The organism is Kitasatospora sp. NPDC042419, assembly GCF_056437345.1.
Window position 1 is genome coordinate 1 of sequence record NZ_JBWKAW010000003.1, and the last position, 56137, is coordinate 56137.

General features: G+C 75.0%; 48 protein-coding genes, 2 tRNA genes, 1 rRNA gene, 1 pseudogene and 1 riboswitch (1 of these 53 cut by a window edge). Of the genes and pseudogenes, 29 read left to right on the forward strand and 23 right to left on the reverse strand.

The window, feature by feature from the left end:
- The 3 genes and pseudogenes from AC067J_RS07135 to AC067J_RS07145 form a co-directional block, all read right to left on the reverse strand.
- Positions 1-356, reverse strand: a 16S ribosomal RNA gene (locus AC067J_RS07135); the annotation flags it as partial.
- Positions 357-932: 576 nt separating this feature from the next.
- Positions 933-2282 (reverse strand): annotated as a pseudogene (locus AC067J_RS07140) (PP2C family protein-serine/threonine phosphatase); the annotation flags it as partial.
- Positions 2283-2493: 211 nt separating this feature from the next.
- A complete protein-coding gene (locus AC067J_RS07145) occupies positions 2494-3879 on the reverse strand; it encodes an NAD(P)/FAD-dependent oxidoreductase (protein ID WP_478296956.1) in 1386 nt (461 codons plus the stop codon).
- A 531-nt stretch (positions 3880-4410) separates the two neighbouring features.
- On the opposite strand from AC067J_RS07145, the gene AC067J_RS07150 reads away from it, so the two are divergent.
- Together AC067J_RS07150 and AC067J_RS07155 are read left to right on the forward strand one after the other, a co-directional pair.
- The gene (locus AC067J_RS07150) at positions 4411-5466 is read left to right on the forward strand and encodes a TetR family transcriptional regulator (protein ID WP_478296957.1); all 1056 of its coding nucleotides are present in this window, start codon (positions 4411-4413) and stop codon (positions 5464-5466) included.
- 337 nt (positions 5467-5803) lie between these two features.
- Positions 5804-8170 (forward strand): sigma-70 family RNA polymerase sigma factor, encoded by a 2367-nt coding sequence (locus AC067J_RS07155; RefSeq protein ID WP_478296958.1) that lies wholly within the window; start codon positions 5804-5806, stop codon positions 8168-8170.
- A gap of 240 nt (positions 8171-8410) precedes the next feature.
- Here the strand turns inward: AC067J_RS07155 and AC067J_RS07160 are convergent, their stop codons facing one another.
- The 3 genes from AC067J_RS07160 to AC067J_RS07170 form a co-directional block, all read right to left on the reverse strand.
- Positions 8411-9115 (reverse strand): DsbA family oxidoreductase, encoded by a 705-nt coding sequence (locus AC067J_RS07160; protein ID WP_478296959.1) that lies wholly within the window; start codon positions 9113-9115, stop codon positions 8411-8413.
- Positions 9116-9214: 99 nt separating this feature from the next.
- Complete coding sequence (locus tag AC067J_RS07165; RefSeq protein WP_478296960.1) at positions 9215-9736, reverse strand: universal stress protein; 522 nt, start codon at positions 9734-9736, stop codon at positions 9215-9217.
- A gap of 643 nt (positions 9737-10379) precedes the next feature.
- Positions 10380-12704, reverse strand: a complete 2325-nt coding sequence (locus AC067J_RS07170) for an asparagine synthase-related protein (RefSeq protein WP_478296961.1) — start codon at positions 12702-12704, stop codon at positions 10380-10382.
- Between the two features lie 912 nt (positions 12705-13616).
- Here AC067J_RS07170 and AC067J_RS07175 point away from each other — a divergent pair.
- From AC067J_RS07175 to AC067J_RS07210, 8 genes are all read left to right on the forward strand, one after another.
- The gene (locus tag AC067J_RS07175) at positions 13617-15047 is read left to right on the forward strand and encodes an MFS transporter (protein WP_478296962.1); all 1431 of its coding nucleotides are present in this window, start codon (positions 13617-13619) and stop codon (positions 15045-15047) included.
- Between the two features lie 714 nt (positions 15048-15761).
- Positions 15762-17348 (forward strand): vWA domain-containing protein, encoded by a 1587-nt coding sequence (locus tag AC067J_RS07180; protein WP_478296963.1) that lies wholly within the window; start codon positions 15762-15764, stop codon positions 17346-17348.
- A gap of 79 nt (positions 17349-17427) precedes the next feature.
- Complete coding sequence (lhgO, locus tag AC067J_RS07185; RefSeq protein ID WP_478296964.1) at positions 17428-18663, forward strand: L-2-hydroxyglutarate oxidase; 1236 nt, start codon at positions 17428-17430, stop codon at positions 18661-18663.
- Positions 18664-18842: 179 nt separating this feature from the next.
- Positions 18843-19673 carry a tRNA (guanosine(46)-N7)-methyltransferase TrmB gene (trmB, locus tag AC067J_RS07190; protein ID WP_478296965.1) on the forward strand — a complete coding sequence of 277 codons (831 nt, stop codon included), beginning with the start codon at positions 18843-18845 and terminating at the stop codon, positions 19671-19673.
- A gap of 126 nt (positions 19674-19799) precedes the next feature.
- On the forward strand, positions 19800-21284 hold the full coding sequence (locus AC067J_RS07195) for a PrsW family intramembrane metalloprotease (RefSeq protein WP_478296966.1): 1485 nt from the start codon (positions 19800-19802) through the stop codon (positions 21282-21284).
- Between the two features lie 50 nt (positions 21285-21334).
- Positions 21335-21408, forward strand: a tRNA-Met gene (locus AC067J_RS07200).
- A 195-nt stretch (positions 21409-21603) separates the two neighbouring features.
- Positions 21604-22377: a hypothetical protein gene (locus AC067J_RS07205; protein WP_478296967.1), complete on the forward strand. Its 774-nt coding sequence runs from the start codon at positions 21604-21606 to the stop codon at positions 22375-22377.
- 417 nt (positions 22378-22794) lie between these two features.
- Positions 22795-23985 (forward strand): hypothetical protein, encoded by a 1191-nt coding sequence (locus AC067J_RS07210; protein ID WP_478296968.1) that lies wholly within the window; start codon positions 22795-22797, stop codon positions 23983-23985.
- 64 nt (positions 23986-24049) lie between these two features.
- Here AC067J_RS07210 and AC067J_RS07215 read toward each other — a convergent pair whose 3' ends face one another.
- The 4 genes from AC067J_RS07215 to AC067J_RS07230 form a co-directional block, all read right to left on the reverse strand.
- Positions 24050-24499, reverse strand: coding sequence for a GNAT family N-acetyltransferase (locus AC067J_RS07215; RefSeq protein WP_478296969.1), 450 nt, complete (start codon positions 24497-24499; stop codon positions 24050-24052).
- A gap of 37 nt (positions 24500-24536) precedes the next feature.
- Positions 24537-25355, reverse strand: coding sequence for a hypothetical protein (locus AC067J_RS07220; RefSeq protein WP_478296970.1), 819 nt, complete (start codon positions 25353-25355; stop codon positions 24537-24539).
- Positions 25356-25539: 184 nt separating this feature from the next.
- Positions 25540-26280 (reverse strand): sensor domain-containing protein, encoded by a 741-nt coding sequence (locus AC067J_RS07225; RefSeq protein WP_478296971.1) that lies wholly within the window; start codon positions 26278-26280, stop codon positions 25540-25542.
- A gap of 115 nt (positions 26281-26395) precedes the next feature.
- Positions 26396-26989: a GNAT family N-acetyltransferase gene (locus AC067J_RS07230; RefSeq protein ID WP_478296972.1), complete on the reverse strand. Its 594-nt coding sequence runs from the start codon at positions 26987-26989 to the stop codon at positions 26396-26398.
- A gap of 43 nt (positions 26990-27032) precedes the next feature.
- Here AC067J_RS07230 and AC067J_RS07235 point away from each other — a divergent pair, with 43 nt between their 5' ends.
- Positions 27033-28040 carry a hypothetical protein gene (locus AC067J_RS07235; protein WP_478296973.1) on the forward strand — a complete coding sequence of 336 codons (1008 nt, stop codon included), beginning with the start codon at positions 27033-27035 and terminating at the stop codon, positions 28038-28040.
- Positions 28041-28178: 138 nt separating this feature from the next.
- On the opposite strand, the gene AC067J_RS07240 is transcribed toward AC067J_RS07235, so the two are convergent.
- Complete coding sequence (locus AC067J_RS07240; RefSeq protein WP_478296974.1) at positions 28179-29048, reverse strand: M23 family metallopeptidase; 870 nt, start codon at positions 29046-29048, stop codon at positions 28179-28181.
- Positions 29049-29060: 12 nt separating this feature from the next.
- Positions 29061-29219: riboswitch (cyclic di-AMP (ydaO/yuaA leader) on the reverse strand.
- Between the two features lie 245 nt (positions 29220-29464).
- Between AC067J_RS07240 and AC067J_RS07245 the strand changes: the two genes are divergently transcribed.
- From AC067J_RS07245 to AC067J_RS07255, 3 genes are all read left to right on the forward strand, one after another.
- A complete protein-coding gene (locus AC067J_RS07245) occupies positions 29465-29755 on the forward strand; it encodes a YiaA/YiaB family inner membrane protein (protein ID WP_478296975.1) in 291 nt (96 codons plus the stop codon).
- A gap of 270 nt (positions 29756-30025) precedes the next feature.
- Entirely contained in the window at positions 30026-30850 is an 825-nt protein-coding gene (locus tag AC067J_RS07250) for an alpha/beta fold hydrolase (protein WP_478296976.1), read from the forward strand.
- Positions 30851-30936: 86 nt separating this feature from the next.
- Positions 30937-31506 (forward strand): TetR/AcrR family transcriptional regulator, encoded by a 570-nt coding sequence (locus tag AC067J_RS07255; RefSeq protein WP_478296977.1) that lies wholly within the window; start codon positions 30937-30939, stop codon positions 31504-31506.
- Between the two features lie 67 nt (positions 31507-31573).
- On the opposite strand, the gene AC067J_RS07260 is transcribed toward AC067J_RS07255, so the two are convergent.
- Positions 31574-31647, reverse strand: a tRNA-Ile gene (locus tag AC067J_RS07260).
- A 280-nt stretch (positions 31648-31927) separates the two neighbouring features.
- On the opposite strand from AC067J_RS07260, the gene AC067J_RS07265 reads away from it, so the two are divergent.
- From AC067J_RS07265 to AC067J_RS07300, 8 genes are all read left to right on the forward strand, one after another.
- A complete protein-coding gene (locus AC067J_RS07265) occupies positions 31928-34333 on the forward strand; it encodes a SpoIIE family protein phosphatase (protein WP_478296978.1) in 2406 nt (801 codons plus the stop codon).
- Positions 34334-34495: 162 nt separating this feature from the next.
- Positions 34496-36223: a sensor histidine kinase gene (locus AC067J_RS07270; RefSeq protein WP_478297372.1), complete on the forward strand. Its 1728-nt coding sequence runs from the start codon at positions 34496-34498 to the stop codon at positions 36221-36223.
- Positions 36207-36620: a roadblock/LC7 domain-containing protein gene (locus tag AC067J_RS07275; RefSeq protein ID WP_478296979.1), complete on the forward strand. Its 414-nt coding sequence runs from the start codon at positions 36207-36209 to the stop codon at positions 36618-36620. Before AC067J_RS07270 ends, AC067J_RS07275 begins: the two co-directional genes overlap by 17 nt.
- Positions 36617-36964 carry a DUF742 domain-containing protein gene (locus AC067J_RS07280; protein ID WP_327679639.1) on the forward strand — a complete coding sequence of 116 codons (348 nt, stop codon included), beginning with the start codon at positions 36617-36619 and terminating at the stop codon, positions 36962-36964. The genes AC067J_RS07275 and AC067J_RS07280 overlap by 4 nt, the downstream gene beginning before the upstream one ends.
- Positions 36965-37022: 58 nt before the next feature.
- Entirely contained in the window at positions 37023-37592 is a 570-nt protein-coding gene (locus AC067J_RS07285; protein WP_478297373.1) for a GTP-binding protein, read from the forward strand.
- Positions 37589-39175, forward strand: a complete 1587-nt coding sequence (locus AC067J_RS07290) for a cytochrome P450 (RefSeq protein WP_478296980.1) — start codon at positions 37589-37591, stop codon at positions 39173-39175. The genes AC067J_RS07285 and AC067J_RS07290 overlap by 4 nt, the downstream gene beginning before the upstream one ends.
- Entirely contained in the window at positions 39172-40245 is a 1074-nt protein-coding gene (locus tag AC067J_RS07295) for a cytochrome P450 family protein (RefSeq protein ID WP_478296981.1), read from the forward strand. The genes AC067J_RS07290 and AC067J_RS07295 overlap by 4 nt, the downstream gene beginning before the upstream one ends.
- Before the next feature lie 44 nt (positions 40246-40289).
- Positions 40290-40556, forward strand: a complete 267-nt coding sequence (locus AC067J_RS07300) for a hypothetical protein (RefSeq protein ID WP_478296982.1) — start codon at positions 40290-40292, stop codon at positions 40554-40556.
- A 120-nt stretch (positions 40557-40676) separates the two neighbouring features.
- Here the strand turns inward: AC067J_RS07300 and AC067J_RS07305 are convergent, their stop codons facing one another.
- Both AC067J_RS07305 and AC067J_RS07310 read right to left on the reverse strand, forming a co-directional pair.
- Positions 40677-41498, reverse strand: a complete 822-nt coding sequence (locus tag AC067J_RS07305) for an isocitrate lyase/PEP mutase family protein (RefSeq protein WP_478296983.1) — start codon at positions 41496-41498, stop codon at positions 40677-40679.
- A gap of 11 nt (positions 41499-41509) precedes the next feature.
- Positions 41510-41995, reverse strand: a complete 486-nt coding sequence (locus AC067J_RS07310; RefSeq protein WP_478296984.1) for a carboxymuconolactone decarboxylase family protein — start codon at positions 41993-41995, stop codon at positions 41510-41512.
- Between the two features lie 251 nt (positions 41996-42246).
- Here AC067J_RS07310 and AC067J_RS07315 point away from each other — a divergent pair, with 251 nt between their 5' ends.
- Positions 42247-43065 (forward strand): NRDE family protein, encoded by an 819-nt coding sequence (locus tag AC067J_RS07315; RefSeq protein ID WP_478296985.1) that lies wholly within the window; start codon positions 42247-42249, stop codon positions 43063-43065.
- Between the two features lie 174 nt (positions 43066-43239).
- Here the strand turns inward: AC067J_RS07315 and AC067J_RS07320 are convergent, their stop codons facing one another.
- Both AC067J_RS07320 and AC067J_RS07325 read right to left on the reverse strand, forming a co-directional pair.
- Positions 43240-44160, reverse strand: a complete 921-nt coding sequence (locus AC067J_RS07320) for a L,D-transpeptidase (RefSeq protein WP_478296986.1) — start codon at positions 44158-44160, stop codon at positions 43240-43242.
- Positions 44161-44462: 302 nt separating this feature from the next.
- Complete coding sequence (locus AC067J_RS07325) at positions 44463-46334, reverse strand: serine/threonine-protein kinase (protein WP_478296987.1); 1872 nt, start codon at positions 46332-46334, stop codon at positions 44463-44465.
- Positions 46335-46592: 258 nt separating this feature from the next.
- Between AC067J_RS07325 and AC067J_RS07330 the strand changes: the two genes are divergently transcribed.
- The 3 genes from AC067J_RS07330 (at position 46593) to AC067J_RS07340 (ending at position 50181) form a co-directional block, all read left to right on the forward strand.
- The gene (locus AC067J_RS07330) at positions 46593-48593 is read left to right on the forward strand and encodes a serine/threonine-protein kinase (RefSeq protein ID WP_478296988.1); all 2001 of its coding nucleotides are present in this window, start codon (positions 46593-46595) and stop codon (positions 48591-48593) included.
- A 187-nt stretch (positions 48594-48780) separates the two neighbouring features.
- Positions 48781-49311 (forward strand): chloramphenicol phosphotransferase CPT, encoded by a 531-nt coding sequence (gene cpt, locus AC067J_RS07335; protein WP_478296989.1) that lies wholly within the window; start codon positions 48781-48783, stop codon positions 49309-49311.
- Positions 49312-49443: 132 nt separating this feature from the next.
- Positions 49444-50181, forward strand: a complete 738-nt coding sequence (locus AC067J_RS07340; RefSeq protein WP_478296990.1) for a VOC family protein — start codon at positions 49444-49446, stop codon at positions 50179-50181.
- Positions 50182-50335: 154 nt separating this feature from the next.
- Here the strand turns inward: AC067J_RS07340 and AC067J_RS07345 are convergent, their stop codons facing one another.
- Genes AC067J_RS07345 through AC067J_RS07355 form a run of 3 tightly spaced genes read right to left on the reverse strand, consistent with a single transcriptional unit; the run spans position 50336 to position 51178 of the window.
- Positions 50336-50551 (reverse strand): hypothetical protein, encoded by a 216-nt coding sequence (locus AC067J_RS07345; RefSeq protein WP_478296991.1) that lies wholly within the window; start codon positions 50549-50551, stop codon positions 50336-50338.
- Positions 50548-50787: a hypothetical protein gene (locus AC067J_RS07350; protein WP_478296992.1), complete on the reverse strand. Its 240-nt coding sequence runs from the start codon at positions 50785-50787 to the stop codon at positions 50548-50550. The genes AC067J_RS07345 and AC067J_RS07350 overlap by 4 nt, the downstream gene beginning before the upstream one ends.
- A 22-nt stretch (positions 50788-50809) precedes the next feature.
- Positions 50810-51178, reverse strand: coding sequence for a hypothetical protein (locus tag AC067J_RS07355; RefSeq protein ID WP_478296993.1), 369 nt, complete (start codon positions 51176-51178; stop codon positions 50810-50812).
- A gap of 115 nt (positions 51179-51293) precedes the next feature.
- On the opposite strand from AC067J_RS07355, the gene AC067J_RS07360 reads away from it, so the two are divergent.
- Together AC067J_RS07360 and AC067J_RS07365 are read left to right on the forward strand one after the other, a co-directional pair.
- On the forward strand, positions 51294-52139 hold the full coding sequence (locus AC067J_RS07360) for a helix-turn-helix domain-containing protein (RefSeq protein ID WP_478296994.1): 846 nt from the start codon (positions 51294-51296) through the stop codon (positions 52137-52139).
- Positions 52123-52329, forward strand: a complete 207-nt coding sequence (locus AC067J_RS07365; protein WP_478296995.1) for a DUF397 domain-containing protein — start codon at positions 52123-52125, stop codon at positions 52327-52329. The genes AC067J_RS07360 and AC067J_RS07365 overlap by 17 nt, the downstream gene beginning before the upstream one ends.
- 7 nt (positions 52330-52336) lie before the next feature.
- Here the strand turns inward: AC067J_RS07365 and AC067J_RS07370 are convergent, their stop codons facing one another.
- The 4 genes from AC067J_RS07370 to AC067J_RS07385 all read right to left on the reverse strand — a co-directional run bounded on the left by AC067J_RS07370 (position 52337) and on the right by AC067J_RS07385 (position 55756).
- The gene (locus AC067J_RS07370; RefSeq protein WP_478296996.1) at positions 52337-53128 is read right to left on the reverse strand and encodes an alpha/beta fold hydrolase; all 792 of its coding nucleotides are present in this window, start codon (positions 53126-53128) and stop codon (positions 52337-52339) included.
- Positions 53125-54375, reverse strand: coding sequence for an RNA polymerase sigma factor (locus tag AC067J_RS07375; RefSeq protein ID WP_478296997.1), 1251 nt, complete (start codon positions 54373-54375; stop codon positions 53125-53127). The genes AC067J_RS07370 and AC067J_RS07375 overlap by 4 nt, the downstream gene beginning before the upstream one ends.
- A complete protein-coding gene (locus tag AC067J_RS07380; RefSeq protein WP_478296998.1) occupies positions 54372-54734 on the reverse strand; it encodes a YciI family protein in 363 nt (120 codons plus the stop codon). Before AC067J_RS07380 ends, AC067J_RS07375 begins: the two co-directional genes overlap by 4 nt.
- Before the next feature lie 131 nt (positions 54735-54865).
- Positions 54866-55756, reverse strand: a complete 891-nt coding sequence (locus AC067J_RS07385) for a sigma-70 family RNA polymerase sigma factor (RefSeq protein ID WP_478296999.1) — start codon at positions 55754-55756, stop codon at positions 54866-54868.
- Between the two features lie 98 nt (positions 55757-55854).
- Between AC067J_RS07385 and AC067J_RS07390 the strand changes: the two genes are divergently transcribed.
- Positions 55855-56137: the 5' portion of a carboxymuconolactone decarboxylase family protein gene (locus AC067J_RS07390; protein ID WP_478297000.1), read on the forward strand. 188 nt of this gene lie beyond the right edge of the window; the window shows 283 of its 471 coding nt (coding positions 1-283); the start codon lies at positions 55855-55857; its stop codon lies beyond the right edge, outside the window.

Genomic DNA, 56137 nt, shown 5'->3' on the forward strand with positions numbered 1-56137 from the left:
TTCCCCACTGCTGCCTCCCGTAGGAGTCTGGGCCGTGTCTCAGTCCCAGTGTGGCCGGTCGCCCTCTCAGGCCGGCTACCCGTCGTCGCCTTGGTAGGCCATTACCCCACCAACAAGCTGATAGGCCGCGGGCTCATCCTGCACCGCCGGAGCTTTCCACCAACCCCCATGCGGAGGAAGGTCGTATCCGGTATTAGACCCCGTTTCCAGGGCTTGTCCCAGAGTGCAGGGCAGATTGCCCACGTGTTACTCACCCGTTCGCCACTGATCCACCCCGAAGGGCTTCACCGTTCGACTTGCATGTGTTAAGCACGCCGCCAGCGTTCGTCCTGAGCCAGGATCAAACTCTCCGTGAATGATTACCCGTAATCGGGTTCCCACTCGCGTTGAGCGGCACGGCAACCACCGGAATAGGGCGGCCCCGCGCACTGCGTCCTCGCTAGTGTTTTACTTCAAAAGGAATCTCCAACCCCAGATGATCTGAGGCCGGGGATGTCAACATATCTGGCGTTGACTTTTGGCACGCTGTTGAGTTCTCAAGGAACGGACACTTCCTTCAGGCGGCTTTCACACCGGCCCTCCGGGCGCTTCGTTCTTTCGTGTTTCCAGCTTACCAGATGTTTTCCGCTCCGTTTCCGGCGCTTCGTTCATCCAACTCGCTGGTGTCTTCTGCGGCTTGACGCCCCGTCCGACGTTCCAAACTCTAGCCGATCCCCGCTCCGAAAAGCGAATCCGGCCACAATCCCCGAAAACGAGCACACCGAATAGACCCTGAGCCGGAACGCGTCGAACAAAACGACGACACGCCTCGGCCCGAATAGGGAAGAGGTGGTGTTTCAGAGGATTGGCTACCCCGGGACCGTCCGCGCAGATGCGTGTCCGGTGCTCCCTGCCAGGCAACTCGAAGAACTCTAGACCTCGTGGGAGACGGAGTCAAGTGCCGGATTCCGGTCGGGCGACTCCTCCTCCGTCGGCAGTTGGAAGGCGAGGACCGCGACGTCGTCGTCGTGTTCGGAGGTGACACACATCGCGCGGAGCAGGCGGGCGCAGACCACGTCGGGGGCGCCGACCGCGCCGGCGAGGGTGTGGGCGAGGAGGTCGAGGCCCTGGTCGATGTCCTCGTCGCGGCGCTCGACCAGGCCGTCCGTGTAGAGGACGCCGGTGGTGCCGGGGAGCAGGCGGAGGGTGTGCGAGATGTGGACGCCGCCTCCAGTGCCCAGTGGCGGCCCGTTCTGCTCCTCACTGCGCAGGACGGTGCCGTCGGGACAGCGCAGGAGCATCGGGAGGTGGCCGGCCGACGCGTAGCCGAGGGTGTGGCGCTGCGGATCCCAGACCGCGTAGGTGCAGGTGGCGATCTGGTTGGCGTCGATCTCCATCGCGAGACCGTCGAGCAGGCTCATCACCTTGTGCGGCGGGAGGTCGAGGCGGGCGTAGGCGCGGACGGCGGTGCGGAGCTGGCCCATGACGGCGGCGGCGCGCAGGCCGCGGCCCATCACGTCGCCGATGACCAGCGCGGTGCGGCCGCCGTCGATGGCGATGACGTCGTACCAGTCACCGCCGACCGCGGCTTCGGCGCCGCCCGGCTGGTACGTGGCGGCGACCCGGAGGTCGGCGGGCTGGTCGAGCTTCTGCGGGAGAAGGCTGCGCTGGAGGGTGACGGCGGCCTCGCGCTGGCGGCGTTCGGACTCGCGGAGGCGGGCGGCGGCGAGGACCTGGTCGGTGACCTCGGCGGCGAAGATCAGGACGCCGGTGGTCCGGTGGTCGTCGGCCTCCCCCGGTTCGCCGTGGCCGGCGTCGCGGCTGAGCGGGACGCAGGAGACGTTGTAGTAGCGGTTGCCGGTGAGGCCGAGGATGCAGCGTGCCTTGACGCTTCGCGGGCTGCCGCCGCGGATGACCTGGTCCATCAGGGGCAGGACCCCGAGGGTGCCGAGTTCGGGCAGCGCGTCGCAGGCGGGCAGGCCGGTGGGGCGTTCGCCGAAGAGTTCGCGGTAGGCGCGGTTGGCGTAGCCGAGCTGGTGGAGCGGGCCGTAGGTGACGGCGACCGGGGCGGGGATCCGGTTGAGGACCTCGCGGAGGTCCTGGGGCCGGTGCGGGTCGAGCACGCCGGTCGGGTCGAGTGCGTCCAGGATGTCGGGCCGGCCGGCGGGGGTGGTGGGGTCACGGGGGCTGGGCACCACGACGCCGTCGCCGGACGGCGTGCCCTGGTCGGTGCCGACCCCGGCCTGCGGGGCGGCACGCCACGGGACTCCGGTGAGCCGGGCGCTCCAGCGCATGAGGTTCAAACGACGGCCGCTTCCTCGGGTTCCAGGCATATCATCACTTTTTGTGCGCACATCGGCACACGGGGTAATGACTCGGTCGGGCAGATCCTGTCAGGCGGAGGCCCGATTCCGGAAGTCGTCCGCGCCAGGCGCGGTCGTCGGGTCGGTGACGGTAGGGCTCACCAGGGTCCCGTGACGTGTGGGCGAGCCCCTCGGGGACTCGTGCGGCGCCTCACGTGGGCCGGTCGTCGGCGAACTCCGGTTGCTCGGGCTTTCCGAGTGAGACCACCTCACGGGAGAAGAGGCCGGCCAGTGCCCAGTCCATGAGCACCCGCACCCGCCGGTCCCCGCTCGGCAGGCGTCGCAGGTGGCGGGCCCGGTGCAGCCACCAGGCGCGCCGCCCGGTGAGCCGCCTGCCGCTCCGGGTGTGCGCGACGGCCCGTCCGAGGCCGAGCGAGGTCGAACAGGCCGGGGCGCCCGGCCGGTACGCGGCGATGCCCGCGCCGTGCGGGCCGCCGTCCAGCGAGGCGAGCACGTTGGCGGCCAGCTGCTCGGCCTGCGCGAAGGCGTGCTGGGCGTTGGGGGCGCACGGCGCGCCCCCCGCGTCCGGATCGGGCACGGCGGCGCTGTCCCCGGCGGCCCACGCCCCCGGCAGCGCGCGGCCGTCCGGGGCGAGCACCTGCAGGGTGGGCAGACAGCGGACCCGGCCCGTGGTGTCCAGCGGCAGGTCGGTGTCCCGCAGCAGCGGCGACGGGCGGACCCCCGCCGTCCAGACCAGGGTGCGGGCGGCGAACCGGCTGCCGTCCGAGAGCGCCATGACCCGCCCGGCCGCGGACTCCAGGGTGGTGCGCAGCCGGACGTCCACGCTGCGCTCGCGCAGTTGGGCGAGGGTGTGGGCCGCGAGCTCGGGCGACTCCTCGGCGAGGATCCGGTCGGTGGCCTCGACCAGCACCCAGCGCAGGTCGTCGGGGCTGATGTTGTGGTGCCCGCGGATCGCGTACCGCGCCATGTCCTCCAGCTCGGCGAGCGCGCCGACGCCCGCGTACCCGGCCCCGACGAAGACGAAGGTGAGCGCGGCCTGGCGGAGGGCCGGGTCGCGGGTGGCGGAGGCCAGGTCGAGCTGTTCCAGGACGTGGTTGCGCAGGCCGACGGCCTCGCCCACGGTGGAGAAGCCGCGGCCGTACTCGGCCAGCCCCGGGACGGGGGCGGTGCGCGAGACCGAGCCCGGGGCCAGCACGATGACGTCGTAGTCGAGTTCGACGGGTGCGGGCGGTTCGCCCTTGGCGGCGGCGTCGGCCCAGGCCCGCCGGGTCGCGTGTTCGATCCGGGTGATCCGGGCGGTGAGCACCCGGCAGTCGGGCAGCTCGCGGCGGAGCGGGACGACCACGTGCCGGGGGTCGATCGATCCGGCCGCCACCTCGGCGAGCAGCGGGTGGTACGTGAGGTAGGCCTGCGGCTCGACGAGGGTGAGCTCGACCTCGCCCCGGCGCAGCCGCTCGCGCAGGCCGCGCTGGAGGTGCAGCGCGGTCGACATGCCCGCGCACCCGCCGCCGACGATCAGGATCCTGATGGCGCACCTCCTGTCGATGGGGCCGGCAGCCCGCCTTCGACCGGGCATGCCCCCATCACGCCCACCAATAAAGGGCCGCCGGACCGCTCTTGTCCACCGCCCGTGCTGTGACGGATGGGGCCTGTGGGGGCGGGTGGGGACGGATGTGCTGCCGGGGTGAGTTTCTGACGCACTTTCGGCCTCGAACTGCCGTGAACTATGGTCGGATTGTGTGGCGGCGCGGCCACCGCCATGTCAACTGGTGGCGACGCACCGTGGATCGGTCATTACGGCCAGTTCTAGTGTTGGCGGGAGAAGCCGACTGTAGGACCGTGATCCGGGGAAGGGTAGTTCCCGGACAGGGCCCCGGACGGGCGCCGACACGCCGGACCGATCGCACCAAACGGCCCGGCGGCACCCGCCGGAACGGGTCCGGGTGGTCCTGCGCGTGGCCGCACCCGCGGCCGGGCGTCACCCGGGCGGCACCAGCGGCACTAGCGATGGGGCATCGGTCATTTCTTTCAGGCGGAGCTGCACCGGGGGGTGCAGGGGCGGGCGACGACAGGGTCCGGGATCGGACGCCTGCGGGGGAGAGTTGGGATGATGGAGCAGGAGCGACTGTTGGGGCGAGCGGGTGCGGCGCACCCCGGCCAAGGCGTGGTGCCGGAGCAACGCGGTCCCGCCGAACCGTCCTCGCAACCCGGGGCGGTGTATCCGGCGGCCCCGTACCGGGGCGAACCGGTGCCGGCCGGCGGGCCGCTGCCGGGCGCGCGGCTGCGGGTGGACGCCCGGCGGAATCTGGAGAGCGTGCTGCGCGCGGCGCGCGAGGTGTTCGGCGAGTTCGGCTACGGCGCGCCGATGGAGGAGGTGGCGCGCCGCGCCGGCGTCGGCGTGGGCACGGTGTACCGGCGCTTCCCCAGCAAGGAGGTGCTGGTCCAGCGGATCGCGGCCGAGGAGGTCGCCTGGCTGACGGCTCAGGCGCGCGAGTCGCTGTACGGCGGCGGGGGCGCGTGGGAGGCACTGGCCGGGTACCTGGCGCGGGCGGTGTCCACCGGGGCCGGCCGGCTGCTGCCGCCGGAGGCGTTCCGGTACGCGGAGGAGCTGGGCCGGGTGCCCGAGCAGCGCGCGCCCGAGGCGGTGGGGCTGAGTGCCGCGTTCGGCTCCGCCCGGTACGAGCCGTTCCCGGGCGGGCAGGCGGGCGGGGCGTACGTCGGTGGAACGTACGCCGGCGGGACGTATCCCGATGGGGCGTACCCCGGCGGGACGTACGCGGGCGGGGCCCAGCCGATCGAGGGTGAGCCCGGTGCGCTGGTCGCCGACGCCGATCCGCGGCTGCTGCTGCAGCTGCTGGCGGCACTGGTGGCGCGTGCGGGAGCAGCCGGTGAGCTGCGGCCCGGGGTGACCGTCGCGGACGTGGTGCTGGTGCTGACCGCGTCGGTGCCGGTGCACGCCGCGCGCAGCGGGACGGCGGGTCCGGCGGGCGGCCCGGTGTCCGGTGCGGCGCCGGTCCCGGCGCCGGGACCGGTGTCCTCCGGGGTCGGACCGCTCGGGGACGCACCCCAGGCGGCAGGTGGTAGGCAGACGGACGGTCAACCCGCCGAAGGTCCGGCCGACCGGTTGCTGCAGATCCTGCTGGACGGCCTGCGGGCGCGCTGAGCACCACCCGGGCCGGACGGCTCCGTCCGTCTCGGGCAAGGAGGTTGGGGATCCGGGCGGCGCGCGGAGCCTGCCGCGCGCCGGGTGCGTCCCCCGTCACCCCGGGCACCGGGAGCGGGGCGAACACATCCGCGACGGCCCCACGGAAGAGTGGGTCGCGGCCGGTCCGGCTACCGCCCAACTCTGCGCTATGCCATCCTTTGCCCGTGGTTGGAGCCAATGTCCCGATGCGCGCCGTTCGCGCGCACTCGGCGCCGTGCAACGGGGAATCGTGCGCCCACGCACTCCCGCACGCCCTGCCACACTACGGGGGCTGTCGTGGAATCTGGGGTCCGTTGTGAGCGCCGAGGAACAGAACGACTACGGCTACGGCCTCGACTTCGGCCGGTCCGCCGCGGGCGGGCCCGACCTGGGTCCTGACGGTCCGGCCACGGGTTCCGCCGCGCCCGGCGGCGGGACGGCGCCCGGCCCGGCCGGCCAGCCCCAGCCCGGCCCGCTGCCGTCCGGCCAGGTGCCGGACCAGGCCGGGATGCCCAGCCGCGAGACGCTCTCCGCCTCCGCCGCCCTCCCGCAGGGCCGCGTGCCCGGACAGGCCCCGGCCGGACTGGGCGGCGTCACCCCCGAGGCCTTCGTCGGCACCGGCGTCCCGGCGCGGCCCACCGTGCCCGCGCCCACCGTGCCCGCGCCCGCCGACCCGGTGGACGGGGAACGCCCGGCCTCCGACGCCGAGTTGACGGCCCTGGTGCGGGCCGGCGACGACACCGCGTACGAGGAGATCTACCGCCGGCACGTCGACTCCGTGCGGCGCTACGCGCGGACCTGCTGCCGCGACAGCTTCACCGCCGAGGACCTGGCCGGCGAGGTGTTCGCCCGCACCCTGCAGGCGTTGAGGGCCGGCAAGGGGCCGGAGTTCGCCGTCCGCGCCTACCTGCTGACCGCCGTGCGGAACGTCGCCGCGGCCTGGACCCGCAGCGAGCGGCGCGAGCAACTCGTCGACGACTTCAGCGTGTTCGCGCAGAGCTCGGCGGCCGTCGTCGACCTCGACCTGGCCGACCCCGGCGCCGACGCCTGGGCGATGGCACTGGCCGACCAGCGCATGGTGATGCAGGCCTACGCCGAACTCCCCGAGGACGACCGGGTGGTGCTCTGGCACACCGAGGTCGAGCGGGAGTCCCCCAAGACCGTCGCGGTGATGCTCGGCAAGACCGCCAACGCGACCGCCGTCCAGGCCCACCGGGCCCGCGACAGGCTGGCCGCCGGCTTCCTGCAGGCCCACGTCTCGGGCAGCCAGGAGCGGGACTGCGAGGCGTACGCCAACCGGCTGGGCGCCTACGCGCGCGGTTCGCTGCGCAAGCGGGCCTCGGCGGAGGTCGGCCGGCACCTCAAGGAGTGCGACCGGTGCACGGCCGCCTGCCTGGAACTGTCCGAGATCAACCACGGGCTGCGCGCGCTGCTGCCCGGCGGTGTGCTGGTCTGGGTCGGCGTGGGCGGGTTCGGTGCCGCCGCGGCCGCCGTGGGCGGGGCGGCGGTGGTCGGCGGCGCGGCCGCCGGGACCGCGGCCGCCACGGCGGGCGGGGCGACGGGAGCGGCGACGGGTGCCACCGCGGGCGGCGCAGCGGGTACGACCGGCGCGGCCGGTACCGCCGGGGCCGGTGCGGCGGGCGGGGCGGGTGCCTCCGGTGGAGGAGGTGCGGGCGTCGGCGCGGTCGGTGAAGGCCTGGGCACCGCCGCCAAGGCCGGTATCGCCGCCGCCGTGGCGGTGGCCGCGGCCGCCGTCGCCGCCTACGCGCTCACCGGCTCACCCGAACCGAAGCCCCCGGTGGCCGCTCCCCCGGTCTCCTCCCCCGCCCTGCCCGCGCCGCCGGCCGCACCGGCACCGCCCGCTGCGCCGGAACCGGAGCCGGAGCCGATCAGCCCCGAACCGGCAGCGGTCGAGGAGCCGGCCCCGAGCCCCTCCGCGCCCCCGCCGCCGCCCGCACCCAGCCCGACCCCGAAGCCCCTGCCCCCTCAGGCACCGCCGAGCAAGGCACCCGCCACCACCCCGGCGGCCTCGCCGACCCCCGCGCCGCCCCCGAAGCCCGCGCCGACCCCCCTCCCCACGCCCCCCGAGGCGCCGGTCCCGGTGGTGCCGACGCCGAGCATGCCGCCCCTCCCCACGCCCGAGGTGCCGGTGATCCCGACGCCGACACGGCCGCCGCAGCCCACACCGACCGTGACGCCGACCGTGACGCCCCAGCCTCCGCTGCCCGAACCGACCGACTTCTGGGCCGACGACCTGCCGGTGGTCAAGCCCGGCAACAACCGGGTGCCGCCGCCCCAGCCGAGCATCCGGCAGAAGGGCAGCGACTGGTTCTGGCAGCGGGACGCCGTCAGCATCGACGGCGCCGAGCACGCGCACGGCATCACCGTGCACGCGCCGGCCACCACGCTGATCGACCTCAACCGGAGCTGCACGTCCTTCGACGCCGTGGCCGGGATGGACGATCTGACCGTCTCGATCGGGGGCGTGGTGTTCTCGGTGCAGGGCGGCGACGGCCGCACCCTGTGGAGTTCACCCGCGCTGCGGGCGGGCGACCCGGCGGTGCCGGTGCACGTGCCGCTGGCCGGGCAGAAGTCGATCCGGCTGGTGGTGACGCCGGCCAACGGCATCTGGTCGGCGCTGAACATGGCGGACTGGGCCGAGGCCCGCTTCAGGTGTGTCTGAAGCGGGCCTCGGGGGGTCCGGCTGCTGCCGACGCGTCCGGTGATCCGGATTCGGTGATCCGGATGCGGTGCTCCGGATGCGGTGCTCCGTCGAGCTCGGAAGTCGGAGGTCCGGGCTCCGGGCTCCGGGCTCCGGGCTCCGGGCTCCGGTGAGCGTGCTCCGGCGATCCGGGTGCCGGCGCTTGCCGGCGGTACCGGTACTCGTACCGGGCGGGCGGCCGGGCGGGTTCTGCCCGGGTGGTCAGATGGCGCAGGAGCCGTCCGCGCAGGCCTCACCGGCCGGGGCGACCTGCACCGGCGCGGGACGGCGCTCACCGATCTCGGAGGCGACCTGCTCCAGCACCTGGCGGAAGGTCTCGGCCTCCTGGCCGCCCTGGACCGCCCACTTGCCCTCGAAGACGAAGGTCGGCACGGCGGTGATGCCCAGCTCGCGGGCCTCGGCCAGCTGCGCGCGGACCTCGGCCACACCCTCGTCGCCCGCGAGGTAGGCGGTCACCCGGTCGCGGTCCAGACCCGCCTCGACGGCGACGTCGGTGAGCGCGGCGCGGTCGCCGACGTCCACGCCGTCGGCGAAGTGCGCCTTCAGCAGCGCCTCCTTCAGCCGGCCCTGCACGGCCGCGCCGTACTCGCTCTCGGCGAGGTGCAGCAGACGGTGGCCGAGGAAGGTGTTGGCGTGCAGCGCGGCGTCGAAGTCGTAGGAGATGCCTTCGGCCCGGCCGAGCTCGGTCACCCGGGCGTCCATCGCCACGGACTGCGGGCCGTAGCGCTCGGCCAGCCACTCGCGGTGCGGGCTCGCCGTGGCCGGCGCGTCCGGCACCAGCTGGTACGGCCGGTAGACCACCTCGACGTTCTCCTTGCCCGCGAAGCCGTCGAGCGCCTGCTCGAACCGGCGCTTGCCGATGTAGCACCAGGGGCAGGCGATGTCGGAGTAGATCTCGACCTTCATGACGGGGGCTCCAGGGGTGGGGAGGGGATGCGGTCCGAGATAGGTGAACGGTGAACCATCTCGGGACATTCCCGGCAGGCCGTCCAGGTGACCTGCGGCTCAGTGCTCGGGTGGAGCCGGGACCACCAGGACCGGGCAGGCCGCGTGGTGGACCAGCGCGCCGCTGACCGAACCCAGCAGCAGCCGGGCGAATCCGCCGTTGCCCCGGGTGCCGACCACCACCGTGTGCTGGCGCGCCGAAGCGGCCAGCAGGACCTCGATCACGTTGCCGAGCACCACGTGGAGCGAGAACTCCCCCTCGTACGGGCGGGAGCGGGCCTCCTGCACGGCGGCCACCGAACGGCGGAGACCGTCCGCCATCGACTCGACCAGGGTCTCCACGCTCTCCTGGACCAGCTCGGCCATCCCCGGCGGATAGCCGGTCGGCGCCGGGTTGACGACGGCGAGCACGTACAGCGGCAGGCCGAACACCTCGGCCTCCGTCATCGCCCGGTCCAGCGCCCAGAGCGAGCCGTCCGAACCGTCGCACGCCGCCAGCACCCCCGGCGGGCGGCCCGTCGGCGGACGGCCGAGCACCGACAGCACGACGGGGACGGACGGGTCCGGACTGGCACTGGTCACCACGGCCTCCGAGGGGGAAGGGGACGGGACGCCCCGCCATGATCGCCCGCACGGCCCAGTCGCACCGGAGAGCCGCGCCGAGCGGGGCGCGGTGGGCGAGGCGCGGTGGGCGAGGGGCGGTGGGCGAGGGGCAGCGCGCGAGACGCGGTAGGCGAGGGACGGTGGGATCAGGCCATGCTCGCGCAAGGCATCGACTCCGGGGGCGGGTGCACAGAAAGTCGGACCGGCCGACTTTCCATTCCGGTGCCGGACGGGAAGCCGCGCAGAAATATGTAGACCGGTCAACAGATCTGGTTCATGTAGACCGGTCGACATATTTCAGGTGCGGGGAAAGGCCGGCCTGCGGGGGCGGGGCGCGTGAGGCGGGCTCAGCGCAGAAAGTCGGACCCGCCGACTTCCTGCTCCAGAGCGTCCGCCTGAGGCGTGGGTGTCGAGGCGTCGGCGGCACGGATATGTAGACCGGTCGGCATATTTCTTGCAGGTAGACCGGTCTACATATTCCAGGCGGCCCGGGGTGGGGCTCCGGTGTTGTGTCACGGGCGGAGGGGGCAAGGCAGAGCGGGGCCGGGGGTGGAAACGGGGCCGGGGCGGGGGGTGGGGCCAGGGGGTGGAAACGGGGCCGGGGTCGGGGACGGGGGTGGGGTCAGGCGAAGCGGGGTGGGGTGAGGGCGGTGTGCTCGACGAGGGGGAGGCCGGTCCAGCAGGCGCCGTGGCGGCGGGCGCGGACACGGCGGAGCCAGAGTTCGGTGGCGACCAGTTCGGCGAGGCCGGCCAGGGCGGCCGGCGGTAGGGGAGCGGCCGGGTCGGCGGAGCGGGCGAGGTCGGCGCGGACGGCGGGGAGGTCGATCAGGCCGACCTCGGCGAGCAGGGGCGCGTCGAAGAGCTCGGCCAGCCCGTCGGCGGCGAGCCGCAGGCCCGCCCGGGTGGCGGCGGTGCGGTCCGGCCGGGGGCCGCGTCCCCAGTCGGGCGGGAGGTCCGTACGGCCGGCGCCGGCCAGGACGGCCTGCAGCAGGGCGGGCCGCGCGCCCGGCTGGAGCCGGACGTCGGCGGGGAGGAGCCGGGCGGCGCGCACCACTTGGTTGTCGAGGAAGGGGGCGTGCAGTCGCTGCCCGGGCTGCTCGGTGGCGTGGACGAGTGTGCGGTACCCGCGCGCATGCCGGTGGAGGGCGTGCCGGGCCCGGTGCGCGCCCGGATGTTCTCCGGGCGCCGGTTCGCGCGCCGCCAGGCGGAGCCGCAGCGCCACCGCGGACAGTGCCTCGTCCGAGAGCCAGCGGGCGGCCGGTCCGGGCACCACCCAGGCGAGATCCCCGGCCGAGCGGGCGCCCGCCGTTCCGCCGCCGTCCGGGACACGGCGGAGGGTCAGTTTCACGGCGACGTCGTCGAGCGCGTCCGCGAACCGGATCCGGGAGAGCCGGTGGGCGGCCCGGAGCACGGTGAGCGGAGTGCGCAGGGCACCGGTGAGTACGCCTGCGGCCGCCCGGTCCGCACCCGCCAGGGCTGCCACCGGGGGAAGCAGTTCCCGTGAACGGCCGGCCCGGACCAGGTCCGCCAGCCGGGCGGGGTGTCCGTCCAGGACCTGCCGGGCGCCGTAGCCGGTGAGGTGGTCCGTGCCGCCGGCGTCGAAGCGGGCCTCGGCGCTCGCCGCGGCGACCAGTTCCGGGCCGGGCTCGTCGGTGAGCCGGCCGGAGGTCGGGTCGGACCGCAGGTCGGCGTACGGGAGGGTGTCCGGGCCGGGGGCGAGCACGGTGTGGCGCAGCCGTGGGACACCGGGGGCGAGGACCAGGGCGGCCGGGCGGTCGCCCCCGTCGGGACCGTCCGCGCCGAAGCCGCTCCCGCCGGGACCCGACTCGCCGAAGGTGACGGCGGCGAGTTGCTCGGCGGCGGGCTGCGGCCGGGCGGCCGGGCGGGCCCAGGAACCCTTGACGGCCCCGGTCCGGACGACGGCCCCGTGCGCGACCCCGCCGGCCGTCCCGCCGGACGGCCCGTGAGCGGCCCCGCCGGACGCCGGATACGGCACCGGATCGGCCGCCGGGTCCGACTCGGCGGCCGGCGGACCGGCCTGGCGGGGCACCGCGGCCGGGCCGGCGGCGGATCCGGCGGCCGGCGGGACGGCGGCGGCGAGCAGCGCCACGGTGGCGGAGGCCGTCCCGTACGACAGGTCGACGCCCAGCCGGGAACGGCCGGCGGCCCCGGCGGGTGCCGGCGCCGCCCCGGCCGGGCTGGTGCGGACCCGGGAGCGGACCGACTCCAGCAGCGCCCGGGTGAGTTCGCGGACGGCGGCCGCCTCCCCGGGGGGCCGCGCCCCGTCGGCCCCAGGCTCGTCGTAGGAGGTGACGTACGGGCGGCCCCCGCGCACGGCCAGCGCATGGCCGGGCGGGACGCGCTGCACTCCGAGGTACGGGGTGCCGGTGCCGAGCGCCTCCGGGGACTCGGGGCAGGCGAGCCGCGCGGCGAGGTGCCCGGTGTCGAGGGGCGCGCCGACCAGGTCGGCGAGCGGGAGGGCGGCGGTGGCGTAGGCGGTGCCGCCGGCCCAGGGGGTGTGGAAGACGGGCTGGGCGCCGGCCAGGTCGGTCAGCAGGACGGTGGAGCGGGTGCCGCTGCGCAGCACCGCGGTGTAGCTGCCGGGCCAGGCGGTGAGGTGGCGGACGGCACCGCCGCGGGCGGCGGCCAGGCCTGCGGCGAGTTCGGCGTCGGAGGCGCCGCAGTGGCCGACGACGGCGAGGCGGAGGGTGGCGGGGGTGTCCTCGCGTCCGTCCGGACCGGCGTGGCCCGGGGTGACGACGGCGGGGGCGCCCGGGCGGAGGGTGACCAGGCGGATCTCCTCGGGACGCCAGTCGCCGACCGCCCAGAGCGGGTCGGGGCCGGTCCACAGGGGTCGCGCGGCGATCGGGGTGACCGGGCCGGGGGGCTCGTGCGCCGGGGCGCCAGGTCGGGGTGCGCCCGTGCACCAGCCCGTCAGCCACCGCATCGCGCCTCCACCGGACGAGGACCTGCACCGCGCGGCGTGTCCACCGCCGGGCAGCTCCCCTTGCCAGCCCGTGGCGCGCCGCGGCGGGCGCCCACCGCGGGCCGGCGCGCCGTCAGAAGACATGGTGCCACTGCCGGGCCGTCCGGTGACCGGAGTTGTCGTTTCCGCTGCGGGAAGCACGGCGGCCCTGGACGGGGAGCCGGCGACCGTCCCGCGAGGGACGACGGCGGCACGGCGACGGGCGACGGGCGACGGGCGACGGGCGAGCATCGACGGGCGCCAACGGCCACAGGGACGGCGGGACGACGGGGCAGCGGGAGGGGACAGTCGGACGGGCGCCCCCGCACCACGCGGCACACGGTCACCGCGGGCGGTGGACACCGCCGGTAATCGAACGCCCGGGCGACACGTTCCGGTGGGGCGACCCAGGCCTCCCCCTCCTCGGCCCGGACCGCCCCTCACGTCGCCCTGTCATGGCCATCGCGAAATGGCCGAAAGGCGTCGCTCAGCCCGGGAGGGCATCCGCATGCCCTCCCGGACTCCGCCGCCGCCCGCGGGGATGTAGGCGGCGGCATCCCCCGGCCCGCCGGGTCCTCGACGGCGGGCCGACCCACGACCACCAGCGAATCGCCGACCAGCCGGTCGGGCCAGGGGGCACGGCCGGGCGCACATCGACACGGGACCGGAGCACGGCACTCCGGCGCGCGGTCGGAACGCTCCCGCCCGGCCGGATCCGGGCGGTCCGGACCAACTCGGCGGACCGCTCGCCGGTCGCGGCCGGGTGCGCGATCCCGCCATCCGGAATGCGGCCTCTTAACCGTCGGAACGCGTCCGACTACTCTAGGTACAGCAGCTACGGCCCGGTGCCGCCCGGGCCCCGCGCACAAGGCCGCAGGAGGTGCCGCCGCCACCATGACCGTCAGCCCACGAGGACCGAACGAACGGCTCGGCACGCTCCTGACCCTCGCCCAGATCAGCAACGCCGGGCTGGCCCGACGGGTCAACGACCTCGGTGCCCAACGCGGGTTGACGCTCCGGTACGACAAGACCTCGGTGGCGCGCTGGGTCAGCAAGGGCATGGTGCCGCAGGGCCCCGTCCCGCACCTGATCGCCACCGCGATCGGCGGCAAGCTCGGCCGGCCGGTCCCGTTGGAGGAGATCGGCCTCGGCGACACCGATCCGGCGCCGGAACTCGGCCTGGCCTTCCCGCGCGAGGTCTCCGAGGCGGTCCGCTCCGCCACCGACCTCTGGCGGGTCGACCTCGACCTGCGCCGCGGCCCCGGCGGCGGCCGCTGGAGCGACAGCCTGGCCGGCACCTTCTCCGTCGCGGCGTACGCAACTCCCGTCTCCCGCTGGCTGATCACCCCCGCCGACGGCTCGGTGGCCCGCGAGCTGCCGCCACGCTCGCCCGTCGAGACGGGCTCGTACCGGGTCGGCCACTCGGACGCCGCCAAGCTCCGCGAGGCCGCCCAGGAGGCCCGCCGCTGGGACTCCAAGTACGGTGGCGGGGACTGGCGTTCGTCGATGGTCCCGGAGTGCCTGCGGGTCGAGGCGGCGCCGCTGCTGCTGGCGTCGTACAGCGACGCGGTGGGCCGCGCACTGTTCGGCGCGACGGCCGAACTCACCAGGCTGGCCGGGTGGATGGCCTTCGACACCGGCCAGCACGAGGCCGCCCAGCGCTACTACATCCAGGCCCTGCGGCTCGCCCGGGCCGCCGCCGACGTGCCGCTCGGCGGCTACGTGCTGGCCTCGATGAGCCTGCAGGCCTGTTACCGGGGCTTCGCGGAGGAGGCCGTGGACCTCGCCCAGGCCGCGCTGGAGCGCAACCGGGGCCTGGCCACCGCCCGCACGATGAGCTTCTTCCACCTGGTCGAGGCTCGGGCCCAGGCCAGGGCACGCAACGCGGCGGCGTGTGCGACGGCGCTCGGCGCAGCCGAGAGCGCACTCGAACGAGCCCGCGCCGGGGATCCCGATCCGGCGTGGATCGACTTCTACGCCTACGACCGGCTCGCCGCCGACGCCGCCGAGTGCTTCCGCGACCTCGGGGTGCCCTCCAAGGTCCGCCAGTTCACCAGGGAGGCGCTGGCCCGTCCCACCGAGGGGTTCGTCCGCTCGCACGGCCTGCGGCTGGTGGTGTCCGCGATGGCCGAGGCGGAGGCGGGCAACCTGGACGCGGCGGTCGCCGCCGGGGAGCGCGCCGTCGAGGTGGCGGGACGGATCTCCTCGCAGCGCAGTCGCGAGTACGTGGTGGAGATGCTGCGCCGGCTGGAGCCGTTCCAGGGCGAGCGCCGGGTCCGGGAGCTGACCGAGCGGGCCCGCTCGGTGATCGTCGCCCCCGCGTGACCGGTGCCCGGCCGGGCGGACAGCCGCACGGACAGCCGGGCGGACGGGCAGGCAGACAAACGGGCGGGTAAGCGGGCGGACAGCCGGACGGGCAGGCAAGCAAGCGGGGGACAGGCAAGCGGGGGCGGGCAGGCGGAGAGGCCCGCGGGGGAAAAGCCGTCGAACAGCCGGGCGGTAATTCAGGTGCGCCGCCCCGAGGCGTCTCGCTATCGTCCTTCTCGTCCAGGTGCGCAGGCAGAGGTTACTTCCACTCCTAATGGGCGGGTCGCGGGTTCGAATCCCGCCACCGGCATTCTTCGGGCCGGTGTAGCTCAGTCAGGCAGAGCAGCTACGTCACCTCAGCCGCCTTTGACCTCTGGACACCCAATTCTTGAATAGGTTTCGCACCTCCCGGTGCGACGGCAGCGGTTACTTCCTGGTAAGGCGCCGAAAGGCGCTGCGGTTCGAGTCCGCGCGACACCGCCGCCACCTTCGATCTCGGGAGGCACAGCGCCGGGGTGCCCGGTGCGCAGGCGGGGGTTACTTCGGATCTTGGTGTTCCGGGTTCGAATCCCGGGCGGTCCGTGCGCGAGCGCGGCCGCTGGCTCAATCCGGTAGAGCACAAGCCTTACCTCCGCCGACGTCGGCCGCCGGGCCGGCACGATCTCGGGCACCCCTCCTTCCGCCATGCCTCCCGCGCGATTCCACTCGGTCAGTCAGCAGGGGGGTTCCACCATGTCTCGCTTCAACGTCCGTCGGGCCAAGCCGGGCCCGACCTCGCCCGTGTCCACCACCGGGCGACGCACGGTCAACCACAACGGCGGCACCGGGCACCTCCGCGACGCGAAGTCCGAACTCTTCCTGCTGGCCGTCGCCAACATGGTCGGCCAGGACACCTTCTACGAGCGCGGCGGGCAGCGCGACGACCGCTACACCGCGCTCGTCCGCGAACTCGCCGTGAGCGCCCCGGAGTGGACCGTCGGCCTGCTCCGCTGGCTGCGGTACGACGCGCAGCTGCGCACCGCCGCCCTGGTCGGCGCCGCCGAGTTCACCCGGGCCCGGCTGGACGCCGGTGCGGCCGGCCACTCCCGGCAGGCCGTGGACGCGGTGCTGCGCCGCGCCGACGAGCCCGGCGAGCTGCTCGCCTACTGGACGTCGCGGTACGGACGCGCGCTGCCGAAGCCGGTCAAGCGCGGCGTCGCCGACGCCGTCCGCCGGCTCTACGACGGCCGCGCGCTGCTGAAGTACGACACCGCGTCGAAGGGCTACCGCTTCGCCGACGTACTGGAGCTGACCCACCCGGCGCCCCACCCCGAGAAGCCGTGGCAGGGCGCGCTGTTCGGCTACGCGCTGGACCGCCGGCACCGGCCCGACGGGGCCGTCCCGCCCGCCTCCGACGCGCTGCTCACCGCCAACCGCGAGCTGCTGGCGCTCCCCGTCGGGCAGCGGCGCGCCGCGGTGACCGCGGCCGGCGGCGCCGAGCGGCTGGCCGCGGCCGGGATGACCTGGGAGGCGCTGGCCGGCTGGCTGCAGGGGCCGATGGACGCGGCCGTCTGGGAGGCCGTCATCCCGTCGATGGGCGTGATGGCGCTGGTGCGCAACCTGCGCAACTTCGACCAGGCCGGGGTCTCGGACGAGGTCGCGGCCGAGGTCGCCCGGCGGATCTCCGACCGGGGCGAGGTGCGCCGTTCCCGGCAGTTCCCGTTCCGCTACTTGGCCGCGTACCGGCACGCGCCGTCGCTGCGCTGGGGGCACGCGCTGGAGACCGCGCTCTCCCACTCGCTCGCCAACGTGCCGGAGCTGCCCGGCCGGACGCTGATCCTGGTCGACCGGTCCGGCTCGATGTTCGACCGGCCGAGCGAGCGGACCCAGCTCAACCGGGCCGACTCGGCCGCGATCTTCGGCACGGCGCTGAAGGTCCGGGCCGCCTCCGCCGACCTGGTCGAGTTCGGCTCGACCAGCCGGGCCGTCGCGGTCGACCGGGGCGAGGCGGTGCTGCGCGTCCTGGAGCGCTTCGGCAACCTGGGCGGCACCGACACCGCCGGGGCCGTCCGCACCCACTACCGGCGCCACGACCGGGTGGTGATCGTCACCGACGAGCAGACCGGACCGGGCCGCTGGGGCGGCGACCCGCTGGCGACCGTCCCGGCCCACGTCCCCGTCTACACCTGGAACCTGGCCGGGTACGCCCCCGGCCAGGCGCCGGCCGGGCCGAACCGGCACACCTTCGGCGGGCTGAGCGACGCGGCCTTCCGGCTCGTCCGGCTGCTGGAGGCGGGGCGGGACGCGCGCTGGCCGTGGGAGGAGCACGGCCACCGCTGACGCCCTCTCGACCGGCCCCCGCCACCGTGGCAGCATCGCGGGCAGGCGGGGGCCGGGCGAGCGAGGCGAGGAGCGGGCGGTGGCGTACGACGTCGACGTGCTGGTGGTGGGGGGCGGGATCGTCGGGCTCTCCACGGCGTACGCGCTGACCGGGGCGCGGGCCGGGCTCCGGGTCACCGTGCTGGAGAAGGAGCCCGGTCTCGCCGCGCACCAGACCGGACGCAACAGCGGGGTCATCCACAGCGGCGTCTACTACCGGCCCGGCTCGCTCAAGGCCCGGTACGCGGTGGCCGGCGCCGCCGAGATGGTGGAGTTCTGCCGCGCCCAGGGCGTCCCGTACGAGGTGACCGGGAAGCTGATCGTCGCCACCCGGCCGGACGAGCTGGACCGGCTGCGGGTGCTGGCCGAACGCGGCCGGGCCAACGGCATCCCGGTCACCGAGCTGGACCGCCGGGGCATCGCCGAGTACGAGCCGCAGGTCACCGGCGTCGCCGGACTGCACATCGGCACCACCGGGATCTGCGACTTCCCGGGCGTGGCCGCCGCCTACGCCCGGCTGGCCCGCGAGGCCGGCGCGGAGATCCGGACCGGCACCGAGCTGCGGACGGTCGCCCGGCGGCCGGACGGCGTGACCGTCCAGACCTCCACCGGCGAGCTGCGCTGCCAGGTGCTGGTGAACTGCGCGGGCCTGCAGAGCGACCGGATCGCCCGGCTGGCCGGTGACGACCCCGGGGTCCGGATCGTGCCGTTCCGCGGCGAGTACTACGAACTCACCAAGGAGCGGAGGGAGTTGGTGCGGGGGCTGGTCTACCCGGTGCCCGACCCGGCCTTCCCGTTCCTCGGCGTCCACCTGACCCGGGGGATCCACGGCGATGTGCACGTCGGTCCGAACGCGGTGCCGGCGCTGGCCCGCGAGGGCTACGACTGGCGCACCGTCCGCCCGCGCGACCTCGCCGACACGCTCGCCTTCCCCGGTACCTGGCAGATCGCTCGCCGGCACTGGCGGTACGAGGTGGGCGAGCTGCGCCGCTCGCTCTCCAAGCGGGCGTTCACCACCGCCGTCCGGCGGCTGCTGCCCGCCGTCACCCCGGCGGACCTGGTCCGGGCCACCGCGGGCGTCCGGGCCCAGGCGGTGGCCCGGGACGGCTCGCTGCTGGACGACTTCGCGTTCGCCGGCTTCGACCCGGACGACCCCCGCTCCACCCGCCGGCTGGTGCACGTACTGAACGCCCCCTCCCCGGCGGCGACGGCCTCGCTCCCGATCGGCCGGGAGGTGGCCCGCCGGGCACTGGCCGCGCTGGAGGCCGGCGGGTGACCGCCCGGGCGGGCCGGACGCCGCCGGGGCTGCCGGGCGGACCGACCGCCACCGGGCCCGGCCGGCCACCGTGCGGGCCGGCCACCGAACAGGCCGACCACCGTCCGGGGCGGGCCGGACGTGGGGACCGTCACAGGCCCTGCGGCCCGCACCGGCAGGCCCCGTAGACTCGGTTGATTGTGACTGCCACCGCCCCGATCCCCCAGCCATCGCCCTCCGCCCGGCTCTCCGCCGCGCCCGCCGCGTACCCGGCGCCGATGTACCCGCGCAAGGCCACCGAGGCCCAGCACAGCGAGCGGCGCATCCGCAGCTTCCAGCCGCGCCGGGGCCGGATGACCAACGCCCAGGCGGACGCGCTGGACCGGGGCTGGGAGCGGTACGGCATAGCGATCGACGGCACCCCGCTCGACCTGGGCGAGCTGTTCGACGGCCGGCCGGTCACGCTGGAGATCGGCTTCGGCATGGGCGAGACCACCGCCGCGATGGCCGCCGCCGACCCGGCGACGGGCATCCTGGCCGCCGACGTGCACACCCCCGGCCACGGCAACCTGCTCGGGATGCTGGAGCGCGACGGCAGCCGCAACGTCCGGACGGCCGCCGGCGACGCGGTGATCCTGCTGCGCGACATGCTGCCCGACGCCTCGCTGGCGGGCCTGCGGGTCTACTTCGCCGACCCGTGGCCCAAGCCGAAGCACCACAAGCGCCGGCTGATCCAGCCGTCCTTCCTGGACCTGGTGCTCCCCCGGCTGGCGCCCGGCGCGCTGGTGCACTGCGCCACCGACTGGGAGCCGTACGCCGAGCAGATGCTCGCCGTGCTCTCCGCGTCGCCGGAACTGGAGAACCTGCACCCCGAGGGCGACGGCACCGGCTGGCTGGAGCCCGCGGACCACCCGGACGGCTCCGTCCCGGGGTACGCACCGCGGCCCGACTGGCGTCCGGTCACCAAGTTCGAACGGGCCGGTCTGGCCAAGGGCCACGTGGTGCACGACCTGCTGTTCCGCCGCCGCTGAGCCCCCGCCGGGTGTTCGACCCGGCGGCCGTCCGGCGGCCCTGACGCCGGACACCGGACGCGCACGGGCGGGGGATTCGTCCCGACTCCTCCCGGCGGCCCGGCGGAGTGCCCTACCCTGTGCCGGGTGAGCAGCCCGTCCGGCGGCGGGTACCGCACCGTCGTGCGGGCCGCCGACGACCGACAGGTGCCCACGCGCCCCGCCGGCACCCGGACCATCCCGGGGCCCCGGGGGCGCCGGGCCCACCTGTTCCTGCCCTGGCCGACCAGGGCGGGGACGGCCGGGGCCGGGCCCCCGCCCCTCCTCCCGGCCGGCGCCCCCGGTGCAGCTGATGCCGGCGCCCCCGACGGCCCGCGCGCGCCCCGGACGACCCTGCCGCCCCGCGTCGCCCGGGCGGTCCGCTCGGCCGCGCTCTCCTCCGTCACCACGACCGCCGTGCTGAGCCTCGCCGGCTGCGGGGTGCTGATCCTCCACCTGGTCCGCCGCCAGACCGGGACCACCGGGCTGCTGGTCGGCCTCGGGCTGGCCCTGGTCCCGCTGCCGTTCGTGCTCGGCGGCCTCGCCTGGCTCAACCAGACCGCCCGGGTGCCGCTGCGGCACACCGCCTTCTGCCTCGGCTGGGGCGCCTGCGCCGCCACCACGGTCGCGATCCTCGCCAACGGCTGGACCAGCAGCTACCTGACCGCTCACCAGGGCAGCCTCGGCGAGGTGCTCGGCGCCGACCTGGTCACCCCGGTGATCGAGGAGAGCGCCAAGGGCGCCGCCCTGCTCGTCCTGCTGCTCCCGCTCGGCCCGCGGCTCCGATGTCCCGGCCGGGGCTCCGACCGCCCCTGCGCCACCGTGCTGCGCAGGCTCCCGGGCCCCCGGCAGCCGCGCGGGTACGACCGTCGGCCCGCCCTGGCGCACGCGCGCGGCCGGCTCCGGCTCCGCCCCTACCTGCGCCCCCTGCCGTACCTGCGCCCCGCGCCCCCGACCCGCGACCACCGGCGGGCGCGCCGCCGGCCGCGCACGCTGGCCGCCGGGGTGGTCCTGGGCGGGATCACCGCCTGCGGCTTCGCCTTCACCGAGAACGCGCTCTACCTGGGCCGGGCCTTCACCGACGACCAGCAGCAGCGGCTGGACAGCATCGGGCTCGGCGAGGCGCCCAGCCTGCGGGACTTCGACGGCACGGTGCAGACCTTCGTCCTGCGCGGCCTGCTCTCCCCGTTCGCCCATCCGCTGTTCACCGCGCTGACCGGGCTGGGGCTGGCCGTCACGCTCACCACGGGGCGGCGCCTGCTGGCCCGGCTGGCGGCCCCGACGGGGCTGGTGCTGTCGATGGCGCTGCACGGCACCTGGAACGCCGCCGCGGACCTGGGCACGCACGGGTTCCTGCTGGTGTACGCGGTGCTGATGGTGCCGTGCTTCGCGGCCCTGGTCTGCTTCGCCGCCTGGGCGCGGGCGCGGACCGCCCGGCACGCCTCGCGCCGTGGGAGGGGGACGCTCCCGCCCCGGCCCCGGGGGCGGGAGCGGGGCGGGGGCCGGTTCGACAGCCGGTTCGACAGCGGGTTCGACGACCGGTTCGACGGCCGGGGCACGGGTCGGCCCGGGGCCCGGCCCGGGGGTCCTTGAGGAAGCGATTTCCCATTCGGGCGACTTCCCCGTATGGTTGTGTTTACCGACGCGGGGTGGAGCAGCTCGGTAGCTCGCTGGGCTCATAACCCAGAGGTCGCAGGTTCAAATCCTGTCCCCGCTACTCAGTAGCGGAAGGCCCGGAGGATTCGTCCTCCGGGCCTTCGCCGTTCCCGCCCGGACTCGACGACGGCACGGTCCTGCCACGAACCTGTAACAGCGGGCGCAGTCAAGATCCCCTAAAAACGCCGTAAAGCATACTGAGGTGCAAAGTCACTCGTTCGGACGCGTACAGTCGCGCCGAGTTAGGAACGCACTCATGCTGTCGAAGCGCCTTGCCGGTACCGCCGCGATCTGTCTGCTCCTCGCGGCCGGCGCCACCGCCTGCGGCGACACCAAGGACAAGGCCGGGGCCGGGACCGCGGCCGCCCCGAAGCTGGACACCGAGAAGCTCAGCGCCCAGGAGATCGAGCAGGCGGCCAAGGACGCCCTGTCGGCCGCCACGTCCGTGAAGATCACCGGCGACATCGCCATGGACGAGGGCAAGATGACCATCGACCTGGCCCTCGACACCAAGAGCCAGTGCACCGGCACCATGAGCATGCCCGGGATGGGCAAGTTCGAGATCATCAGCGACGGCAAGCAGTCCTACGTCAAGCCGGACAAGGAGTTCTGGACCGCCATCGGCGGCAAGGACGGCGCGAAGGCCGCCGAGCTGTTCAAGGGCCGCTACCTGTCGGGCCTGCAGGACTCCGACATGAAGGACCTCACCGAGGTCTGCAACCTCAAGGAGTTCAGCTCGAAGATCGTCGCGGACGACTCCGGCAAGAGCGACGTCACCAAGGGCGGGGAGGCCACCGTCAACGGCCAGAAGGCCTTCAGCCTCAAGGTGAAGGACCGGAAGGGCGAGGAGTCGACGATCCACGTCGCCACCGTCGGCAAGTTCTACCCGCTGCGGGTCGAGAAGAAGAGCGGCACCGAGGGCGGCCAGGTGGACTTCACCGACTACGACAAGCCGCTCACCATCCAGGCCCCGCCGGCCGACAACGTGATCGACTTCGCCAAGCTGCAGGACCAGCTCAAGTCCGCCTGAGAAATAATCCGTTGCCCTCCCCCGGTGGAGCTGCCTATCGTGGCGGCACACTGAAAGGAGGTGATCCTGAGTTGAGTTCCATCAGGATGTGTGAGGTGGCTGCTCGCTAGAGCCGCCCCTGCCTGCGCAGGGTGAGGTCCTTGGCCTCCGGCAGGCGAAATCCACAGCAGTCACCCGGCCCGCGGGCTCACCGGAACATCCCCGGTGCCTCGGTGCCCGGCCCCTCACGGGGTCCGGCAGCGAGGAGCAGCCCGCGGGCCGTCTGCATGTCCGGAGCCCCGCCGGAGCCCCCGCCGAAGGCCGCCGGAAGCCTCCCGACGCCGCCCCGGGGCGTTTCCCCGGCTGCTCCGGGGGCATCCCCCGCTAGAGTCGGCGCGCACTCCGGAGCGGAGCGGCACGGGCACGGGGGGGTGGGCCATGGCGGGGACGACACGGCGGAGCGGTGGTGCGGCGGCCGTGCGGACGGCGCAGCGGACGGTCGCCGGGGCACTGCTGGGCACGGGGGTGCTCGGGCTGCTGCTGTTCTCCCTGGGGCGCGCACGGCCCTGGCAGGCGCTGGGCGGCGGCCTGGTGGTGGCCTGCGCGGCGGCCGTGGTCGGCGGCGCGCTGGGCTTCCTCTTCGGGGTGCCCCGGGTACGCACCGGCACCGGCTCCGGCTCCGGCGGCTCCGAACCGCACGGCTCGTACGCACCGAACACCAATCTGGAACAGGTCTCCGACTGGCTGACCAAGGTGCTGCTCGGTGTCGGACTGACCCAGCTCGGCTCGCTCGGCGAGCGGCTGCACCAGCTCGGGACGGCGCTCGCGCCCGCGCTGGGCGGTGGCGCCGACGCGGTGCCGTTCTCGGCGGCGCTGGTCCTCTACTTCCTGCTGCTCGGCTTCCTGGCCGGGTGGCTGCTGACCCGGCTGGCGCTGCCCCAGGTGCTCTCCGGCGCGGACCAGGCGCTGGACCTCTTCCTGGCCGGCCAGGACCGGGACCGCAAGGGCGACCGGGTCGGTGCCGACGACCTGCGGATGCGGGCGATGCAGCACCTCGGGCTGGTCGGCACCAGCACGGAGCGGCCGGGCGACCTGCCCGGGTCGGTGCTGCCGGCGGGCCCGGCGGCCGGGCCGGAGAGCGTGGTGGCCGAGGTCCGGTCGACGGCGCGGCGTTCGGCGCTGACGGCGGACCGGGTGCGGGACCTGTTCGCCGACGGCTCGGAGGGCCGTCGGATCCAGGCGCTGGCGCTGATGCAGGGCGATCCGGCGCTGGCCGACCTGCCGAGCGTGCTGGAGGCGATCGAGCGTCCGCGCTCCGGCTTCGAGCAGTACCACGCGCTGCTGGCGGCCCGCGGGCTGCTCTCCCGGCTGCCGGCCGACGAGGCCCGGCTGCTGCGCGAGGCGGTGGCGGGCCGGCTGATGGCACCGGACGGCATCCCGTACGGGTCGGACCGGAGCTGGCTGGCGGAGAAGATACTGTCCCGCCTGGACACGCCGGTCTTCCTCCCGCAGCAGGCCGGACCGGTGGAGGGCGGGGCCCAGCCCGGAGCCCAGCCGCCCGCGAGCCCGCCGCCCGGGGGCCGGCCGTCCGCAGCGCAGCCGTCGGGGGCGCAGCCGGAGGCGTCGTAGGGCCCGTGCGGCAGGGCCGGCCGGTCCCGGCCGCCGGGACCTGCGGACGGCCCGGCCGTCCCGGTCAGACCGCGAAGCGGAGCTCCGGCCGGTCCCAGCCGATCGTCGGCCCGGCCGGGTGGGTGCCGACGCGCCGGGCGCCCATCCTCAGGTAGAAGGCCTCGGCCGGCGGGTGGGAGACCACCCGGATACCGCCGGTGACGCCCGCGGCACGGGCCCGGTCGAGGAGGTGGGCGATGAGCTGCCGGCCGATGCCGAGGCCCTGCGCCTCGTCGGCGACGAACATCAGGTCCAGCTCGGCCGGGTCGGTGACCAGCGCGTAGAAGCCGAGCAGGTGGTCGTCGGCGGCCCGGACGGCGAGGTGCACCTCGTGCCGGGCCAGGTAGTCGGGCGTCACCCGGTAGCCGGCGGTCATCGGCGCGTACTCGCCCCGGTAGGCGGAGCAGTCCTGGACCAGTGCGGTGAGCCGGTCGGCGTCCGAGGCCGCGGCTGCCTTGATCAACATCTCGCTCATGGGCGATGAGTATAGGGTCACTGCCCGCAGGTGACCATTACCAATGGTGGCCCCGGGACGGTCGGCCGACTCGTCGGAGGACCAGCACGCGCCTTCGGCGGCCGCCGCCGAAGGGCGGGACGACGCGGATCTCGCTGGCGATCCGGAGCTCGCCCAGGGCGTACCGGACGGCGTCGAGACGGGTGCTGCGGCGGCCTTCGCCGTCGTACAGCGGGTGGACGTGGACCTCGCCGCCGGGGGCGGTGACGCGGACCAGTTCGGCCAGCGCGGCCAGCTGCCACTCCGGCCCGAACAGGTCCGGGTAGGCGAAGACCAGGTAGCCGCTGAGGGTGAGGGCGAAGGTGCCGTCCGCGAAGGGCAGGCGGGGTAACGCGGCGGCCACGTACTGCCCGGGGTGGGCGGCGCGGTCGGCGGCGAACATCCGGCGGGCCCGGTCCCAGCTGCGCAGGTAGCGGTCGGGCGGGCAGTGCCGCGGCTCCGGGTAGAGCTCGGGGCGGGCGGCCATCGCGGCGGCCATCGCGGACCGGGCGGCCAGTGCCCGGGCGGTGATCTCGGCAGTCGGCCGGGCGTACACCGGGTCGGTGGCGATGACCCGGCAGCCGAGCGCGCGGGCCTCGGCGGCCAGACCGGCGGCGCCGCCGGGGCAGTCCAGCAGCGGCCCCGGGAGGGCGGCGAGCCGGGCCCGGGTGAGGCCGAAGAGCCCGCAGTACTCGTCCAGCGGGCGGGAGGTGACCAGGGCGCCGGACGTGCCGGGGGCGGTGCCGGATGCGCCGGGGGCAACGGAGGCCGTGCCGGGCGCGGCGGCGGGCGTGCCTGCGGGCCGGGTGTCGGGGCGGGTGGCGGTTCGGTCGGCCATCCCGGCCATCGGAACACGGGCCGGCCCCGCCCGCATCCGGAGTGTTCCGGGGCGGGCGGGGCCGGAGGGCCGCCGAGAGGGGCCGGGAGTCAGGAGGTGCCGGGGCTGAAAGGAGGTCGGGAGCCGGGGAGGTCAGGAGGCCAGGAGGGGCCGGGGTGCCGGGGCGCGCCGGGCGGCGGACCGGTCAGCGGCCGAGCAGGCCCCGGGCGGCGAGCCGGTTGACGTTGGTCAGGCCGCGCACCAGCTGCGGGGTGATGAAGACGAAGAGCAGGCCGACCAGGCAGACGCCCGCGATCTGCGGCCCCGACTCGACGTAGAAGACGTGCTGGTCGCCGTCGCTGTCGGTGAAGTCGAACAGCCTGTAGCCCGGCCAGTCGGTGTAGGTCGGGAAGACCCAGTGGTAGACGGGGTAGAGCGCGAGGGTCCAGCCGACGACCAGGAAGACCGAGGACATCACCAGGCTGAGGATCGCCCACGGGAACATCACCACCTGGTGGAGCACGGCCTTCCAGCCGGCCGCGTCCGCGAGGCGGGCGGTGATCCCGCCCCAGGTGCCGGGCCGCTTGGCCCGGACCGGCTCCGGGCCGGGCACGTCCAGGGCCAGCATGGTGCGGACCCGGGACCGCTCCAGCCGGCCGAAGCCCCGGCCGGTGGTGGTCAGCAGGGCCAGCACCGGCAGGCCGAGGACGGTGACGAAGGTGCCGAGCCCCAGGGAGAACAGGGTGACGGCGATGGCGAAGCCCGCGGTGGCCGCCGGGAGGCCGGTCAGGGTGTAGCCGAGCTCGCGGTAGAAGTAGGCGGTGAACGGGGCCCGCCAGGCGTACGGCGGCTCCTCGGTCCGACGGGCGGCGACGTCGCGGCGGTCGTGCGCGTCGTACGGCTCGTACGCGTCGTACTCGCTGCGCTGCATGCTGTGGGTGCTCATGACGGGGTCTCGGTCCCTCGGGTCGGTCGTCGTGCGGCGTGTCCTGCTGACACCTGAAGCCTGTCAAAACGCCGCCCCGGCGGACATCCGGCTCCCCGGCGAACCGGGGGTGGGGTTATCCCCCCTCCCCCGGACGGGACCGCTCGGACCCGGGCCACTCGTCGGAGAGCAGCGCGTACAGGTACGAGTCGTGCCAGCGGCCGTGCAGCCAGAGGTCGTGCCGGATCCGGCCCTCCAGCCGGAACCCGGCCCTGGTCAGCACCCGGACGGAGGCCGCGTTGTCGACGTCCACCCGGGCCTCCAGCCGGTGCACCCCGAGCGGGCCGAAGGCGAGGCCGCAGAGCAGCCCGGTGATCTCGCCCGCGTAGCCCCGGCCCCAGGTGTCACGGCGCAGCGCGTAGCCGAGCGTGGCCGAGCGGTGGTCGCCGAGGCCGAGCGCGGCGTTGCCGATCGGGACGGCGTCGGCCGGGTCGTCGGCGCCGGCTAGCTCGGTGACGGCGAGCCGGTAGACCGTCCGCCGCTCCTGCTCCGCCTCCTCCAGGTACTGCTCGATCTGGTCGGCGCAGGCCTCGCGGTCGCGCGGTTCGAACGGCAGGTAGCGGGTGGCCTCCGGGTCACCGAAGACCGCGTGCAGCGCGTCGACGTCCTCGGGGGTGTGGTGGAACTCGCGGATGGCCAGCCGGGGGCCGGTGAGTCGGATGGGCACCATGCCTGCCGACCCTACCCGCGACCAGCGGTTACGGTTCGGAGTTATGGAAGACGAAGACCTGCGGCTCGCCCCGCGCACCAAGGCCGCCGAACTGCTCTCCTGGGCGGAGTCGGAGGGCCGCTCGCCGGTGCCCGGGGGCCCGCTGCGGGCGGTGCTGGCGCTGCTGGAGCTGGGCGGGGGCAGGATGCACGACGGCTGGCCCGAGCTGACCTCGGGTGCGGTCGAACACCTGCTGTACGAGCGGCTGCACCTGTACGTCCAGCCCGGGCCCGGGCAGGATCCACTGGCGTACGGCGCCGCGGTGCGGCTGCTGATCGACCACCAGCGGGCCGCGAAGCGGCTGAACGCCAAGCGGCAGGAGCGGCTGCACGCGGAGGCCGAGTGGCAGGGCGAGCTGGCGGCCGGGCTGCTGCGCCGGGCCGACCTGGTGACCTGGCCGCGGCTGTACACGCTGCTGCTGCGCGCGGCCGGGGTGGACACCGCCGACGGGGCGGCGGTGCGGTCCTGGCTGGAGGAGTTCGGCGGGCTGGCGGAGGAGGACCGGCTGGCGGCGTTCGCGGCGCTGGAGGAGGACGGCACGCTGGACCCGGTGGACGACGGGGGCTGGGGCGGCGGGACCAGGGAGCTGGCGGTCGGGATGGCCTCGGACGGTGCGCGGCGGCTGCTGGAGCAGGGGCTGATGCAGCGCAGCTACCGGAACCTGGAGGCGCTGACCGCGCTGGGCCGGCCGATGCCGGCGGAGCTGACCGGGGACTTCGGGGCGTTCGAGGAGGCGGCGGTCGAGGCGGCGCTGGAGCTGTCGGGCGAGTGGACGGTGCCGGGGCTGCCGCGGCTGCTGGTGGAGGAGTTCCCGGAGCTGGCGCCGGAGCCGGGGCAGGCGGAGATCGACGCGTACCTGGCGGGGCTGCCGGAGGAGCCGTCGGACGAGTCCTGGGACGAGCAGTGGGACGAGTCGTGGGACGAGGCGTCGCCGGACGCGTCGGAGGGTGCGTCGGGGGACGGGACCGGGGACGGGCCGGCGGAGCCGGTCACGGAGCGGCCCGGGGCCTGACGGATGCGCGGGAGCCCCGGCGCGGTCCTCGGTGGACCGGGCCGGGGCTCCTCGGCGTCCTAGGGGCCCCGGTGCCCGCCGGTCGGCCCCGGTGCTGTCCGGCGGCCGGCGGTGGCGGTGGCGGTGGGGTTCAGGGTGTCAGGGGGTGACGCCGCGCTGCTCGAACCAGCTCTCCGGGTCGACCGGGGCGCCGCCGCCGGGCCGGACCTCCACGTGCAGGTGCGGGCCGGTGACGTTGCCGGTGGCCCCGACCTTGCCGATCTGCTGGCCGGGGACGACCTTGCCGGAGCCCTTGATGATCGAGGAGAGGTGGCAGTACCAGATCTCGGTGCCGTCGGGCAGGGTCTCGACGATCCGGTAGCCGTAGGCGCCGGCCCAGCCGGCCGAGGTGATGGTGCCCTGGCCGACCGCGTAGACGGCGGTGCCGGTGTCGGCGGCGAAGTCCAGGCCGGTGTGCAGGTGGGCCCAGTAGCGGGCGCTCTGGCCGTAGTGGGCGGAGAGGTTGTAGTCGCGCACCGGCAGGTTGATGGCGGCGAGCTTGGCCTTCTCGGCCTCCTCGGCGGCGCGCTTGGCCTGCGCCTGCTGGGCGAGCTGGGCGGCGCGCTTGGCCTCGGCCTCCTGGGCGGCCTGCACCCGGGCGGTCTCCTCGGCGGCGGTGCGCTGGCTGTCGGCCTGCTGCTGGATCCGGGCCGCGAGGGCGAGGCCGGGGTCGGCGGTGAGGGCGACCGGGGTCTCGTCCGGGGTCTCGACGGCGGGTGCGGCGGCCGGGGTCGCGGAGGCGAAGCCGGTGGCGCCCAGGGTGGCGGCGACGGCGGTGACGCCGAGCAGCGGAGCGGTGCCGCGGGTCTGACGGGGCATCCGGTGCCGGTTGGTCTCCGCGGCCGGCGGAGCGGTCTCGTCGGCCGGGCCGCCGTACGGGCCCGAGTGGGCCGCGGGGCGGGGGTGGTCGAGCAGCTGGGTACCGGCGGAGGGGCCGGACGGGTGTGCCGGGGTGTGCGTCGACGCCACGGAGGCGCGCTCCTTTCCTTCCTTCGCGCCTACCGGGTTAGCTGACGGGTTCGGAGCAGGAAGGTCTCCTACGGCTGGGCCTGGGCCCGGCCGATTCACCCCAAGGAACGTGGTTCCCCGGCTCCCTGGCCTGCCCGGAGGCCGGCCGGCGGGATTAGGCGACGGCGCACGGTGCCGTCTGGGTACGGCGTTGAGGACCGCGCTGCGTTATCAAACGTTAATCCGAGAGGCCCCCGATTCCAAGCCATCCGTTGAGGAGGGCGGGATACGGCCCGGGCACCACGCGGCCCGATGGGCGTTTTGGGACGATTGACGACAACTGACACTACCGAACGTGATAGGACGTCAACGAACGGCCCCCCATCTGAGTACTTCTACTCATGTGCGGCCGGCGGCGGCGCGGCCATCCTGGCGCCATGAGCGCACCGATGCAGTCACGCACCACGGCCGCGTACTACGTCCAGGCCGTACTGTCCTTCACCCTCTCCGCCGTCGCCCTCGCGGTCGGGATCGCCTACCTCCCGGTCGAGCCCTGGACCCGGGCCTTCCTCGGCCTCGGCCTGCTCTACACCATCACCTCGGCGTTCACGCTGGCCAAGGTGATCCGGGACCGGCAGGAGTCCACCGACCTGGTCACCCGGGTCGACCAGGCGCGGCTCGACAAGCTGCTGGCCGAGCACGACCCGTTCAAGGTGGAGGGAGTCTGAGGCGCGGCCGCACCCCACGGGGCCGCCCAGCGCGGGGCCGCACCCCACGGGGCCGCCTCGCGGGCCCACCCCGGAACCCGCGCCGGCCCCCACCCCGGGGCCACCTCCGGAACCGCTCCGCCCGGAGGCCCTTCCGGAGCCGCCACCTCGGATCATGGTCGATAGCTTGACGGCTAAGGCTATTAGCCTTAGCTTTATGGCTATCGGCGCACTCGCCGACGACCCGAACCCGCGCGGCACCCGCCCCGCGGCGGACCGAGGAGGCCCACCATGACCGGCACCGTCCCCGTCACCCGCTACCTCGACCTCCCCGGCGGCCGGCTCGCCTTCGACGACTCCGGGCACGGCGAGGGCGCCCCCGTCGTCCTGCTCCCCGGGATGCTCGACAGCCGGGCCGCGTACCGGCACCTGCGGCCGCTGCTGACCGCCGCCGGCCACCGGGTGATCACCATGGACCTGCGCGGCTTCGGCGACTCCTCGATCGCCTGGGACGACTACTCGCCCGCCGCGATCGCCCGCGACACCCTCGCCCTGCTCGACCACCTCGGCATCGGGCGCGCCGTGCTGGCCGGCAGCTCGTACACCGGCGCCACCGTGGTGAAGGTCGCCGGGGACGCCCCCGAGCGGGTCGCCGGCATCGTCCTGCTGGACGCCTTCGTGGAGAGCCCGCCGCCGAACGCCCTCAAGCGCGCGGTGGTCGGTGCGATGGGCGCCCTGGTGGTCCACTCGCCGGCCTTCTGGGGCCTGTACCAGCGGAAGCTCGCCTACCCGACGGTCAAGCCCGCCGACCACGACGCCTACGTCGACGGGCTGGTCGCCGCGCTGCGCACCCCCGGCCGCAGGACCGCCACCCGCGGCCACGTCCGGGGGGACTCCGCACCCGTCGGCTGGACCGCCGCCGTACGGTGCCCGGCCCTGGTCGTGATGGGATCCAAGGACCCCGACTTCCCCGAGCCGGAACTCGTCGCCGACCGGCAGGCCGCCGCGCTCGGCGCCCGGAAGGTGATGATCGAGGGCGCCGGGCACTACCCGATGGCCGACCACCCGCAGGCCACCGCCGACGCCCTGCTGTCCTTCCTCGCCGGCCTGGCCTGAACCGCCGCCCCGCACCGCCACCCCGGCCCGAGCACCCGCCGCCCCGCACCGCACCGCAGCCGCACCGAGTCCCCAGGAGAACCGCCGTGCCCCGAGTCGGACTGACCCCCGGGCAGGTCGTCGACCACGCCCTCGCCCTCATCGACGAACAGGGCCCCGAGGCCCTCACCCTGGCCGCCGTCGCCGGCCGCGCCGGCGTCGCCACCCCCTCGCTGTACAAGCACGTCAGCGGCGGCCTCGCCGAACTGCGCCGGCTGGTCGCGGTACGGGTGACCGAGGAACTGGCGGACCGGCTCGCCGAGGCCGCCCTCGGCCGCGGCGGGGACGACGCCGTCGCCGCCGTCCTGCGCGCCTACCACGCGTACGCCACCGAGCACCCGCACCGGTACGGCGCCCTGCCGCAGGCGCCGCAGCCGGACGACGACCTGACCGCGGCGGCCGCCCGGCTGGTCGGGGTGATCGTCGCGGTGCTCCGCGCGTACGGACTGGAGGGTTCCGAGGCGATCCACGCCGCCCGGACCTTCCGCTCGCTGGCCCACGGCTTCGCGGCGCTCTCGATCGGCGGCGCCTTCCAGCTCGCCGAGGACCTGGGGGACACCCAGGAGCGGATGATCACCGTACTGACGGCGGGCCTGCACGGCTGGCCCCGGCCCTGAGGGCGGCGCGCGCGGAGGACGACGAAGGGCCCGGAGCGGGGGATGCTCCGGGCCCTTCGGGGTGAGGTGGGGCTAACAGGACTTGAACCTGTGGCCTCTTCCTTATCAGGGAAGCGCTCTAACCGTCTGAGCTATAGCCCCGTGCTGCACGGAGAAGGGTACCGGACCGCGAGGGGGTCGACGTGCCACCGGGCTCCCCACGGGTGGCCCCGAACGGACAATCGGGATCAATCGGGCGACACGGGTTAGATTGGCCCGGCTGACAGGCGGTCACGGCCGAGGGTCGGCCGACGGCGGCGGAGCGGTGCCACCGGGGGCCGGCTCCGCCGCCGTCGTGCCGCCCGGACCGCCGCTCGCCCGCATTGCAAATAAGGTATTAAGAATTAACTGCCCCATAAGGAACCGGAAAGGCCGGAAATCCGTGGACCCGCGCAGCAGCCCCACCGCGCGCAGTGCCATGCGCTGTGTCCGCTTATTGCTCGGCTGCACCAGCGCCGCCGAACTGCTCGGCACCGTCCTCTCCGAAGGACCGGGCTGGATCACCGGCGAGGGCTCCGCGCTCTATCTGCTGGACTCCGCCGGAATGCTCCGGCTCACCGCCTCCCACGGCCTGCCCGACTGGGCCCGCGAGCGCTACGGCGTCGTCGATCCGGCCGGCGACCTCCCCGCCGCGACGGCGCTCCGGCTGCGCCGCCCCTACCTCCTCAGCCCCGAGCGCACCAGCGTCGACTACCCCAACCGGAACGCCGGGATGGGCACCGGCATGGTCGCCGTCATCGCGCTGCCGATGGTGGTCGACGAACAGCCGGTCGGCGTGCTCGCCCTCGCCCTCGCCCACCGGGGCACCGTCCCCCGGCGCGACCTCGACGTGCTGGAGACCCTCGGCGACGCCTGCGCGCACCGGCTCGCCCACCTGCTCGACCACGCGCAGGCCGGGCGCCGGGCGCAGGCGGATCAGGGCGCGCGCGCCGTGCACGCCGGGCGGCCCGGGGAGGCGGGGCAGCGCGGACCGGGAGGGGTGCGCCCCGGGCCCGGCCCCGACGGCACCGGGCCGGGCACCGGGCCGGGCACCGGACCAGGCAGCGGACCAGGCAGCGGGCCGGGCAGCGGGCCGGGCCACCCGATGCTCTCGCTCGCCGTCCGGGCCGCCGGGCACGGCGCCTTCGAACGCGACCTGGTCACCGGCGAGACCTACTGGGACGACCACGCCCACCGGCTGGTCGGACGGCCGGTGCCGGACGGCGACGGCCCGGCACCGGCCCCGGACCTCGACCTGCTCGTCCACCCCGAGGACCTGCCGGACGTCCAGGCGGCGCTCGCCGAGGCGCTCGACACCGGCGGCCCGTACCGGATCCGCTACCGGGTGCCGCGCCGGGGCGGCGGGGTGATCCGGATCGAGGAGACCGGGGAGGTGATGCTGGACGTGCACCGCCGGCCGGTCCGGATCGCCGGGCTGCTCGCCGACCGCGACCACGGCCACGACCCCGAGGAGCGCCCGGCCGCCCCGGAGAGCGGCACCCCCGCCGCCGGGGCCCGTTCGGCGCTGCTGCTCGCCCTCACCCGGGCGCTCTCCCGGGCCGTCACCGTCCGGGACGTGACCACGGCCGTCACCGACGTCGCCCGGCCGGCCTTCGGCGCCGCCGGCATCGTGCTCGACCTGGTGGACGAAGGCCGGCTGCTGCCGGTCTCGCACACCGTCTACGGCGGTGCGCGACGCACCGAGCTGACCCGGCTGGCCGACCTCTCCGAAGGCGTGATGCAGCGCGCCCTGGCCCGCTCCGCGCCGCTGTTCAGCGAGCCGGGCCGGAGCGCGGGCGGCCCGGGCGGGCACACCGGGGACGGGCCGGTCGGGCACACCGGGGACGGCCGGGGAGTGGACGGGCAGGCTCCGGGCGGGCCGCTCACGCCGGCGGCCTGGGCGGTGCTGCCGCTGGTCGCCTCCGGCCGGCAGGTCGGCTCCTGCCTGATCACCTTCGCCACCGAACGCGTCTTCGGCCGCGAGGACCGCACCCTCTACTCGGCCTTCGCCGGCGTCCTCGCCCAGTCCCTGGAGCGCGCCCGGCTGTACGACACCCACCACCACCGGGCCACCGAACTGCAGCGCGCGATGCTGCCGCGCTCGCTGCCCCGGCTGCCCGGGATCGCCAGCGCCGCCCGCTACCTGCCGAGCACCGAGGGCATGCAGATCGGCGGTGACTGGTACGACCTGCTGCGGCTGCCCGACGGCCGGACCGGCCTGGTGATCGGCGACGTCCAGGGCCACAACGCCGAGGCGACGGCCGTGATGGGGCAGCTGCGCAGCGGCCTGCGCGCGTACGCCACGGACGGGCACGACCCGGCCGCCACGCTGTCCCGGACCAGCCGGCTGCTCTCCGAACTGGACACCGAGCTGTTCGCCACCTGCCTCTACCTCACCCTCGACCCGTCCGACGGCACCCTGCGGGCGGCCCGCGCGGGGCACCCGTCCCCGGTCCGGATCACCGCGGACGCCCGGGCGGTGGAGCTGGAGCTGCCCGGCGGACCGCCGCTGGGCGTCGACCCGGACGCCTCGTACCCGCTGGTGGTGGAGCACCTGGCGCCCGGCGAGACGCTGCTCGCGTACACGGACGGCCTGGTGGAGGACCGGGAGGAGGACTACGACGAGTCGGTGCACCGGATGCTCGGCGGGCTGGAGCTGTGGGCCCGCGACACCGGCCCGGCCCGGTTCGGTCCGGCGCCGTCCCTGGAGCGGTTGGCCGACCTGCTCACCCTGAACGTGACCGAACGACGCTCCCGCCCGGACGACGTCGCCCTGCTGCTGTTGCACCGGTTGTCATCAGGGCAATAGGACCCTTGCCGGGGAGCGGCCGAAGTGTTCGCCGACCGTCGGATCGGGCCCGAAGAACGGTTTCTTGGCGTGCTATTGACGGGATATCGACGAGATCCGGTCACTTGGCGAGATCCGTTCACACCTTCGTAGGATCATCACCCTAGAATTCGCCGCGTGACGATGACTCAGTGGTGCGCAACGGCAACCGGCGTACTCGCCGCCCTCGCCTTCGTGGCCGCCGCCCGCTACCGCGCGGTCTCCGCCACCCAGCGCCGCAAGGTCACCCAGCAGCAGGACGAGACCGACCGGCTCCGGGAACAGCTCGCCGCCGAACTCGCCCGGCGCGGCGCCGAACTGGCCGCCGTCCAGCAGGAGCAGGAGCTCAACGCCTCCACCCAGCGGGCGTTCCTCAGCGTGGCCCGCCGGATCCTCGTGATGGCGCACGACCAGCAGGCCCTGCTGGACGAGATGGAGCGCACCCACGACGACCCCGCCCTGCTGGAGGGCCTGCTCAAGGCGGACCACGCGGCCGCCCAGCAGGCCCGGCTGGCCCAGACCCTGGCCGTCCTCTGCGGCGCCCGGGCCGGCCGGCACTGGCCCGAGCCGGTCTCGCTGGAGGACGTGGTGCGCGGTGCCCAGTCGCGCATCCTGCCGTTCCAGCGCGTGGTGGTCCGCAGCCGGATCGAGACCGCCGTGGTCGGCGCCGCCGCCGAGGCCCTGATCCACGCCGTGGCCGAACTGCTGGACAACGCCACCCGCTACTCCCCGCCCAGCACCCAGGTGTTCGTCACGCTGATGCCGGTGCACAACGGAGCCGTCATCGAGATCGACGACGGCGGCGTCGGCATGCCCGAGCAGGCCGTCGCCAAGGCCGCCGCCGCGCTGGCCGGCGGGACCGCGATGGAGGTCTCCCGCCTCGGCGAGGTCCCGCAGCTCGGCCTGGCGGCGGTCGGCCGGCTCGCCGAGCAGTACGGGTTCCGGGTCACCCTCAGCTCCGCGCCCTCGCCGTACGGCGGGGTGCGGGTCGTGGTGCTGCTGCCGAACGCCCTGCTCACCGAGCCGCTGCCGCCGACCGTGCCGGGCTTCGGCACGGACGACGCGGTGTTCGGCCCGGGCCCGCACCGGGCCCCCGCGCCCCCGCCGCCGGGCACCCCCGCGCCCGGCCGGCAACCGGCGCACGGTTCGCCGGGCCCGTACGGGGCGCCGGGCGGGCACGGCTCCCCGGGATCGCACCGGTCCCAGGGCGCACCAGTCCAGGGCTCCCCCGCCCGGGACGCGTACGGCCGGGACGGGTTCGGCCAGGACGCGTACGGCTCCCGCGAGACGTACGGTGCGCAGGGCGGGTACGGGCAGCAGGACCAGCCCGGGCCGCAGTCCGCGCAGGACCCGTACGGCTACCCGGCGCCGTCCGAGTACCCGCCGCTGTACCCGCCGGCGACCGGCTACCCGCCGGCACCCGGCACGCCCTCGGCCGGGACCCCGTCGACCGGGACCCCGTCGACCGACCGGCCGCCCGCGGCCGGCACCACCCCGCCGCCGCTGCCGCGCCGGAGCCACCGGCGCGACCGCGCCACCCGGCACGCCGCGCCCGCCGCGCCGACCCCGCCGCCCGCTCCGCCGTACCGCTCGGCGCAGCAGGCGCAGGCGTTCATGGCGATGTTCCAGGCCGGCACCGCCAGCGGCCGCTCGGCCGCCCAGGCCCACTCCCAGGGCCACTCCCAGGACCAGGCCCACTCCCAGGCCCAGTCCCAGGGCCACGCCGAGAACCACGCAGAGGGCCCCGACCGGGCCCACCCCTCCGGCCACGACCGGCACCCCGGCCGGCCGCAGGCCCCGCACGACCCTTCCCTTCCCGCTTCCCCCCAGCTTCCCCAGCGCTCCGGAGAGTTCCATGACCACCACCCCTGACCTCGGCTGGCTGCTCGCCGACATCGTCTCCGTCCCGGAGGTCCAGCACGCCGTCGTGGTGTCCAACGACGGCCTGGAGATCGGACGCAGCGCGGGCATCGTGCGCGAGGACGCCGAGCGGCTCGCCGCCGCCTGCTCGGGCCTCCAGTCGCTGGCCCGCGGCGTCGCCCAGGGCTTCGGCGGCCACGGCAGCGCGACCCGCCAGATCATCATCGAGTACGGCGGCGGCTACCTCTTCATCGTCGCCGCCGGAGCCGGCGCCCACCTGGCCGTGGTGACCGCCGAGGCCGTCGACGCCGGACTGGTCGCCTACCAGATGCAGGTCCTGGTCGAACGGATCGGCTCCCACCTCACCAGCCCGCCGCGCGCCGATCTCGCGGCGGGGGGCCAGCGGTGAACGGGCCGGTCCGGCCCTACGTCATCACCGGCGGCCGCAGCCGCCCCACCCGGACCGCCCTGGCCGTCGAGAGCCTGGTCACCGCCTTACCCGACCGGCCCGAACTGCCCGAGGACGCGCTGCTCAACCGCGAGCACCAGCGGATCCTGGACCTCTGCCGCAGCCTGCTGTCGGTCGCCGAGGTGGCCGCCTACCTGGGGCTGCCGCTCGGTGTCGTCAAGGTGCTGGTCGGCGACCTCTGGGACCTCGGCGCCGTCCAGGTGCTCCCGCCCGTCCCGCAGGCCGAACGCCTGCCCACAACCCTCCTGGAAGAGGTACTCGTTGGCCTCCGCCAACTCCGCTGACGCCCTCGCCGGCGCACCCGCCGGTGCGCCCGCAGACCGCCCCGCCGAGCCCAAGTACCTGCCGTCGTCCGTCCAGGGCGCGGTCAAGATCCTCGTCACCGGCCCGTTCGGGGTCGGCAAGACCACGCTGGTCGGCTCGCTCAGCGAGATCGCCCCGCTGCGCACCGAGGAGACCATGACCGCCGCCAGCAGCGGCGTCGACGACCTCACCGGGCACAGCGGGAAGACCACCACCACGGTCGCGCTGGACTTCGGCCGGATCACGCTCAACCCCCGGCTCGCCCTCTACCTCTTCGGCACACCGGGCCAGCAGCGGTTCTGGCCGCTCTGGGACGACCTGTCGCGCGGCGCGCTCGGCGCCATCGCCATGGTCGACCTGCGCCGCCCGGACGAGAGCTTCGACGTGCTCGGCCGGCTGGAGGAGCAGCGGATCCCGTTCGCGGTGGCCGTCAACACCTTCCCGGACACTCCGAGCTACCCGGAGGAGGAGCTGCGGTCGGCGCTGGACCTGCTGCCCGAGGCGCCGATCCTCTACTGCGACGCACGGGACCGGCGGGCCTCGTACGACCTGCTGATCGACTTCGTCGACCACCTGCACTCCACGGCCGTACTGGAGCTCCAGCGATGACGACTCCCGAGCCCGGCACCGCGCTCCCGCCGCCCGGCTGCCCGGCGCACGCGGGCGGCGCGCTGCCCGGCGGGCTGCCCGTCGGCGTGCCGCTCACCCCGCTGTACGGCACCGCCGTCGCCGACGACCCGCACGGCCTGTACTCCCGGCTGCGCGCCCAGTACGGACCGGTGGCGCCGATCGAGCTGGAGCCGGGGGTCGAGGCCTGGCTCGTCCTCGGCTACCCCGAGCTGCTCGAACTCACCCGCAACGAGGCGCTGTTCTCCAAGGACTCGCGCCGCTGGCGGGTCCCCGCCGAGGGCCGGCTGGCCGCCGACTCGCGGCTCCAGCCGATGACCGCCTGGCGCCCCACCCTGCTCAACCTGGACGGCGCCGAGCACCAACGGCTGCGCGCCGCCGTCGCCGACACGCTCGCCCAGATCGACCACCGGCAGCTGCGCGAGACCACCGAGACGGCCGCCGACGCGCTGATCGACAGCTGGGGCCCGGACGGCACCGCCGACCTGGTCGCCCAGTACGCGCGCCGCCTGCCGCTGCTGGTCTTCACCCAGCTGCTCGGCCTGCCCGCCGACACCGGGCAGCACCTGATCCAGCTGATCAGCCACATCGCCGACAGCGGCGCCGAGTCGGTGCGCGCCAACACCGAGTTCCAGGCGATCCTGGTCGACCTGGTCCGCCGCCGGCGGGCCACGCCCGGCGCCGACCTGACCTCCTGGCTGCTGGCCCACCCGGCCGCGCTGACCGACGAGGAGGCGGTGCACCACCTGGTGGTGATGATGGTCGCCGGCAACGAGACCACCATCTGCTGGACCGGCAACACGCTTCGGCTGCTGCTGACCGACCGCCGGTTCCGGGCCACCCTCACCGGCGGACGGCTGACCGTCTCGGACGCGCTGGAGGAGGTGCTCTGGCGCGACCCGCCGACGCAGAACTTCCCCGGCCGGTGGGCCACCGGGGACACCGTCCTCGGCGGCCAGTACATCAGCCGGGGCGACATGCTCGTCCTCGGCCTCGCCGCGGCCAACGCCGACCCGGCCGCCCAGGGCACCGGCGGCGTCGGGCACGGCGCGCTCGGCGGCAACCGGGCCCACCTCGCGTGGGGCGCCGGCCGGCACGTCTGCCCGGCCCAGCAGCCCGCCCGGATCATCGTCGAGACCGCCGTCGAGACCCTGCTGCACCGTCTGCCGGACCTCCAACTGGCCGTGCCGCCGGGCGAGCTGGCCTGGCGTCCGTCGCCGTGGTCGCGCGCCCTGGTCAGCCTGCCGGTGCTCTACAGCGCCTTCACCCCGCCCCGACCGCCAGCCCCCGAGAGGCCCGCCGCATGGACACCGCCGCAGCCGCCGAGCACGACCGCCCCGGCCACGGAGCCGTCCCCCTCCGGGGGGAGTCCGACGCCGGGCAGCCCGACGCAGGCAGCCCCGAACCCCGCCGGCCCGACGCCGGGCAGCCCGACGCAGGCCGGCCCGAGCCCGTCCGGCTCGACCCCTTCGGACGGGACCAGCACGGGGAGAACGCCCGGCTCCGGGAAGCCGGCCCGGCGGTCCTGGTGGAGCTCCCTGGCGGGGTGGTGGTCTGGGCAGTGACCCACCACGACACCCTCCAGGAGCTGCTCGCCGACCCGCGCGTCGGCAAGAACCCGCAGCTCTGGACGGTGTTCCGGGAGGGCCGCCTGCCCGCCGGATGGCCGCTGACCAACTTCGTCACCGTCCCCGGCATGATCACCGCCGACGGCGACGACCACCGGCGGCTGCGCGGCCTGGTCACCCAGGCGTTCACCCCGCGCCGGATCGCCGCGCTGCAGCCCGCCATCGAGGCCCGCACGGTCGCACTGCTCGACCGAATAGCCGACCTGGAGGGCGAGTTCGACCTGCGCGAGCACTTCGCGTACCCGCTGCCCATGCAGGTGATCGGCGAGCTCCTCGGCCTGCCGCCCAAGCAGCAGGACGAACTGCACGAGCTCTCCGACACCCTGGTCTCCAGCTCGGCCACCCCCGAGGCCGCGATCGCCGCCCAGCAGTCGCTGTTCGCCCTGCTCGCCTCGGTGGTCGCCGCCAAGCGGGCCGAGCCGGGCGACGACCTCACCACCGACCTGATCGCCGCGCGCGAGGACACCGACCGGCTCAGCGAGCAGGAACTGGTCGGCACCCTGCTGCTGATGCTGGTGGCCGGCCACGAGACCACGCTCAACCTGATCACCAACGCCGTCCGGGCCCTGCTCGCCCACCCCGAGCAGCTGGAGCTGGTGCGGAACGGCACGGCGTCCTGGTCGGCGGTGGTGGAGGAGACGCTGCGCCACGACTCGCCGGTCGGCCAGTTCCCGCTCCGGTACGCGGTCGAGGACATCCCGGTCGGCGACGCGGTGATCCGGCGCGGCGACGCGCTGCTCGCCTCGTACGCGGCCGCCGGGCGGGACTCCGGGCACTACGAGGACGCCGACCGCTTCGACCTCACCCGGCAGCCGAACCGGCACCTGTCGTTCGGCCACGGCCCGCACTTCTGCCTCGGCTCCGGGCTCGCCCGGATGGAGGCGGAGACGGCGCTGCGGTTCCTGTTCGAGCGGTACCCCGCGCTGGCGCTCGCGCCGGGGCCGGTGCCGGAGCCGATCGGGTCGTTCGTCAGCAACAGCGTGCGGACGCTGCGGGTGACCGCCTGACCGTCCGGAAGTGACCGCGGGGCGGCCGGGTCGTTGGGGGTTCCATGAAGAAACTCGCCACCCTGGCCGCCCTCACCATGGCCGGCCTCGCCGCCGCCGTCCCGGCCGCCTCCGCCGCCACCTCCACGGCGACCTCGCCGGACGCGCTCGGCGGACTCTCCGAGGGACTCACCCTCTCCCCCGCCGACCTCGTCATCCACCAGGCGAAGGACCTGCCCCTGGTCGGGAAGGCCGCCACCGAGGTCGAGGCCGTCGGCACCAACCAGATGACCCACCCCGGCCTCAGCGGCCAGATCGGCCACGGCCTGTGACACCCGTCGGCGGATGTGCCGCGGGCCCGGACCACGGGCCCGGCCCCGGCTCAGGACCCGGGGCCGTCGGAGGGCGCCCCGACGCGCCCGCCGGCGGCCCCGGGCGGTCCTGACCAGGGCTCACCCGCCGTCGGGGGCGCTCAGTTCCTGCAGCTCCTGGTAACCCAGCCCGCCGTCGAGCGCGGTGTACGTGCCGTCCGCGTACACCTCCTCGGCGGCGCGGCGCACCGCCGCGTACGCCGCCCGGGCCAGGCCCGGCCCCAGGCTGACCCGGGCCACGCCCAGCCGCGCGAGCTCCGGCACGGACGGCGAGCCCGGCCCGGCCAGCACGTTGAGCGGCGCCGGGACGGCCCGCACCAGCGCGGCGATCACCTCCGGGTCGGCCACACCGGGCACGAACACCCCGTCCGCACCGGCCTCGACGTAGGCGCGCAGCCGGGTGACCGCCTCGTCCAGCCGGCCCTCCGGATCGCCGAGGCCGAGCAGGAAGACGTCGGTCCGGCCGTTGACGAAGAGGTCCACGCCGGCCGCGTCCGCCGCCGCGCGGGCCGCCGCGATGCGCTCGGCCGCCTCGGCGGCGGGCCGCGGGCCGTCCTCCAGGTTCACCCCGACCGCACCGGTGGCGAGCAGGGCCCCGGCGGTCTCGCCCACCCCGGCGGCCGTCTCCGCGAAGCCGCTCTCCAGGTCGGCGGTGACCGGCAGGCCGACCGCGCGGACGATCAGCGCGGTCTGGGCCAGCACCTCGTCCCGGTCGGCGGCGTCCCCGTCCGCGCTGCCGAGCGTCCAGCTGACGCTCGCGCTGGCCGTCGCCACCGCCCGCGCCCCGGCGGCGGCGACCAGTCGGGCGCTCGCCGCGTCCCAGACGTTGGCGAGCACCAACGGCTCACCGGGGCGGTGGAGTTCGCGGAGCAGGCGGGCCTTGGCTTGCTGCTGTGCTGTCATGCTCCCGGACCCTACTTCGCGGCCGGGCTGAGCCGGGAGGTGACCCCGATCCGGTTCCAGGAGTTGATGGTGATGATCAGGGCGATCAGCTGCGCCAGCTCGGCCGGCTCGAACTGCGCGGCGGCCTCCTGGTAGACGGCGTCCGGCACGTGGCCCTCGGTGAGCAGCGTGACCGACTCGGTCAGCGCGAGCGCGGCCCGCTCCCGGGCGGTGAACCAGGGGGTCTCGCGCCAGGCCGGGAGGGAGAGCAGCCGGTGGTCCCGCTCGCCGTTCTTCAGCGCGTCGGTGGAGTGCATGTCGATGCAGAACGCGCACCCGTTGATCATCGAGGCGTGCACCTTGACCAGTTCGGCGAGGACCGGGTCCACGCCCTGCCGGGCGGCGCGCTCCACCGCGAACATCGCCTTGTAGAAGTCGGGTGCCAGGTCGGGGAGGGAGATCCGCTGCGCGGGGGCGGGGACGGGGGTGTCGGCCGAGGTCTCGTTCGTCGTCGTCATGCCTGTCAGCCTAGGGGCGCGGTGGCCTGCGCAACTGGTGCGTTCGCGTCGAGGAATCATGGGCCACTTCGCGGGATGCCCGGGCGCTTGCGCTGCTGCCTCGGGCCGGCCCGAGGCGGCCCGGGCCGCCTCGGGCCGCCTCCCCGAAAACGAACGGCCGTGCGAGGATCGCGGTGAGGGCGGTACCGGTGCGTTCCCGGCGCCGTCCGGTACGGACGAGGTCAGGGGGACAGGACGTGTGTACGGCGTTCGTGAGCATCGAGCCGTCGGCGGCGGTACCGGTACTGCTGCTCTCGGTGCGGGACGAGTACGCCGGACGGCGGTGGTCCCCGCCCGGCCGGCACTGGCCCGCGCAGCCCTCCGCGGTCGGCGGGCTCGACCTGGTCGCGGGCGGCACCTGGCTGGCGGTCGGTCCCGGCGGACCGGGCGAGGGCCCGGTGGCGGCCTGCCTGCTGAACGGCTTCGGCACCCCGGCTCCTGCGCAGGCCCGGCAGTCCCGCGGCGGACTGCCACTGCTCGCCGTCCGCGGCGGCCGGATCGACCGGCTGGACCTCGACCGGTACGACCCGTTCCACCTGGTGGTCGCGCGGGCCGGCGGCGCGCGCGTCCTGAGCTGGGGCGGCCCCGGCGGCCGGCTCGCGGAGCTGGAGCTGCCCACCGGGCTGAGCGTCGTCCTCAACGACGGCCCGGAGGGGCTGGCGGAGAACCGGACCGCCTCCGAGCGGATCCGCTCGCTGATGGCCGCCCGGGCCGCCCGCTTCCGCGCCCGCTTCGAGGCGACCGCCCGCCCGCAGCCGCTTCCCGGCGCCGCGCCGACGGGGGAGGCGTGGGGCGGGTGGCTGCCGATCGTCGCGGGCGACGGGCTGCCCCTGGACGACCCGGCGGCGCTGGTGCAGCGGCGCGAGTTCGGCGACGGCCGGATCTGGGGCTCGTCGTCGATATCCCTGCTCGCCTTCGGGCCGGGCGGGGTGCGGTACGACTTCGGCCCGGCGCCGGTCGAGGGCGACGGCGGCTGGCGGCAGGTGGGGGCTGACACCGCGGGCACCGCGGTGGGGAGCGCGACACCGTAGTCGACCGGGTCGAGCAGTCGGCAGGAGGTCAGCGGGTCGCACGGCGAGCACCGTGCGGATCGGTAGTCCACGGCTCCGGCCGGAGGACCGTGAAAACCGCGTGGCCGCCCGGGAAACCCTGGGCGGCCACTGCCGTGTCCCGTACGGGGACCGGCTGCTCGGTCGGGACTTCGGTCAGGAACGGTGCACGATGACCTTGTCGCCGACCCGGGACTCGTCGAACAGCTTCCCGATGAGCGCCTTGTTCCGGACGTTGACACAGCCGTGCGAGGCGCCGCTGTAGCCACGGGCGGCGAAGTCCGGGGAGTAGTGCACGGCCTGACCACCACTGAAGAACATCGCGTACGGCATCGAGGTGCCGTACAGCGTGGAGACGTGGTTCCTCGACTTGGAGTTCACGCTGAACGCACCCTCACGGGTGGGCAGTTCCGCCGAGCCGAAGCGGACCTCGAAGGAGTACTGCGGGACACCGTCGATGATCCAGGTCAGGGTGCTGGTGGTCTTGTCGATGCACATCGCGCGGCCCGTCATGCAGCGCGGGTCGTACTTGCCGTCCGTGGCCGGCGGCTTCGCGGCGCCGGTCGTGGGCGCCGCCGGGCTCGGGGTACCGGTCGCCGGGGCGGACGGCTTGGCGGAGGCGGTGGGCTTGGCGGAGGCGGACGGCTTGGCGGAGGCAGCGGCCGAGGGCTTGGCGCTCGCCGACGGCTTGGCGCTCGCCGAGGAGTCGGCAGCCGGCACGACGGGCTTGGCCGTGGGCTTGGCCGTGGGCTTGGCCGACGGGGCGCTCGGCGTCTGCGGAGCGGGGGCGCTCGACGGCCCGGCGGCCGGGGTGGTCGGCGCGGGTGCCACGGGGGTGGCCGACGGCTGCTCGGCCGGGGTGGTCGGCGCGGGTGCCTCGGGGGTGGTCGGCGCGGTCGTCCCGGGGGTGGTCGGCGCGGTCGTCCCGGGGGTGGCCGGTGCACTGGCGGGTGCACTGGGAGCACCGGAGGCGGCGGCCGCGGTGTTGTTCTCCGGCGAGGACTGGCCCCCGCACGCGGCGAGAGCCAGCATGCCGGCTGCGGTTGCCGCGACCATCGCTATACGTGTCTTGCCCACTTGTTTCCAGCTCCCCCGTGACGTGCGTGTACAGGCGGTCGTACGAGCCGCTGCCTGGGCGGTTTGTGCCCGCATCGTCAGAGTGCCATACCAGGTGTCCTGGTTCTGTCACAACAGAGTGCGGGGCCGGCAACACCCCCGCCACGGTGGTCCGGTGGGTCCGGCCGCGCTCCGGGAACCCCTCTCGAAGAGCCACCGGACCACTCCACGACCGCCGCACCACGACATGCCCCGGGCCCTGGCCGGAAGGGCCGGCCGACGGTCCTGGAGTCGGGCCGGCGGAGATCCCGGTGAGCAGCCGGCTACGGGATCCGGTACTCCTGCGCCTTGTTGCCCGGAGTGCAGACCGTCATGGTGAGCTGGGCGCCCGCGCCGTTGTCGGTGAGGCAGTTCTGGCCCATGTAGTCCTTCAGGTAGAAGGCGCCGGGGGTGGTCGCGGCGGTGACCGTCCAGTTGGTCAGGAAGCTGAAGCCGTTGGAGAGGATGACCTTGCCGTCCATCTCCTGCACCAGCGGCGGGGCGCTCAGCTTGCACGGGTTGAACTGGTGCCAGCTGCTCGGGACGGTGTGCACCCAGCCGTAGGCGGTCGCACCGCCCATCACCACGGCCTGGCCGCCCGCCAGGCCGTCCTGGGAGAGACCGACCCGCAGGCCGTCGCCGACGTTGGTGATGTAGCCCCAGTTCGTGCCGCCGCAGCCGGCGGCGGGAGCGGCGGCCGGGGGCGGGGCGGCCTGGGACGACTGGCCGGCGGCGGGAGCCGACGGCTGCGGAATGGTCGGCGGGGCGGAGGGAGCCGGGAGCGCGGGCGGGTCGGCGGGCGCCGGGGCACCGGGCTGCGGTGCGGTGGCGGCCGTCGGCTTCTGCGGTGCGGTGGTCTGGGCCGTGCCGGTGGCCGCCTTGGTCGGGGCGGCGGACGGCGGGGTGGTCGCCGACGCGCCGGCCCCCGGCGGGGTGGCGGGCAGCGCGCTGCCGGGTGACGCGGTCGTGGGCGAGGCGCTCGCGGGCGGCGCGGTCGTGGGCGAGGCGGCGCCCGGGAGCGGCGCGGCCGGGGCGGTCGCGGTGACGGTCACCACGGCGGACGGCGCCGCGTCCGGCGTCTGCGCCTCCGAGGTGAACGGCGCCTTGTCGATGAGCAGCACGGTGGCCGTCCCCACCGAGATCACCACCGGGAGCACGACCGGCACCAGGAAGCCGCGCCGCCGGGTGCGGCGGACGGGTTCCGTGGTCGCCCGGGGTTCGACCTTGCCGACCTCGGCCGCCGGTTCGGCGGGCGCCGCAGGAGCCGCAGGTTCCGCAGGTGGAGCCGCGGGTGTGGCCGGCGCCGCAGGGACCGCCGCCCCGCCCGGGGCCACCGCCGCACGGGCGGCGGCGGCCATCGCGGCGGCGTCGGCGAAGCGGTCCCCGGGCTGCTTGGCGAGCGCCGTCGCGACGAACGCCCGGACCGCCGCCGGGAAGGACTCCGGCAGCTCCGGCACCGGCTCCCGGAGGTGCTTGAGCGCCACCTCCAGCATGCTCTCGCCCGTGAACGGCGGCTTGCCGGTGAGCAGTTCCCAGCAGACCACGCCGATCGAGTAGAGGTCCGCGGCGGGCGTGATCGCCTTGCCCTCGGCCTGCTCGGGCGCCATGTAGAGGGCGGTGCCGATCACCGCGTGCGAAGCGGTGAGCCTGGTGCCGGCCATCGCGCGGGCGATGCCGAAGTCGGTGACCGTCACCCGGTCGTCGGCCCGGAGCATCAGGTTGGACGGCTTCACGTCGCGGTGCACGATGTCCCGCCGGTGCGCCGCGTGCAGGGCGTCCAGGGCGGCGGCGAGCAGGCCGAGTGCGCGGTCCGGCGCCAACGGCCCGTCCTCGGCGAGCACCTTGTCCAGCGGCCGGCCGTCGATCAGCTCCATGACGATGTAGGCGGCACGCTCGCCGTCCTCGTCGGGGCCCTCCTCGCCGTAGTCGTGCACGTCCACGATGCCGGGGTGGCTGAGGGCGGCGAGCAGTTGGGCCTCGCGGCGGAAGCGCTGGGCGAAGGTGCCGTCCTCCAGCAGCGCCGCGTGGAGGATCTTCACCGCGACCTGCCGCCCGAGCACCGAATCGTCGGCCCGCCAGACGGCGCCCATCCCCCCGCCGCCGATCCGCGCGGTCAGCGTGTAGCGCCCACCGAGCACGGTCCCCCGACCACTCATGCCTCGCCCCTCCGTCCGATCCGACCGGACGGGTCGGCAGGCGAACAGTCTGTCATGCCTCCTCGAACACCCGGTCGGCCCTCCCGCCCCGCTGCGGCAAGGGTGTTGAGCAGCGCCGGAGCACTCCGCACCCCAACTCGGCGGGCCGACCGGCACGAAGGCCTGCGGCACCACCATGGTCGGCGTAACCTCACGGCGGGGCAAGGTGGTTGAGGCATCCGCCCGCCCGCCGGACGGTGAAACCCAGGGGGTGGCGCAGTGGCATGGAAGATCGGACGTCGGCGCGGCGGACCGGACCCCGGGGGCGACGACCGGTCGGACCCGTCCGGCGGCCGGGTGCCCGCACCGCTCCTGGTCCGCGCCCTCCTCGCCGAGCGGTCCGGACGCGCCGGCCGGCCCGGCAAAGCGGCACGCGAGTACCGCAAGGCGGCCCTGGACGCCTCGCGGACGCCCGGCCCGGACGATCCGTTCACGCTGCAGATGCGCCATCAGGCCGCCCACTGGACCGGAGAGTCCGGCGCCCCGGAGGCGGCGGCCGCCCTGTACGAGCGACTGGCGGCGGACCGCGAACGCGCCCAGGGCCCGCAGCACCCCGACACCGAACTGGCCAGGCACCAGACCGCCCACTGGCACGGCCGGGCCGGAGACCACGAGCGCGCCATCGCGCTCTACACCGAACTGCACGCCGCGGCCGAGCAGGCCGGCCGCACCGAGTCCGCGCTGGACCTGCTGTGCAACGTCGGCGACTGGCAGCGGGCGGCCGGACGGACGGCGGCCGCCCTGCGGACGTTCGCCCGGATGCTGCGGGACGCCGAGCGCGAACTCGGCCCGGACCACCCGACCAGTGGGGTCGCCCGACGCCTCTACGCCGAACTCGCCGGCGACCTGCCGCTCGGCCACGACCACGGCCAGCGCGGCCTGGAGGCCCTCCGCACCGCCGCCCACCAGGTGCTCCGCTCCGGTGACCCGGCACGGGCGGCCAGGATGTACGAGAAGGCCGCGGAGGCCAGCGGGCGGCTGTACGGACCCGACTCCGAGGAGCACCTCAAGGACGAGTTCCACCGGCTGATGGCGGCCAGGACCGCCGACGGGGAGAGCGGCGGGTCGGCGACCGGCCTGCCGGCCGTCCGGGTGCCCGGCGCCGCGGGCCCGGGCGGTCCGGGGGCCGCACCCGAACAGCCGACCGTCTTCCACCCGGGCGCCCGGGCACTGAGCGGCTGGCGCTCGCCGGCACGGGCGGAGCCCTCCGGCACCGGCGCCCGGCCGGCGACCATCGGCCCGTACGAGGTCCTCCAACCGGTCGGCCGGGGCGGCTTCGGCGAGGTCCACCTCTGCCGGGACGCCGACGGCATCCTGATCGCCGTCAAGACCCTGCACGAGGACCGGGCGGCCGTCCCGGCCCACCGCACCGCCTTCGCCCACGAGGTGCAGGCCGCCCGACGCGTCCGGGACCGGTTCACCGTGCCGGTCGTCGCCGCCGACACGGATGCCGCGAGGCCGTGGCTGGCCGTCCCGTACGTCGCCGCGCCCTCCCTGGAGGAGCTGACCCGGCGGGGCGGGCCACTGGACGAGCGGCTGGTCCGCGGCGTGGGCGCGGGAATCGCCCTCGCGCTCGTCGACATCCACGCGCAGGGCATCGTCCACCTCGACCTGAAACCCGGCAACGTCCTGCTCACGGCGGACGGCCCGCGCCTCATCGACTTCGGGGTCGCCCAGATCGCGCGGCTGACCGGCCCGCGCCGGGGCTTCGCCGGCACCGTCGCGTACGCCTCCCCCGAACAGCTCGACGACCACGAGCAGCTCACCCCCGCGAGCGACGTCTTCTCGCTCGGCACCCTGCTCGCCCGGCTCGCCCTCGGACACAGCCCGTGGGGCGACGGCGACTCCCGCACCCTGAGGGATCGCGTCCGGTTCGGCGAGCCCGATCTGACCGGGCTGCCGGCGGGGTTGGCCGCCCTGACCGCGCGCTGCCTGCGGCACGACCCGGCCGACCGCCCCACCCCCGCCGAGGTCGCCGAGGAGCTGGTCCCCGGCACCTCCGCCGCCGGAGCGGTCGAGTTGCCGCCCCTGCCCGAGGCGGCCCTCGCCCTGCTGGCCGAGCGCACCACGGGCCCGGCCACCTGGCGGTTCGGGCTGCTCGTCGCGACCTGGACGGTGGCGGCGGACGGCACGGAGACGGAACCCACCGATCTGACCTACCTGGCCACCTCGGCCTACCACCCCGCGCCCGAAGCGGCGGAGGAGCCACCCGCGACCTGACCGGCCGACCGGGGTGGCCGACCGGGGCGGGAGTGCTCCGACCCCTGCCGCGCGCAGGAGGTCGGCCGGTCCGACTTCCTGCGCGGGGGCTCCGACGAGGAGGGGCCGCCGGGTGGTGGCAAGTTGGTGCAGGGGGCGCGGAAATCCGTTTCGAGTGTCGCCCCGGCGCCTCTACGGTGGCGCGGTGATGACACAGGTGATCGTTCTCAACGGTGGATCCAGCTCGGGGAAGTCCGGGATCGTACGGTGTCTCCAGTCGGTCCTGCCGGACCCGTGGCTGGCCCTCGGGACGGACACGCTGGTCGACGCGATGCCCGCCTCCCTGCGGACGGCGGACGGCGGCATCGAGTTCGCTCCGGACGGCGAGGTGATCGTCGGGCCGGAGTTCCGGACGCTGGAGGCGGCCTGGATCGAGGGGATCGCCGCGATGGCCCGCGCGGGCGCCCGGGTCGTCGTCGACGAGGTCTTCCTCGGCGGAGCGGACTCACAGCGGCGATGGCAGAAGGCCCTGGGCGAACTGCGGGTGCTGTGGGTCGGCGTCCGGTGCGACGGTGCGGTGGCCGCCGGCCGTGAGGTGGCACGAGGCGACCGGACCCCCGGGATGGCCGTCTCCCAGGCGGATGCGGTCCACCGGGGCGTGGTCTACGACCTGGAGGTGGACACCGCGCACGCCGAGTCGATGGAGTGCGCGAGGACCATCGCCGCACACGTCCGGTGACCGGCCACCCGCCTGACCCGGCTGACCCGGCTGACCTGCACAGTCTCGACGAGGGCGGCCGTGGTCGGTACCTGACGGACCACCCCGAAAATTGCGGCGGCCCGGGCCGCGGCAGCTTCTAGGATCTTCCGCATGGCAACAAGACTCGTGCAGATCAACATGAAGGCCCAGGACGACTCCGTACTCGGACGGTTCTGGGCGGAGGCACTCGGTTGGGGTGTCGACAGCGAGGGACCCGGCGTGACGAACCTCGAACCCGTCGGCTTCTCCTACCCCGACCCCGCGGCCGTCTGCATCGACATCATCACCCGCCCCGAACCCAAGACGGTGAAGAACCGGGTGCACCTCGACCTGGCCACCACCTCCCCCGCCCACCAGGCGGAGTTGGTCGCGCGCCTGAAGGACCTCGGCGCGACGCTCGCCGACGTGGGCCAGGGCGACGTCCCCTGGACGGTCATGGCCGACCCGGAGGGCAACGAGTTCTGCGTCCTGGAACCCCGCCCCGTCTACGGGGACACCGGGCCGATCGCCGCGGTGGTGGTCGACTGCGCCGACCCGCGCGCGGTGGCCGGGTTCTGGGGCGAGGCGACGGACTGGACGGTGCACGAGGTCGCCGACGACCACGCCTCCCTGCGCTCCGCCCAGGGCGTGGGCCCCTACCTGGAGTTCGTCCGCACCCCCGACGCCAAGAGCGGGTGGAACCGCGTCCACCTCGACGTCGCCCCCTACCTCGGTCAGGACCTGGCAGCGGAGGAAGCCCGACTGCGCACCCTGGGCGCCACCGACCCGGGGATCGACCAGTCCGCGATCTCCTGGAGGATCCTGGTCGACCCGGAGGGCAACGAGTTCTGCCTGCTCTCCCCGCGCTGACCCGGAGCGACGGCGCCGGCCCGGTTCCGTGATGGCGGTGCGGATCGTGGTCACGCCCGCCACCGTGGGACGGCCGGCCGCCGGGCCCGCCATGCCTCTTCGGGCCCGGCGGCTGCGCGAGAAGTCGGACGGGCCGACTTCTCGCGCGGAGGCGTCAGCGTCGGCGGGCCGCCCAGTGGCGGTGGATCGCCCGGCTGAGGGCGGAGTTGGCGAGGACGGTGCCCGCGCAGAGGACCAGGAGGAAGAGCAGGTTGGCCGCACCGGAACCATGACGGCGGACCGAATGGCCGGCGAGCGCGGCGAGCGCCGTGCCGGCCGCCACGGAGGCGGCCGAAGCGGCGATCAGGAGCACGCGGGGCGGGCGGCTCATCCGGCCCGGCGCCCCGGATCCGGTGGGGCGCCGGGCGACAGGGGGCCGGGCAACGGGGGGCCGACGTACTCGGGGCGGGTGGTCCACTCGATGCCGCCGCCGACCGGGCGGAGGTAGAGGCGGCCGCCGACGGTGTCCATGTAGACGCCGGTCCGGCGGGTCCGGCGGTCGTGGACGAGCTGACCGCGCACGGGGCCGGCGGGGGTGGTGGGGACGGGCGATGGCTCGTTGGTCATGGGGTGCGGGTCGCTTCCGGGATCACTTGGCGGCGAGACGGACGGTCACCAACCGGCCGGTGACGGCGACGACTTCGGCGGCCAGCGGGACGCCGCCGGCCGCGTTGAGGGTGACGGGAAGGCCGGAGGTGGGCCGCCAGGACTTCCGCTCGCTCTGCTCACGGCGGGCGCGGACACCGTCGCGGATCACGTCGACGAGCTTGAGGACGACGGAGGTCGGCGCGGCCCCGAGGTCGATCAGGACCACGCCGGTGACGGAGGCGCAGTTCCAGTCGATCCCCGTGGAGGGGAGGGCGGTTCCGGCGGCGGCGAGGGTCGCCTTGAGGTCGCCGAGGGCCTCGGCCGCCTCACGGCGGTCGTCGGCGGTGATGCTTCTGAGCCTGGAGGACATGGCGCTGCTCCTGTTGCGGTGGTCTTTTGCGATTCCCTCACCAGAATCAGGCAGTCCGACTACGCTGAGAAGCCGATTGGTCACCGCAAGTTGATTGTTCGGAGGCGGAGCCCCGATGACCACCCCAAACAGCCTGCCGCCCGGGAAGACGCCCAGGGAGTACTACGGCTCCGAGCTGCGGCGTCTTCGTGAAGCTGCCGTACCGAGGATGTCCCAGGAGAAGCTGGGCGCGCTGACATTCGTCTCCGGTACGTATATCGGTCAATTGGAGAATGCCGTGCGGGCGCCCCAGATCGATCTCTCGCTGCGCATCGACGACATCCTCGGCTCGGGCGGAGTGCTTGAGCGCATTCATGAGTTGTTGGAGTACTCGCGTTTCGCCGACTACTTCAAAGAAGCCGCCGAGCACGAGTCCCGCGCGGTGTCGATCTGCGAGTACGCCGGGAGTGTGGTGCCAGGACTGCTGCAGACCACGGACTATGCGGCAGCACTGTGTCTGGGCGGACAGCCACTGCTCTCTGACGACGAGCTCGCGGAACTCGTCGCCGCAAGGATGGACCGACAGCGACTGGTAAGTTCCCCAACCGGACCGGAGTTGTGGTTCATCCTGGACGAGGCGTTGCTGCGTCGCGTCGTCGGAAGCCGCCGGATCATGGCGGACCAGCTCCGACACATTGCCGCTCTGATCATGCGCCGGCGCTTGATCGTTCAGGTCGTCACCTATGAGGCGGGAGCGCATGCGCTGCTCAGCGGCATGCTCTCGTTGATGACCTTCGCCGACGCTCCCCCGCTGGTCTACATCGAGGGCCAGCATGCCGGACAACTGATCGACGATACCCAGTTGGTCGCCAGATGCCAGCGGTCATACGATCTCGTTCGGGCCGCCGCATTGTCGCCGGAGGCGTCCCTGGCCCTGATCCTCTCGGCGGCGGAGGACCACGAGAATGCTCAAGAGCAATGACCGCTCCGCCCGGTGGCGGAAGAGCAGCTACAGCAACGCCGAAGGTGGCTCCTGCGTCGAGGTGGACGACGCCGTCCCCGGGCGGGTGCGGGACTCCAAGGACCCCGACGGGCCCGACCTCACCTTCACCCCCGCCGCCTGGCAGTCCTTCGTCACCGCCGTCCGCGCCGGCGAGTTCGGCGCCGCCTGACCCCGGCTCAGCGCAGGAAGTCGTCCACCAGTTCCCCTAGCACCTCCGGGTGTTCCAGGTGGAGGTCGTGGCCGGCGGCGGGGATGGTCACGGCTGTCGCGTCCGGGCGGCGGCGGAGCATCTCCGCCAGCTCCCCCTCCCCGATGATCCCGTTCTGGCCGAGCACCACCAGCGTGCGGCAGGTGATCCGGTTCCACTCCTCCCACCACGAGCGGTGGGTGTTCTCCTCCAACGACCGCGCCATCACGTCGACGTCGAAGCGCGGCCACCAGCCGTCCCCGCGTTCCTCCAGCCCCGCCGCCCAGCCCTCGCCGACCGGCCCTTCCCCGATGAACCCGGCTGCGGCCTCGCGCGAGGGGAACGGCACCGGCCACGACGCGAACCAGCCGACGATCCCCGCCACCGTGTCCGGGTCCGATCCGGCCGGACCGGCCTCGACCATCACCAGTGCCTCGACGAGTTCCGGGTGCGCTGCGGCCGCGAGCATGGCGGCGTGTCCTCCGTAGGACTGGCCGATCAGGACCGGTCGGTGGAGACCGAGCCCGTCCGCGACAGCCACGACGTCCGCCACGTACGCGGCCCGTGAGACGTCGGCCGGCCACCGTTCGCTCGCCCCGTGCCCGCGCTGGTCGACGGCGACCACCCGCCACCCGGTGCTGAGCCGTCGGGCCAGCGCGTCCCACTCCCCCACGTGCCCGGCCAGACCGTGCAGAAGCACGACGGGCGGGCCGTCGCCGCCCCAGTCACGGCAATTGAGACGGACGCCGTCCCGGATCACGACGCGTTCGGTCCAGGTCATGCGGATGCCTCCAGGGTGCGGGCGCGGTGGGTGAGGTGGCGGCGCTCCGGTGCGCTGGTCGTCCGCCGTGCGGCCGCCCGGTAGGCCTCGACGGCGGCCCCGGTGTCGCCGAGCAGCTCCAGCAGGTGGGCGCGGGTGGCGAGGAGGCGGTGGTGGCGGGCCATCCGCTTGTCGGCGTCGAGCCCGGCGAGGGAGGCGAGCCCTGCCGCCGGGCCCTGCACCATCGCCACCGCCACCGCCCGGTTGAGGGTGACGAACGGGTTCGGGCCGAACCGCTCCAGCAGGTCGTACAGCACCAGGATCTGCGGCCAGTCCGTCCCGTCCGCGTCCGGCGCCTCGTCGTGGACGGCCGCGACGGCGGCCTGGAGCTGGTACGGGCCGACCCGACCGCCCGGCAGGGTGCGTTCCAACAGGGCGACGCCCTCGGCGATGAGCTCCCGGGACCAGAGGGTCCGGTCCTGCTCGGCGAGCGGCACCAGCTCCCCGCCCGGTCCGACGCGGGCCGGCCGGCGGGCGTCGGTGAGCAGCATGAGGGCGAGCAGGCCGGCCGTCTCCGCGTCGTCGGGCACGAGCCGGTGCAGCAGGCGGGCCAGCCGGACGGCCTCTGTGGAGAGTTCGGGCGCGGTGAGGTCGTCGCCGCCGCTCGCCGTGTAGCCCTCGTTGAAGATCAGGTAGAGCACCTGGCGGACCTCGGCGAGCCGCTCGGCCTGCCCGGCCCGCCCGGCCCGGGGCACCCCGGCCGTCCGCACCGTCTGCTTGGCCCGGCTGATCCGCTGCGCCATGGTCGCCTCCGGCACCAGGAACGCCGCCGCGATCTGCGCGGTGCCGAGCCCGCCGACCGCCCGCAGGGTGAGCGCGATCCGGCTGGGCGCCGAGAGGTCCGGGTGGCAGCAGAGGAACAGCAGCTCCAGCGAGTCGTCCCGGTCGGAGCGCGGGGAGGCGTCCGCCGCCGGGGCGAGCAGCGCGGACTGCGGGGTGGCGACGGCGAGCGCGTCCTCCCGCCGCCGCCGGGCGGACTCGCTGCGCACGGCGTCCACCAGCCGCCGCGAGGCCACGGTCACGAGCCAGCCGCGCGGGTTCTCCGGCACCCCCTCGTCCGGCCACTGGGTGGCGGCCGCCAGCAGCGCCTCCTGCACGGCGTCCTCACAGGCGTCGAAGAGGCCTTGCCCGTACCGGCGGAGCAGCGCCCCGAGGGCCTGCGGCGCGAGGTCGCGCAGCAGGCCCTCGGTCGGGGTCGGGTCGCTCACACGTCCGCCGCGGCGTCGTGCAGGACCGGCCACAGCTCGACCGGGTCGACGTCCGCGAACGGCATGTCGGCGGCGATCTCGCGGGCGCGCTCCGGGCTCTCGCAGTCCAGCAGGTAGAAGCTGGCCAGGTACTCCTTGGTCTCCAGGTACGGCCCGTCGGTGACGGCCGGGAGGCCGTCCTCGCGGCGCACCAGCTGGGCGGCGGCCGCGTCGGCCAGGCCGTAGGCGCCGATCAGCTCGCCGGTGGCCCGGTACTTCCGGTTGAACGCGTCCTGCCTGGCGATCGCGGCCGGCCACTCCTCGGCCGGGAACGCGTCCCACTTGGCCTGGTTGCCGTAGACCATCGCGACGTACTTCATCTCGGGTGTCCTCCTGTTCGGCGCGCCCCTTCCGGCGCGCTCTCACCCCTTGGTCGGAACGGGTGCGGTGCTCTCTACATCGGCCGGAAGGTTTTCTCGGAAGATCTTTCCAGCGGGTCCCGTCGGCCCGGTCAGGCCGTCAGGCCGAGCCGCTCCAGGCGCTCCGGGTCGGTGAAGATGTCCATCGCGACGACCCGGCCGCCGCGGACGGTGAACGCCGCGAGCGAGACCGGGCGGCCCTCGGCGAACGTGGCGACGGCGGGCTCGCCGTTGACCAGCACCAGGCGGGACTCCCCGGCGAACCGGGAGGCGAACACGCTCGCCCCGGAGGCCACCTCGGTCGCGCCACGCCGGACCATGCCGGGCCGCAGCGCACCGCCGTCCGAGCGGGCCACCACCTCGGGGTCGAGGATCGCGAGCAGCGCGTCGAAGTCCCCGCCGCGCGCGGCGCTCAGGAAGGCCTCCACGACCTCGCGCCGCAGGGCCAGGTCGGCGTCGGGCGCGGGCGCGGCACCCTGGACGCGGCGGCGGGCGCGGCTGGCGAGCTGCCGGGTGGACGCCGACGTGCGGCCGAGGACGGGTGCGATCTCGTCGAACGGCACCGAGAACAGGTCGTGCAGCACGAACGCGAGCCGCTCCGCCGGGGACAGCGTCTCCAGCACGATCATCAGCGCGATGCCGACCGAGTCGGCCATCAGGATCTCGTGCTCCGGGTCGATGGCCTGCGCCCCGCCGATGACCGGGTCGGGCAGCCGGACCTCCCGGCCGTCCTGGTCCTGCATCGGGTCCTCGCGCCGGGCCACCCGCGAGCGCAGCAGGTCCAGGCAGACCCGGCCGACCACGGTGGTCAGCCAGCCGCCCAGGTTGGCGACCCCGCTCGTGTCGGCCCGCTCCAGCTTGAACCAGGCCTCCTGCACGGCGTCCTCGGCCTCGCTGAGCGAGCCGAGCATCCGGTAGGCCACGGCCCTCAGGTGGGACCGGTGCTCCTCGAACCGCGCGGCCAGAAAATCGTCCCCGCCCATCTGTCACATCCTCGCGTCGGGATCCGTCAGTGCATTGACGGACGCTAACCGGTCCGCGTGACGGACACGCGGGCCCCCCTGACCCGGAGGACCATCAGATGACCACCCACACCGCCCGGATGAAGAACCCCGCCATGGTCCTGCCGGACGCCATGAAGGGCATCCAGAGCATCTACAAGGCGATGTACCAGGGCGGGGTTCCGCACACCACCCTGGAGCTCGTCCACCTGCGGGCCAGCCAGATCAACGGCTGCAGCGCCTGCGTGGTCGCGGGCGTCACCGGCGCCAAGAAGGCCGGCGAGACGGACGAGCGGCTGCACGCCGTCGCCGCCTGGAGGGAGGCCCCGTACTTCACCGACGAGGAGCGCGCGGCCCTGGCGC

Excerpts from the sequence above, each read along its gene's own strand:
- AC067J_RS07205 (WP_478296967.1), top strand. The coding sequence starts at position 21,604 with ATGCTGTCGAAGCGCCTTGCCGGTACCGCCGCGATCTGTCTGCTCCTC.
- AC067J_RS07235 (WP_478296973.1), top strand. The coding sequence starts at position 27,033 with ATGGAAGACGAAGACCTGCGGCTCGCCCCGCGCACCAAGGCCGCCGAA.
- AC067J_RS07350 (WP_478296992.1), bottom strand. The coding sequence starts at position 50,787 with ATGACCAACGAGCCATCGCCCGTCCCCACCACCCCCGCCGGCCCCGTG.
- AC067J_RS07310 (WP_478296984.1), bottom strand. The coding sequence starts at position 41,995 with ATGACGACGACGAACGAGACCTCGGCCGACACCCCCGTCCCCGCCCCC.
- AC067J_RS07215 (WP_478296969.1), bottom strand. The coding sequence starts at position 24,499 with ATGAGCGAGATGTTGATCAAGGCAGCCGCGGCCTCGGACGCCGACCGG.
- AC067J_RS07385 (WP_478296999.1), bottom strand. The coding sequence starts at position 55,756 with ATGGGCGGGGACGATTTTCTGGCCGCGCGGTTCGAGGAGCACCGGTCC.
- AC067J_RS07290 (WP_478296980.1), top strand. The coding sequence starts at position 37,589 with ATGACGACTCCCGAGCCCGGCACCGCGCTCCCGCCGCCCGGCTGCCCG.
- AC067J_RS07340 (WP_478296990.1), top strand. The coding sequence starts at position 49,444 with ATGGCAACAAGACTCGTGCAGATCAACATGAAGGCCCAGGACGACTCC.
- AC067J_RS07150 (WP_478296957.1), top strand. The coding sequence starts at position 4,411 with ATGATGGAGCAGGAGCGACTGTTGGGGCGAGCGGGTGCGGCGCACCCC.
- AC067J_RS07380 (WP_478296998.1), bottom strand. The coding sequence starts at position 54,734 with ATGAAGTACGTCGCGATGGTCTACGGCAACCAGGCCAAGTGGGACGCG.
- AC067J_RS07305 (WP_478296983.1), bottom strand. The coding sequence starts at position 41,498 with ATGACAGCACAGCAGCAAGCCAAGGCCCGCCTGCTCCGCGAACTCCAC.
- AC067J_RS07250 (WP_478296976.1), top strand. The coding sequence starts at position 30,026 with ATGACCGGCACCGTCCCCGTCACCCGCTACCTCGACCTCCCCGGCGGC.
- AC067J_RS07230 (WP_478296972.1), bottom strand. The coding sequence starts at position 26,989 with ATGGTGCCCATCCGACTCACCGGCCCCCGGCTGGCCATCCGCGAGTTC.
- AC067J_RS07245 (WP_478296975.1), top strand. The coding sequence starts at position 29,465 with ATGAGCGCACCGATGCAGTCACGCACCACGGCCGCGTACTACGTCCAG.
- AC067J_RS07355 (WP_478296993.1), bottom strand. The coding sequence starts at position 51,178 with ATGTCCTCCAGGCTCAGAAGCATCACCGCCGACGACCGCCGTGAGGCG.
- AC067J_RS07275 (WP_478296979.1), top strand. The coding sequence starts at position 36,207 with ATGACCACCACCCCTGACCTCGGCTGGCTGCTCGCCGACATCGTCTCC.
- AC067J_RS07365 (WP_478296995.1), top strand. The coding sequence starts at position 52,123 with ATGCTCAAGAGCAATGACCGCTCCGCCCGGTGGCGGAAGAGCAGCTAC.
- AC067J_RS07370 (WP_478296996.1), bottom strand. The coding sequence starts at position 53,128 with ATGACCTGGACCGAACGCGTCGTGATCCGGGACGGCGTCCGTCTCAAT.
- AC067J_RS07270 (WP_478297372.1), top strand. The coding sequence starts at position 34,496 with ATGACTCAGTGGTGCGCAACGGCAACCGGCGTACTCGCCGCCCTCGCC.
- AC067J_RS07345 (WP_478296991.1), bottom strand. The coding sequence starts at position 50,551 with ATGAGCCGCCCGCCCCGCGTGCTCCTGATCGCCGCTTCGGCCGCCTCC.
- AC067J_RS07220 (WP_478296970.1), bottom strand. The coding sequence starts at position 25,355 with ATGGCCGACCGAACCGCCACCCGCCCCGACACCCGGCCCGCAGGCACG.
- AC067J_RS07325 (WP_478296987.1), bottom strand. The coding sequence starts at position 46,334 with ATGAGTGGTCGGGGGACCGTGCTCGGTGGGCGCTACACGCTGACCGCG.
- cpt (WP_478296989.1), top strand. The coding sequence starts at position 48,781 with ATGACACAGGTGATCGTTCTCAACGGTGGATCCAGCTCGGGGAAGTCC.
- AC067J_RS07210 (WP_478296968.1), top strand. The coding sequence starts at position 22,795 with ATGGCGGGGACGACACGGCGGAGCGGTGGTGCGGCGGCCGTGCGGACG.
- AC067J_RS07170 (WP_478296961.1), bottom strand. The coding sequence starts at position 12,704 with ATGCGGTGGCTGACGGGCTGGTGCACGGGCGCACCCCGACCTGGCGCC.
- AC067J_RS07300 (WP_478296982.1), top strand. The coding sequence starts at position 40,290 with ATGAAGAAACTCGCCACCCTGGCCGCCCTCACCATGGCCGGCCTCGCC.
- AC067J_RS07360 (WP_478296994.1), top strand. The coding sequence starts at position 51,294 with ATGACCACCCCAAACAGCCTGCCGCCCGGGAAGACGCCCAGGGAGTAC.
- AC067J_RS07180 (WP_478296963.1), top strand. The coding sequence starts at position 15,762 with ATGTCTCGCTTCAACGTCCGTCGGGCCAAGCCGGGCCCGACCTCGCCC.
- AC067J_RS07160 (WP_478296959.1), bottom strand. The coding sequence starts at position 9,115 with ATGAAGGTCGAGATCTACTCCGACATCGCCTGCCCCTGGTGCTACATC.
- AC067J_RS07225 (WP_478296971.1), bottom strand. The coding sequence starts at position 26,280 with ATGAGCACCCACAGCATGCAGCGCAGCGAGTACGACGCGTACGAGCCG.
- AC067J_RS07145 (WP_478296956.1), bottom strand. The coding sequence starts at position 3,879 with ATGCCCGGTCGAAGGCGGGCTGCCGGCCCCATCGACAGGAGGTGCGCC.
- AC067J_RS07175 (WP_478296962.1), top strand. The coding sequence starts at position 13,617 with ATGACCGTCAGCCCACGAGGACCGAACGAACGGCTCGGCACGCTCCTG.